At 41.7% G+C, this 57,671-nt stretch carries 58 protein-coding genes, 2 pseudogenes and 4 riboswitches (2 of these 64 running past the window's edge); of the genes and pseudogenes, 10 read left to right on the top strand and 50 right to left on the bottom strand.

Annotated features, from left to right (window positions below):
- Together ABFG93_RS15810 and ABFG93_RS15805 are read right to left on the bottom strand one after the other, a co-directional pair.
- Positions 1-562, bottom strand: partial view of a NupC/NupG family nucleoside CNT transporter gene (locus tag ABFG93_RS15810; RefSeq protein WP_347548977.1) — the beginning only. Its footprint begins 662 nt before the window's first position; only the first 562 of its 1,224 coding nucleotides appear in the window; the start codon lies at positions 560-562; its stop codon lies beyond the left edge, outside the window.
- A gap of 240 nt (positions 563-802) precedes the next feature.
- Positions 803-1,027, bottom strand: coding sequence for a DUF1450 domain-containing protein (locus tag ABFG93_RS15805; RefSeq protein ID WP_347548976.1), 225 nt, complete (start codon positions 1,025-1,027; stop codon positions 803-805).
- Positions 1,028-1,241: 214 nt separating this feature from the next.
- Here ABFG93_RS15805 and ABFG93_RS15800 point away from each other — a divergent pair, with 214 nt between their 5' ends.
- Positions 1,242-2,306, top strand: coding sequence for an NAD(P)/FAD-dependent oxidoreductase (locus ABFG93_RS15800; RefSeq protein WP_347548975.1), 1,065 nt, complete (start codon positions 1,242-1,244; stop codon positions 2,304-2,306).
- 203 nt (positions 2,307-2,509) lie between these two features.
- Here ABFG93_RS15800 and ABFG93_RS15795 read toward each other — a convergent pair whose 3' ends face one another.
- Positions 2,510-2,818 (bottom strand): DUF1462 family protein, encoded by a 309-nt coding sequence (locus ABFG93_RS15795; protein ID WP_347548974.1) that lies wholly within the window; start codon positions 2,816-2,818, stop codon positions 2,510-2,512.
- A gap of 220 nt (positions 2,819-3,038) precedes the next feature.
- Between ABFG93_RS15795 and ABFG93_RS15790 the strand changes: the two genes are divergently transcribed.
- Positions 3,039-3,260 carry a NifU family protein gene (locus ABFG93_RS15790; protein ID WP_347548973.1) on the top strand — a complete coding sequence of 74 codons (222 nt, stop codon included), beginning with the start codon at positions 3,039-3,041 and terminating at the stop codon, positions 3,258-3,260.
- 45 nt (positions 3,261-3,305) lie between these two features.
- Here ABFG93_RS15790 and ABFG93_RS15785 read toward each other — a convergent pair whose 3' ends face one another.
- Positions 3,306-4,304: a hypothetical protein gene (locus ABFG93_RS15785; protein ID WP_347548972.1), complete on the bottom strand. Its 999-nt coding sequence runs from the start codon at positions 4,302-4,304 to the stop codon at positions 3,306-3,308.
- Between the two features lie 158 nt (positions 4,305-4,462).
- Here ABFG93_RS15785 and ABFG93_RS15780 point away from each other — a divergent pair, with 158 nt between their 5' ends.
- A complete protein-coding gene (locus tag ABFG93_RS15780; protein WP_347548971.1) occupies positions 4,463-4,960 on the top strand; it encodes a phosphatidylglycerophosphatase A family protein in 498 nt (165 codons plus the stop codon).
- A 37-nt stretch (positions 4,961-4,997) separates the two neighbouring features.
- Here the strand turns inward: ABFG93_RS15780 and ABFG93_RS15775 are convergent, their stop codons facing one another.
- Positions 4,998-5,762 carry a TIGR01457 family HAD-type hydrolase gene (locus tag ABFG93_RS15775; RefSeq protein WP_347548970.1) on the bottom strand — a complete coding sequence of 255 codons (765 nt, stop codon included), beginning with the start codon at positions 5,760-5,762 and terminating at the stop codon, positions 4,998-5,000.
- A gap of 176 nt (positions 5,763-5,938) precedes the next feature.
- Positions 5,939-6,385 carry a DUF86 domain-containing protein gene (locus tag ABFG93_RS15770; RefSeq protein WP_347548969.1) on the bottom strand — a complete coding sequence of 149 codons (447 nt, stop codon included), beginning with the start codon at positions 6,383-6,385 and terminating at the stop codon, positions 5,939-5,941.
- Between the two features lie 140 nt (positions 6,386-6,525).
- Between ABFG93_RS15770 and ABFG93_RS15765 the strand changes: the two genes are divergently transcribed.
- Both ABFG93_RS15765 and ABFG93_RS15760 read left to right on the top strand, forming a co-directional pair.
- Positions 6,526-6,798 carry a DUF3055 domain-containing protein gene (locus ABFG93_RS15765; protein ID WP_431522096.1) on the top strand — a complete coding sequence of 91 codons (273 nt, stop codon included), beginning with the start codon at positions 6,526-6,528 and terminating at the stop codon, positions 6,796-6,798.
- A 55-nt stretch (positions 6,799-6,853) separates the two neighbouring features.
- Positions 6,854-7,123, top strand: a complete 270-nt coding sequence (locus tag ABFG93_RS15760; protein WP_347548967.1) for a hypothetical protein — start codon at positions 6,854-6,856, stop codon at positions 7,121-7,123.
- Positions 7,124-7,137: 14 nt separating this feature from the next.
- Here ABFG93_RS15760 and ABFG93_RS15755 read toward each other — a convergent pair whose 3' ends face one another.
- Positions 7,138-7,443, bottom strand: coding sequence for a YutD family protein (locus ABFG93_RS15755; protein ID WP_347548966.1), 306 nt, complete (start codon positions 7,441-7,443; stop codon positions 7,138-7,140).
- 121 nt (positions 7,444-7,564) lie between these two features.
- Here ABFG93_RS15755 and ABFG93_RS15750 point away from each other — a divergent pair, with 121 nt between their 5' ends.
- Positions 7,565-8,227: a YhcN/YlaJ family sporulation lipoprotein gene (locus ABFG93_RS15750; RefSeq protein WP_347548965.1), complete on the top strand. Its 663-nt coding sequence runs from the start codon at positions 7,565-7,567 to the stop codon at positions 8,225-8,227.
- Between the two features lie 434 nt (positions 8,228-8,661).
- On the opposite strand, the gene lipA is transcribed toward ABFG93_RS15750, so the two are convergent.
- Entirely contained in the window at positions 8,662-9,546 is an 885-nt protein-coding gene (gene lipA, locus ABFG93_RS15745; protein WP_347552868.1) for a lipoyl synthase, read from the bottom strand.
- Positions 9,547-9,728: 182 nt separating this feature from the next.
- Here lipA and ABFG93_RS15740 point away from each other — a divergent pair, with 182 nt between their 5' ends.
- Entirely contained in the window at positions 9,729-10,715 is a 987-nt protein-coding gene (locus tag ABFG93_RS15740; protein ID WP_347548964.1) for a M23 family metallopeptidase, read from the top strand.
- 85 nt (positions 10,716-10,800) lie between these two features.
- Here ABFG93_RS15740 and ltrA read toward each other — a convergent pair.
- The 16 genes and pseudogenes from ltrA to ABFG93_RS15660 all read right to left on the bottom strand — a co-directional run bounded on the left by ltrA (position 10,801) and on the right by ABFG93_RS15660 (position 27,615).
- Positions 10,801-11,939 (bottom strand): annotated as a pseudogene (gene ltrA, locus ABFG93_RS15735) (group II intron reverse transcriptase/maturase).
- The gene (locus ABFG93_RS15730) at positions 11,906-12,097 is read right to left on the bottom strand and encodes a hypothetical protein (RefSeq protein WP_347548066.1); all 192 of its coding nucleotides are present in this window, start codon (positions 12,095-12,097) and stop codon (positions 11,906-11,908) included. Before ABFG93_RS15730 ends, ltrA begins: the two are co-directional and overlap by 34 nt.
- 435 nt (positions 12,098-12,532) lie before the next feature.
- Complete coding sequence (locus tag ABFG93_RS15725) at positions 12,533-12,637, bottom strand: methionine/alanine import family NSS transporter small subunit (RefSeq protein ID WP_347548963.1); 105 nt, start codon at positions 12,635-12,637, stop codon at positions 12,533-12,535.
- A 1-nt stretch (position 12,638) separates the two neighbouring features.
- On the bottom strand, positions 12,639-14,165 hold the full coding sequence (locus ABFG93_RS15720) for a sodium-dependent transporter (RefSeq protein ID WP_347548962.1): 1,527 nt from the start codon (positions 14,163-14,165) through the stop codon (positions 12,639-12,641).
- A gap of 234 nt (positions 14,166-14,399) precedes the next feature.
- The gene (locus ABFG93_RS15715; protein ID WP_347548961.1) at positions 14,400-15,977 is read right to left on the bottom strand and encodes a Na+/H+ antiporter NhaC family protein; all 1,578 of its coding nucleotides are present in this window, start codon (positions 15,975-15,977) and stop codon (positions 14,400-14,402) included.
- 280 nt (positions 15,978-16,257) lie between these two features.
- Positions 16,258-16,439, bottom strand: a riboswitch (Lysine riboswitch).
- Between the two features lie 71 nt (positions 16,440-16,510).
- On the bottom strand, positions 16,511-17,290 hold the full coding sequence (gene yunB, locus ABFG93_RS15710) for a sporulation protein YunB (RefSeq protein WP_347548960.1): 780 nt from the start codon (positions 17,288-17,290) through the stop codon (positions 16,511-16,513).
- A gap of 159 nt (positions 17,291-17,449) precedes the next feature.
- Positions 17,450-17,752: a YunC family protein gene (locus ABFG93_RS15705; RefSeq protein WP_347548959.1), complete on the bottom strand. Its 303-nt coding sequence runs from the start codon at positions 17,750-17,752 to the stop codon at positions 17,450-17,452.
- Positions 17,753-17,837: 85 nt separating this feature from the next.
- Positions 17,838-19,226, bottom strand: a complete 1,389-nt coding sequence (locus ABFG93_RS15700) for a bifunctional metallophosphatase/5'-nucleotidase (RefSeq protein WP_347548958.1) — start codon at positions 19,224-19,226, stop codon at positions 17,838-17,840.
- Between the two features lie 15 nt (positions 19,227-19,241).
- The gene (locus ABFG93_RS15695) at positions 19,242-20,063 is read right to left on the bottom strand and encodes a sulfite exporter TauE/SafE family protein (protein WP_347548957.1); all 822 of its coding nucleotides are present in this window, start codon (positions 20,061-20,063) and stop codon (positions 19,242-19,244) included.
- A gap of 11 nt (positions 20,064-20,074) precedes the next feature.
- Positions 20,075-20,929, bottom strand: coding sequence for a DUF72 domain-containing protein (locus tag ABFG93_RS15690; RefSeq protein ID WP_347548956.1), 855 nt, complete (start codon positions 20,927-20,929; stop codon positions 20,075-20,077).
- A 163-nt stretch (positions 20,930-21,092) separates the two neighbouring features.
- Positions 21,093-22,490 (bottom strand): Fe-S cluster assembly protein SufB, encoded by a 1,398-nt coding sequence (sufB, locus tag ABFG93_RS15685; RefSeq protein WP_347548955.1) that lies wholly within the window; start codon positions 22,488-22,490, stop codon positions 21,093-21,095.
- Positions 22,491-22,591: 101 nt separating this feature from the next.
- Positions 22,592-23,038, bottom strand: a complete 447-nt coding sequence (sufU, locus tag ABFG93_RS15680) for a Fe-S cluster assembly sulfur transfer protein SufU (protein ID WP_347548954.1) — start codon at positions 23,036-23,038, stop codon at positions 22,592-22,594.
- Positions 23,028-24,248 (bottom strand): cysteine desulfurase, encoded by a 1,221-nt coding sequence (locus tag ABFG93_RS15675; protein ID WP_347552867.1) that lies wholly within the window; start codon positions 24,246-24,248, stop codon positions 23,028-23,030. The genes sufU and ABFG93_RS15675 overlap by 11 nt, the downstream gene beginning before the upstream one ends.
- Positions 24,249-24,250: 2 nt before the next feature.
- On the bottom strand, positions 24,251-25,558 hold the full coding sequence (gene sufD, locus ABFG93_RS15670) for a Fe-S cluster assembly protein SufD (RefSeq protein ID WP_347548953.1): 1,308 nt from the start codon (positions 25,556-25,558) through the stop codon (positions 24,251-24,253).
- 18 nt (positions 25,559-25,576) lie between these two features.
- Positions 25,577-26,362 (bottom strand): Fe-S cluster assembly ATPase SufC, encoded by a 786-nt coding sequence (gene sufC / locus ABFG93_RS15665; protein WP_347548952.1) that lies wholly within the window; start codon positions 26,360-26,362, stop codon positions 25,577-25,579.
- Positions 26,363-27,243: 881 nt separating this feature from the next.
- Positions 27,244-27,615, bottom strand: a complete 372-nt coding sequence (locus ABFG93_RS15660; RefSeq protein ID WP_347548951.1) for a carboxymuconolactone decarboxylase family protein — start codon at positions 27,613-27,615, stop codon at positions 27,244-27,246.
- A gap of 185 nt (positions 27,616-27,800) precedes the next feature.
- Here ABFG93_RS15660 and ABFG93_RS15655 point away from each other — a divergent pair.
- A pseudogene (locus ABFG93_RS15655) lies at positions 27,801-28,456 on the top strand (lactate/malate family dehydrogenase).
- A 41-nt stretch (positions 28,457-28,497) separates the two neighbouring features.
- Here the strand turns inward: ABFG93_RS15655 and ABFG93_RS15650 are convergent.
- From ABFG93_RS15650 to metX, 15 genes are all read right to left on the bottom strand, one after another.
- Entirely contained in the window at positions 28,498-29,343 is an 846-nt protein-coding gene (locus ABFG93_RS15650) for a MetQ/NlpA family ABC transporter substrate-binding protein (RefSeq protein WP_347552866.1), read from the bottom strand.
- Positions 29,344-29,367: 24 nt separating this feature from the next.
- Positions 29,368-30,036 (bottom strand): methionine ABC transporter permease, encoded by a 669-nt coding sequence (locus ABFG93_RS15645; protein WP_347548950.1) that lies wholly within the window; start codon positions 30,034-30,036, stop codon positions 29,368-29,370.
- Positions 30,029-31,051 carry a methionine ABC transporter ATP-binding protein gene (locus tag ABFG93_RS15640; protein WP_347548949.1) on the bottom strand — a complete coding sequence of 341 codons (1,023 nt, stop codon included), beginning with the start codon at positions 31,049-31,051 and terminating at the stop codon, positions 30,029-30,031. Before ABFG93_RS15640 ends, ABFG93_RS15645 begins: the two co-directional genes overlap by 8 nt.
- Positions 31,052-31,202: 151 nt before the next feature.
- Positions 31,203-31,312: riboswitch (SAM riboswitch) on the bottom strand.
- A 124-nt stretch (positions 31,313-31,436) separates the two neighbouring features.
- Positions 31,437-32,447: a threonine ammonia-lyase gene (gene ilvA / locus ABFG93_RS15635; protein WP_347548948.1), complete on the bottom strand. Its 1,011-nt coding sequence runs from the start codon at positions 32,445-32,447 to the stop codon at positions 31,437-31,439.
- Entirely contained in the window at positions 32,444-33,034 is a 591-nt protein-coding gene (gene leuD, locus ABFG93_RS15630) for a 3-isopropylmalate dehydratase small subunit (RefSeq protein WP_347552865.1), read from the bottom strand. Before leuD ends, ilvA begins: the two co-directional genes overlap by 4 nt.
- Before the next feature lie 15 nt (positions 33,035-33,049).
- Complete coding sequence (leuC, locus tag ABFG93_RS15625; RefSeq protein ID WP_431522007.1) at positions 33,050-34,462, bottom strand: 3-isopropylmalate dehydratase large subunit; 1,413 nt, start codon at positions 34,460-34,462, stop codon at positions 33,050-33,052.
- Positions 34,463-34,493: 31 nt separating this feature from the next.
- Positions 34,494-35,600 carry a 3-isopropylmalate dehydrogenase gene (gene leuB, locus ABFG93_RS15620; RefSeq protein ID WP_347548946.1) on the bottom strand — a complete coding sequence of 369 codons (1,107 nt, stop codon included), beginning with the start codon at positions 35,598-35,600 and terminating at the stop codon, positions 34,494-34,496.
- A gap of 16 nt (positions 35,601-35,616) precedes the next feature.
- Positions 35,617-37,158 carry a 2-isopropylmalate synthase gene (locus ABFG93_RS15615; RefSeq protein WP_347548945.1) on the bottom strand — a complete coding sequence of 514 codons (1,542 nt, stop codon included), beginning with the start codon at positions 37,156-37,158 and terminating at the stop codon, positions 35,617-35,619.
- Positions 37,145-38,170: a ketol-acid reductoisomerase gene (gene ilvC / locus ABFG93_RS15610; RefSeq protein ID WP_347548944.1), complete on the bottom strand. Its 1,026-nt coding sequence runs from the start codon at positions 38,168-38,170 to the stop codon at positions 37,145-37,147. Before ilvC ends, ABFG93_RS15615 begins: the two co-directional genes overlap by 14 nt.
- 42 nt (positions 38,171-38,212) lie before the next feature.
- Positions 38,213-38,734 (bottom strand): acetolactate synthase small subunit, encoded by a 522-nt coding sequence (gene ilvN, locus ABFG93_RS15605; RefSeq protein WP_347548943.1) that lies wholly within the window; start codon positions 38,732-38,734, stop codon positions 38,213-38,215.
- Complete coding sequence (gene ilvB, locus ABFG93_RS15600; RefSeq protein ID WP_431522006.1) at positions 38,731-40,452, bottom strand: acetolactate synthase large subunit; 1,722 nt, start codon at positions 40,450-40,452, stop codon at positions 38,731-38,733. Before ilvB ends, ilvN begins: the two co-directional genes overlap by 4 nt.
- 367 nt (positions 40,453-40,819) lie before the next feature.
- Positions 40,820-41,725, bottom strand: a complete 906-nt coding sequence (gene ilvE / locus ABFG93_RS15595; protein ID WP_347548941.1) for a branched-chain-amino-acid transaminase — start codon at positions 41,723-41,725, stop codon at positions 40,820-40,822.
- Between the two features lie 423 nt (positions 41,726-42,148).
- Positions 42,149-43,354, bottom strand: a complete 1,206-nt coding sequence (locus ABFG93_RS15590) for a homoserine dehydrogenase (RefSeq protein WP_347548940.1) — start codon at positions 43,352-43,354, stop codon at positions 42,149-42,151.
- 240 nt (positions 43,355-43,594) lie between these two features.
- A riboswitch (SAM riboswitch) is annotated at positions 43,595-43,706 on the bottom strand.
- Between the two features lie 22 nt (positions 43,707-43,728).
- The gene (locus ABFG93_RS15585; RefSeq protein ID WP_347548939.1) at positions 43,729-45,027 is read right to left on the bottom strand and encodes an O-acetylhomoserine aminocarboxypropyltransferase/cysteine synthase family protein; all 1,299 of its coding nucleotides are present in this window, start codon (positions 45,025-45,027) and stop codon (positions 43,729-43,731) included.
- Positions 45,028-45,041: 14 nt separating this feature from the next.
- Positions 45,042-46,118, bottom strand: coding sequence for a homoserine O-acetyltransferase MetX (gene metX / locus ABFG93_RS15580; RefSeq protein WP_347548938.1), 1,077 nt, complete (start codon positions 46,116-46,118; stop codon positions 45,042-45,044).
- A gap of 123 nt (positions 46,119-46,241) precedes the next feature.
- Positions 46,242-46,352, bottom strand: a riboswitch (SAM riboswitch).
- Between the two features lie 187 nt (positions 46,353-46,539).
- Between metX and ABFG93_RS15575 the strand changes: the two genes are divergently transcribed.
- A complete protein-coding gene (locus ABFG93_RS15575; protein WP_347548937.1) occupies positions 46,540-46,959 on the top strand; it encodes a TlpA disulfide reductase family protein in 420 nt (139 codons plus the stop codon).
- A 72-nt stretch (positions 46,960-47,031) separates the two neighbouring features.
- Here the strand turns inward: ABFG93_RS15575 and ABFG93_RS15570 are convergent, their stop codons facing one another.
- The 5 genes from ABFG93_RS15570 to ABFG93_RS15550 all read right to left on the bottom strand — a co-directional run bounded on the left by ABFG93_RS15570 (position 47,032) and on the right by ABFG93_RS15550 (position 50,825).
- The gene (locus ABFG93_RS15570) at positions 47,032-48,354 is read right to left on the bottom strand and encodes an anti-sigma factor domain-containing protein (RefSeq protein WP_347548936.1); all 1,323 of its coding nucleotides are present in this window, start codon (positions 48,352-48,354) and stop codon (positions 47,032-47,034) included.
- A gap of 21 nt (positions 48,355-48,375) precedes the next feature.
- On the bottom strand, positions 48,376-49,131 hold the full coding sequence (sigI, locus tag ABFG93_RS15565) for an RNA polymerase sigma-I factor (RefSeq protein WP_347548935.1): 756 nt from the start codon (positions 49,129-49,131) through the stop codon (positions 48,376-48,378).
- A gap of 343 nt (positions 49,132-49,474) precedes the next feature.
- Positions 49,475-49,783 carry a thioredoxin family protein gene (locus ABFG93_RS15560; protein ID WP_347548933.1) on the bottom strand — a complete coding sequence of 103 codons (309 nt, stop codon included), beginning with the start codon at positions 49,781-49,783 and terminating at the stop codon, positions 49,475-49,477.
- A gap of 69 nt (positions 49,784-49,852) precedes the next feature.
- Positions 49,853-50,182, bottom strand: coding sequence for a toprim domain-containing protein (locus tag ABFG93_RS15555; protein ID WP_347548932.1), 330 nt, complete (start codon positions 50,180-50,182; stop codon positions 49,853-49,855).
- A gap of 118 nt (positions 50,183-50,300) precedes the next feature.
- The gene (locus ABFG93_RS15550; RefSeq protein ID WP_347548931.1) at positions 50,301-50,825 is read right to left on the bottom strand and encodes a TraR/DksA C4-type zinc finger protein; all 525 of its coding nucleotides are present in this window, start codon (positions 50,823-50,825) and stop codon (positions 50,301-50,303) included.
- A gap of 139 nt (positions 50,826-50,964) precedes the next feature.
- On the opposite strand from ABFG93_RS15550, the gene ABFG93_RS15545 reads away from it, so the two are divergent.
- Positions 50,965-51,468, top strand: coding sequence for a peroxiredoxin family protein (locus tag ABFG93_RS15545; protein WP_347548930.1), 504 nt, complete (start codon positions 50,965-50,967; stop codon positions 51,466-51,468).
- Positions 51,469-51,498: 30 nt separating this feature from the next.
- Here ABFG93_RS15545 and ABFG93_RS15540 read toward each other — a convergent pair whose 3' ends face one another.
- From ABFG93_RS15540 to ABFG93_RS15515, 6 genes are all read right to left on the bottom strand, one after another.
- Positions 51,499-51,747 carry a YusG family protein gene (locus ABFG93_RS15540; RefSeq protein ID WP_347548929.1) on the bottom strand — a complete coding sequence of 83 codons (249 nt, stop codon included), beginning with the start codon at positions 51,745-51,747 and terminating at the stop codon, positions 51,499-51,501.
- 137 nt (positions 51,748-51,884) lie between these two features.
- Entirely contained in the window at positions 51,885-52,271 is a 387-nt protein-coding gene (gcvH, locus tag ABFG93_RS15535) for a glycine cleavage system protein GcvH (RefSeq protein WP_347548928.1), read from the bottom strand.
- A gap of 100 nt (positions 52,272-52,371) precedes the next feature.
- On the bottom strand, positions 52,372-52,731 hold the full coding sequence (locus ABFG93_RS15530; RefSeq protein ID WP_347548927.1) for an arsenate reductase family protein: 360 nt from the start codon (positions 52,729-52,731) through the stop codon (positions 52,372-52,374).
- A 218-nt stretch (positions 52,732-52,949) separates the two neighbouring features.
- A complete protein-coding gene (locus ABFG93_RS15525; RefSeq protein WP_347548926.1) occupies positions 52,950-54,734 on the bottom strand; it encodes an acyl-CoA dehydrogenase family protein in 1,785 nt (594 codons plus the stop codon).
- 36 nt (positions 54,735-54,770) lie between these two features.
- Entirely contained in the window at positions 54,771-55,946 is a 1,176-nt protein-coding gene (locus ABFG93_RS15520; RefSeq protein WP_347548925.1) for an acetyl-CoA C-acetyltransferase, read from the bottom strand.
- Between the two features lie 19 nt (positions 55,947-55,965).
- A protein-coding gene (locus ABFG93_RS15515; protein ID WP_347548924.1) for a 3-hydroxyacyl-CoA dehydrogenase/enoyl-CoA hydratase family protein crosses the window boundary here: on the bottom strand, positions 55,966-57,671 show its 3' portion. It continues 691 nt past the right edge of the window; 1,706 of the gene's 2,397 nt are visible here — the last part of the coding sequence; the start codon falls outside the window, past its right edge; its stop codon occupies positions 55,966-55,968.

The raw sequence follows: 57,671 nt of genomic DNA, 5'->3' as shown, positions 1-57,671 counted from the left end.
GTGAGTAACCAATTAGTACAGAACCTGCTACTGAAGCCAATCCACCAGTCATAACTGCAAACAGTTCTGACTTCGTCATTCTGTCAATGTATGGCTTAATAACAAGTGGAGCCTCTGTCTGACCAACAAAGATATTCGCTGTCGCAGATAGTGATTCAGCTTTACTGGTGCCGAGTGCCTTTGAAATAGCACCACCAAGAATTCGAATTATCCACTGCATGATACCAAGATAATAAAGAACGGATATTAAAGATGAGAAGAATATGATAATTGTTAGTACTTGAAATGCAAAAATAAATCCAACTTGCTCATTCCCAATTAATCCGCCAAATAGAAAGCTAATTCCGTCATTGGCGTAATTAATAATATCCTGTACACGAAGCGAAAGCCATTTAAGACCTGCCTTACCTGCTTCCCATTTGAGTACTACAAAGGCAAACGCTACCTGAATCGCAAGTGCTCCAAGCACAGTGCGAAGACTGATTGCTTTACGGTTAGTAGAAAAGATTAGTGCGATTGCAAAAAGAACAGCCATACCGCCCAATCCCCATAAAATCTGCATGTGTTACACCCCTCGTTTTATATTAATTCCGTTTATAAGCATAGAATACCCCATTACCAATATTAAAATAGTTATTATGATATCAATCTAAAATAACGCTTACAAACGATGTTTTATTTTCCGAAAATTCGACATATTTCGCAAATGAGTGAAAAATAAAAGCCTTTTCTCTCTCTCTCTCCGGCTCTGGCTCTCAATGACCTTTGTCATTATAACACAGGATAATCCGAATGAAAGCCCTTAATTTTTCAATTTAAGTTTTCGAATAATTTTATCAATTAATTCTTCAGCATCATCTGCATTCATCAAAACCCCATCTACAATCGCAAACGATTCTGCGTAGCAATTTCCACAGTAGCCAAGGCATCCATAGTCGATCAACTCTAGCCCGGAATACTTTTCCAATTCGTTCCAGACCTTCTGATTCTCTCGAAGGTTACCGGCACAAAACTCGATTGTCGTCAAATAAAAGCAACTCCTTCGATACTCATTTCGTAAATGATATTGTACAAAAGTAGCAGTTTCGCTATACTTTTAACTGTCATAGTACCAAGAAACGGTTACATTTATTATAGCGCGGATCACTTCCTTTTTTCTTTCCAAAACATCATTTTCCATATTAACATCCTGTTACAGGACCGCGTTATTGAATTATGTTTAACAAAGGGGACCTCTTATCATGAAAAGGCTAGTGCTTTTAGGCGGCGGATACGGTGGTATGCGCATCCTACAGAAATTATTTGCATCTGATCTACCTGAAGATCTCACCATTACCCTCGTTGACCGCAATCCTTATCACAGTATGAAAACAGAATATTATGCACTTGCTGCAGGAACAGCAAGTGACCATCATATACGCGTTCAATTCCCCGTTCATCAGAAACTGGAAATGAAATACGGAGAAATTTCGGGTATCGATCTAGAAGCAAACCTTGTTCATATGAAAAACGATGATGATCTTGCTTACGACACGCTCATTATTGGATTAGGCTGCGAAGATAAGTATCATAATGTACCAGGCGCAGATGTTCATACATTGAGCATTCAAACAATTGATTCATCTCGAAGAACATACGAAGTCTTAAACAATCTTGGCGCAAGATCTGTGGTTGGGATCGTTGGAGCCGGATTAAGCGGCGTGGAGCTCGCTAGTGAACTCCATGAAAGTAGACCCGATCTTCAGATTAAACTTTTCGACAGAGGAAACACAATCCTCTCTGCATTTCCTGAACGATTGGGTAAATATGTTCAATCTTGGTTTGAAGAGCGGAATGTAGAAGTTGTTAGTGAATCGAATATCACACAGGTAGAACCTCAGACACTTTACAACCACGGTAAACCTGTTCATTGTGATTCAATCGTTTGGACAGCCGGGATTCAACCTAACCAACTTGTGAGAAATCTAGAAGTTGAAAAAGACTCCCAACAACGCATTATTCTCAATGAATATCACAAGATCCCTGACCACAATAATGTATTCGTTGTCGGTGACTGTGCAAGCCTCCCGCACGCGCCAAGTGCTCAGCTGGCTGAAGAACAGGCAGAACAAATCGCTCTCGTTCTCCAAAAACAATGGAAACAAGAAGCACCACCAGCTCTTCCGCCAATTAAAATCAAAGGCACACTCGGTTCACTCGGAAGCAAACACGGATTCGGCATCATGGCCAACCGCCCCCTCACCGGAAGAGTACCACGTCTTCTAAAGTCAGGGATTCTATGGATGTATAAAAATCATAATGGGTAAAACGAAAAGCGAAAGTGGCCGATTAGACCCGGCAGGCACTGGAGGCATTCAATTTGAACACGTTCTTTGTGTTCAGAGTGAATGCGAAGTGACCGAGGGTCTAATCGGCCACTGCAGCTAGATCTGAAAAGCGGAAATAGCCGGTTAGATCTATAAACAAAAAAAAACCAGTGAGTGGGATTCCACTCACTGGTTCTTCATTATCAAGCTGTTGCAGAATGATCTTCTAGAACAGCGTATAAATCTTTAAGTTCAGGATTTCCCTCTGAAACAATCTGATTTCGAATCACAACAACTGGATAAAACAAATCCTCATCAATTACTTTTGCAGCGAAAGCAGCTTCATTCCCTGAAAGCTTACTATGGACATCTACATAACGAACTGCTATATTTCTTTCTGGATATTTTCGATCAAGGGCGGCTTTCAGCCACTCAGCCGTTTCTTCTGAAGAAGGTAGGTTCACACAGCTTGCACATCGTTCTCCTGCTCCATAGACTAGTACTTCTTCCATGATCAAATGCCCCCTTTGTTCGAACTTTTACTTAATTGTACCTTATTCCTCCGCTTACGAAAAGGAGCATTTGCCTTTTTCATATTCCAATCTTGAATGTGTCTTCGTTGCGTGATAAAGTTATAAATGATAATTATAATCATTCCACGTTAACACATAGATTTTTCTGGTAATTATCAGTATAATAGAAGTATGTAAGTATGAAGGGAGTCGATGAATAATGGAAGAACAAGTCCAGGATGTACTGAATAAATTGCGTCCATTCCTTCTGCGTGATGGTGGAGACGTAGAGCTAGTAGACATCGAAGACGGGGTTGTAAGAGTACGTTTAATGGGAGCGTGCGGCAGCTGCCCTAGTTCCACTATTACCCTAAAAGCAGGTATCGAACGCGCACTTCTAGAAGAAGTTCCAGGCGTTACTGAGCTTGAACAAGTATTTTAAATCAAACGAATTCATCCCCTCCAGTCATGGAGGGGATTTTTAATTTTACACTAACCAATCAATTTTTCTCATCGTTGCTGATTGTTCTCCCATTAACTCATGAATGAGAGTGCGGTAGATTTCTTCACGCTCTCCTTCTCTTTTGGCGATACGCTGAACTGCATTAAGACTTCTTTCTTTCTCCTTTAAATTTCCGTCGCTATAATAATGCTCCACTGCTTCTACATATGGGAGAGGAAAAAGCAATCTAGCATACATCAGGTTCCAATCCATTTTACTTAACGTGCGTCTCTCATGGTAATCCCATAGAAACATTCTCACCGTGTCAAAATCCCCATCACATTCAAACAATTCAAACCTGATCCACTCTGCTAGATCTCTCGCAGGATGGTCAAGGATAAAATCGTTCGGAAAAAGACTATCTGATGATCGATGATAGCTGGATGAAAAGCGATTAAAAGCAAGCGTCCTTATCTCGAATGGATTCGTACCTGAATCAATTCCCGCATCCACAATGTACTGAACCGCATTTTCAGCTAAACCCGAATAATAGGGGAACGTCTCGATAAACCATTCATCAAATTCTCTTAAAGTCTGCCCCTGGTTCTTTAATTCTTCTCGGAAGGATTCCATTTGATCCATACGCTGTTGCCATCTGACCTGCCATGGCTGAGTAGCTGGCAAGTTATCGTAAGCAGCTAAAAGATTCCCTCCTTTCCTATGAAGAAGGGCAAGGCGTTGACCATCAGATTGTTCATTTCGAAACCTTCGCATTGGTTTTTGATAAAGAATAAATGCTTCATTGTCCAGCGTTTCAATGTATTTCCCTCGCCTGGAAGGAATTGGCACCATAGTTGGCTCATTTTGCTGGTTAAAATACTGAGCTACCATCACATACCAGGGGAATTCCCCCTCTTGCTCTATGACCGGTCTTTTCAACAAAAACTCATTCATATCCGCTGTTCGAAACGAAAAACCATCCTTACTCTGACTTTGCTGTTCTACGACAAGCCCATACTGGTGAAACACATCCCGCTCGAGCATAGTAATCCTCCGACATTTCGTCATTATCGATATAAGATATGCCGAGTGCGCCCAGTTGGTGTATGGTTATTCATTGTCATATTTCAGGCAACTCTTCATATACTAATAAAATCAATAACTTACAATACCAATTTTCTATAAAGTTAGGTGGGACAAGAATGGGCGAGAAACCTATGGATCTTGTTGAAGAGGCAGCAAGGCGCAAATTGACTGAACGTGGGGTCGAAATCAAGGATATTGCTGACCTTGTTTATTATCTCCAAAAAAAATACCATCCCGACCTCCACATTGACACATGTACTGAGAATGTTGAACGTGTCCTTTCAAAGCGAGAGGTTCAAAATGCAGTTCTAACAGGTATTCAACTTGACGAATTAACTGAAAAAAACATGTTAGACCAACCCCTTCAAGATATCTTAATGAAAGATGAAGGGTTGTATGGCGTTGATGAAATTATTGCCCTTTCGATTGTGAATGTTTACGGTTCCATTGGGTTTACGAACTATGGTTTTATCGACAAACAAAAGCCAGGCATTCTTGAAAAGCTGAACGACAAATCAACAGGCAAATGTCACACCTACCTTGATGACATTGTCGGCGCTATTGCTGCGGCTGCCTCCAGTCGTCTAGCGCACCGTGCTCAAAAAACAGAATAACTTATCTTTTTTTTAAAAAACGCCCACATGGGCGTTTTTAAATTTTCCACTCATCTAGCGTTTTAGCAGTATGGATTGGCTGCTTATCTACCGATTCAAGATGCTCTTTCGTCGTTACTCCAGTATGAACGAGGAGCGTATCCAGCCCCGCATTGATACCGGCTAAAATATCCGTCATGTAATTATCTCCAACCATCAGCGTGTCTTCTTTGCTTGTACCGAGGTGAGCTAACGCCTGTTCCATAATAATCGATTCAGGTTTACCAATAAAAATCGGATCTACCTGCGTAGAAACAGAAACAACTGATGTTAGTGATCCGTTTCCAGGGAGCAGGCCTCTTTCTGTTGGAATCGCGATATCACCATTTGTCGAAATAAAAGTTGCGCCGTTTCGAACAGCAATACATGCCTTCGCAAATTTCTCATAAGTAATCGTCCGGTCGAGTCCAACAACCACGTAATCAGGATTATCATCTTTCAGAGTGATCCCTACATCTGTTAATGCATCACGAATCCCTTCCTCTCCAATAACATAAACGGAAGCATCTTTTTTCTCATTAGAAATATAGCTTGCTGTGGCCATACTAGTTGTGAAAACATGATCGGGAGTACAGGGAACGCCAAACTGTTCGAGTTTTTCTGAGACCTGTTCTTTTCGTTTCGATGAATTGTTCGTGACAAATAAATATGGAATATCAGCTTCCTGCAGACGTTTCACAAATTCGACTGCCTCATGAATTTTTTCAGTACCACGATACATAGTGCCGTCAAGGTCAATTAAGTACCCTTTATAATTCTTCATATTAGTTCCTCCTCAAATGTCAATCCAGAAGAAAACCGCTTTCAATGTATGAAAGCGGTTTTACTACTGGTGTTAGATCATGATGAGTGGTTTTTTCGCTAAACTTCATCATGATCACCAGCACCCTTCTTTAATCAATTACTACTAGTTTAGCTTGAATTCATGCTTTATATCAACTATTTATCATCTTTGGGGAGGAAGGCAGATACAGCGCCAAGCTCTTCATTCAAATACTTTCTTACATGCACCGAAAAGTTTTCGAGTGACTCGATGTGCTTTTTTATATTTTCTTCCAAAGCAGCGTGATCCATTGTGATATATTTCTGCATAAGCGGTTTTCTCATCATCACAATTCCTTTCAAGTTAATTGAACAATTCTCTGGAATTACTCGTTCATCTGCTAAAATTTCAATAATATCCTCGTAACTGCCTGGATCCCTCATAATAAAACCATCAATTATATTGTTACCAACATCAATCATGCTCTCAATAAAAAGATGATGGAGTCGTTCTAACGCTAGTTTCTCAAGCGATGTTTCAAAAGAACTGTCTTTAAAAAGTTTGATTCCCTTATCAAGAAATTCAAGATGTTCTTCTATTTTTCTTCGATCGACAAAATACATGTAGCCCACCTGCCTATTGAACATATTCACATACAGTTTATCATAACCGTTCTTGTAAAAACTTAAAATTATTCGTTAACTGATTTTAGATTGGGTAAGAATTTGTTATGATAACAATAATTGAAAAGGAGGGTGCTATGATGGATGAAGATAGACTCATTTATGATGAACAGGAAGCAACTGAAGCAAGGTTCGTGTGTTTTATGGGAAGTAATCACCGATTTGACCTTTGTATTGTTAAATCCGATCGCTTCTTCGGAAAATCGCTTGTCCTGGACATTCAAGGCGGCAAATTCGCCATTATCGGCCATGATGATTTAAATGAGCCAGGTAATCTTGAGCATGCTTACTCCCTTAATGAAGAAGATGCAGAGGAACTTCGTACATTTCTTCGCGAGGTGTTACGAGCATAAAAGTTAATATTTTAATAAGACAATGAATACACTACCTGATGAAGGTGGTGTATTTATGTTTGATGATGAAGATTATACAGACTTTGCAAATGTTGAAAAAGGCCGTAATTATGTGCTCCCAGAGGATACGCCTGAAGGCCCTTATGGTTCCCCAATTAACAAGAAGCTCGGCAAAACCACTCCATGGAGAGAAGGTCAACGTTCTTACAGTGCCTTTAATTACGAAAATAAAACACTGCATCAGAACCTGCCAAGACAGGACCCTGCCTCACATCCCCCACATGATGATCCCAAAAAAGATGCTGAGAAACCATATAAAGCATAAGCCCACGCCAGGGCTTATGCTTCTTGTTGCTGCTTCTTTGGTTTTTCCTTCTTCTGCTTCCTTAATACAAAATAAGGACACCCAAAATTGCAGTATTCATATAAATAATCCAGCACCGTACTGTACTTCGTATCAAACGTCGCTTTCTGGTTACGGTCTTCAAAAAAACCTTTTAATCTCAGCTGACCATATCCCCAGTCACCGACAATATAATCATATTTATCCAGGATTTCACTATAGCGTCCAAGGAAGGCTTCTTCGTTCCACCCCTCCCGTTCATCTTTAACCAACTCAAATGAGTGTTGATTAACTTTTATCATGCTTTTCCCTCATTTCCATATTGGCTCATTATCATAATGATACCTTTTTTACTGCAATTGTCCAAGTACTACCAGGAAAAAAGAAACCTCATTCGGTCATGATAACAGTATGGAGGTGAATATGTTGAAAAAAAATATGATACTCATACTACCGTTAGCACTTGGACTCGCTGCATGTCAGGGACAAAATGCGACTGACCCATTCGACCACGCTGACATGACGCCCGTCAAAACAGACCCTGAAGAGTATGGAATGAACACTGCAAATACACAAGATCGAGCTAAAAAAGGCAGTTATGGCTTCGTTAGACACTCAAGAAATACAAATAACAGCAATTCACAAAAGCAACCAGAAAACATTGCCTACCTTGACCGGGATCAGCTAGCTGACATGATTAGCTCAATGGCGATCGTACTTCCTAATGTAAATGACGTGGCAGCACTTGTAACAGACGAAGAAGTCTTAATTGGATACAAATCAACGACAAAAGATCGCGATGCAACAGCTGATCAGGTCAAGAAAACAGCCCTTTCTGTTATTCCACGTTATTACCATGTTTACGTTTCAGATGAGGACGGTATGATTTCTGAAATCGAGCGCTATGAAAATGGTTCCACTGCAAACGGTGAAATGGACAAAAGCATTGACCAGACCATCGCTAAAATGAAAAAAGCACCTCAAGGCAAAAAAGTAAGCGATGGCGAAAACGAGAATGGTGAAATGAAAGGCGAAATGAACGAAGATCTGAATGATAATGATGGAAACGAGATGATATCCAAATAGCGGCAACCTTTCACCTGAAGTATGCATTAGCTTATTGAGAACAGGAAAAAATCGGCCCGCAGGGGCCGATTTTTCATTAAGATGAATAGTTAAATTTTAAGTGATCGAGTATCATCGGCATCCTACTAGAAGACAAAAAGCGTGTTCACGTTGATTTGCTCCCGGACGGGTCTAAACGGCCACTTCCGCTTTTCAATTGTCTAGCTGCAGGGGCCAGACCCTCTGTCACTTCACCATCCAATTCGAACACAAGGAACATGTTCAGTTTGGATGGCTCCAGTGCCTGCCGGGTCTAAACGGCCACTTCCGCTTTTTTTGTCTAGCTGCTACTCGCAGTAACTCCGATATTTCTCTCTTTCACTTGAACACAAAATACGTGTTCCAGTTCTAGAGTTCCAATATCTTCGTTTCTAAACGCTCGTCTCCGCTTTTCATTAAGTCGCTTGTTTTGCTGCGTTTACTTGTTCGTCGGCATGGTAGGAAGAGCGTACCATTGGGCCTGATTCGCAGTGTTTGAATCCTTTTTCTAAGGCAATGTCTTTTAGCTCAAGGAATTCTTGAGGGGTCCAGTATTTTTCAACTTTTAAATGCTTTTTCGAAGGTTGGAGATACTGGCCAAGTGTAACGATATCGACGTCGTGTGCGCGAAGGTCATCAAGGGTTTGAATGATTTCTTCTTTCGTTTCTCCAAGACCGAGCATGATGCTTGATTTTGTTGGGATATCAGGGTTCATTTCTTTTGCACGTTGAAGAAATTCAAGTGTACGACGATATTTAGCTCTTGCACGGACTCTTGGCGTCAAGCGCTCAATTGTTTCAATGTTGTGATTCATAATGTCAGGCTTTGCATTCATTAAGGTTTCAAGTGCTTCATATTGACCACCCATGTCAGAAGGAAGTACTTCAATTGAGCAAAATGGATTTTTTTTACGGATCGCACGAACAGTTTCAGCAAAAACAGCTGCACCACCGTCTTTTAGATCATCTCTTGCTACAGCTGTAATAACAACATGCTTTAATCCCATTTGTTCAACAGATTCTGCTACGCGCTCTGGCTCAGCCCAATCAAGTTCTGTTGGAAGACCCGTTTTTACAGCACAGAAACGACATGCGCGTGTACAAACATCGCCGAGAATCATGAAGGTCGCTGTTTTACGGACAGCCCAACACTCATGGATGTTTGGACAGCGCGCTTCCTCACATACTGTATGTAGCTTTTTCTCTCGCATCATCTTCTTAAGACCTTTGTAATTTTCATTGGTATTTAATTTTATTTTCAACCATTCCGGTTTACGTAGATACTCTTCTTTTTTGCTCATCATTTCACCTCATTAATTACTTTTCTGTATTAAAGGATAACACATTCACCCCAGGTATTTCTAGGAAATGTGGGAATCTAGTGACGATTAGCACTTTAGACCTTCCAATATTTAGACCTAATGATTTAGGTCAGGAAAACCACACTATGATTAATGACATTTAACGAAAGGAGAAGAAACGCTTGAGAAAATATTGTTTTCTTATCCTTATTCTTTTCTTACTCTTTCCAGCAAATATCAGCCTGTCCGCTGAAGTTAACGAAGATGAATTAAGAGCAAGACGAATGGTTCTTTTTCATAGTATGGAGACACTCACACAGGTACCTTGGTACATCTATGCTGGTATTGATCAATATGAAAGAAGTATAAGACGTTCACAAAAAGACATCCCTCGCGAAAAAGGTGCTATTGCCATTTATCTATCTAAAGAACAGTGGAGTGGAGAAGCTAACCCCAACCAGGAAGACTCTTCTCCAGAATCAATTTCTTTTTTTGGGGGCATGGGCCTTGATGGCAATGGGGATGGAAAAGCAGATCGAACTGATGATGAAGATGTTCTCTATACGATTGGAAATTTCTTAAAACATTATGGAACATCATTAGAGGATATTCGAATCGGTCTCTGGGATTATTATCACCGTGATCAAGCAGTGAGAACGATATCAAGCAATAGTGCCGTCTATCGAACATTCCAAACATTAAAGCTTGATAAACACGCCTTCCCTGTTCCCCTTCAAGCAAACTATAGCTATCGAAGCACATGGGGGGACCGACGCGGCTGGGGTGGTCTTCGCATCCATGAAGGAACCGATATCTTCGCATCCTACGGTGTTGCTGTTAAAGCGACCAGTTATGGGACTGTTGAAACGAAAGGCTGGAATGAATATGGTGGATGGCGAATTGGAATCAGAGACATTGATGGTAACTATCACTATTATGCCCACCTGAACGGCTTTGAGAAAGGCATAGAAAAAGGACGTGTCGTGCAGCCCGGGGAAGTTATCGGATACGTTGGAAGCTCCGGATATGGACCAGAAGGAACAGCAGGAAAATTCCCTCCGCATCTTCATTATGGAATCTACAAAGATAACGGAAGAACGGAATGGTCTTATGACCCTTATCCATCATTAAGATTATGGGAAAGGCAAGAACGTTCACGATCACGTTAATAAAATCGAGTAGGAGGGGGTGACTAACCCCCGACCTCTCACACCACCGTACGTACGGATCCGTATACGGCGGTTTCATGAAAATCTAACGTGCTTCTAACGATTTTAATCCTAACTGACGCCAATACTTGTCATTGGAGGTACGGTGGAGGATCGGGCTACTGGCAATTCGCCAGTAGCCTTTTCTTGTGTTGCTCCATTCAAAAGCTTTCGCTTTTGTAACACCTAATGAAAGGAGTTGTTTCCTTCTTGTTTTAGGTGTTTTCCATTCCTTCCACCGGATCATTCGTAATCTCCTTCTCAACCATGCCATTAATTCTCTAAAAGTTGATGTCGTTTCAGCGAGCTGGAAATAGTTTCGCGACCCTGATTGTTTCCGACCCTGATTTTCGAGTCTCGGTGGAGCGTGAAACTAAACCCAAGGAACGTTCGTTTCCACGGGCGGTCAATCGCACTCTTTTCTTTATTAACTTTTAGTTTTAATTTCTTCTTGATAAACTGGCTGATATTTCGAAGGATTCGTTCGGCTGCTCTTCTTGAGCCTACGTAAATCTGACAATCGTCGGCGTATCGAACGAAACGAATACCTCTTGACTCCAATTCCTTATCCAGTTCATTTAACACGATATTTGATAGAAGTGGACTTAAAGGACTTCCTTGCGGTGTCCCTGCTTGGTTCGTCTGTGTTAGGCCGTTCTCCATAACCCCAGCTTGTTGGTATCTCCGAATGATTCGAAGGATGCGACCGTCCTTAACCCGACAACTCAATGTGCGCATTAGTCGGTCGTGGTGAACGCGATCAAAGAATTTCTCCAGATCGATATCCACCACCCACCGGTATCCGTCATTGACATATTCTTGGGCTTTTCGGACCGCATCGTGTGCTCGTTTTCCTGGTCGGAACCCGTAGCTTGAGTTGGAAAACGACGGATCGTAGATCCGTTGAAGATAAAGGTTGATAGCTTGTTGGATGAAGCGATCCATGGCGGTTGGAATGCCTAGCTTTCGTTTGCCTCCGTTCGGTTTCGGGATTTCGACACGACGGACGGGTGACGGTTGATAGGTTCCATCCAGAAGTTGGGCTTAAATCTCATTCCAGGACTCCGAGATCTGGGATTTCAGTTCAGACGTGGGAATGTGATCAACGCCGTGACTCCCTTTGTTTCGGACCACTCGTCGATAGGCTTCGTTTAAATTGTTCCGATGAAGTATCTTTTCCAACATGCTTTCTTCCTCCACGTGACAGGTTTCTTTCCTTGTGTGGCACCAATTCTCCACGCTCCATATGCCCTCAGAGACTTCACTCCTACCTCATATGTTGAGCTGAAATGTTCTGTGTCATCGAACGATGCGTACTTCGGTAGAACCTGTTCTCTATTCATGATTCGGTCCTTCCCGTACCATCTCGAGTTTGGAACGGTACTATGACCTCGGCTGACTTCTGATGGTTCAGTGACTTCTCTTGAAGACAGTTACCATAGGTGTATGGCGTGACCGTCAGACCTCCCCGGGTAAGTGCACAAACTTCCTCTCCATTTACCCGCCTCATTTACTGCCATTTCCTTTGGTCATTTGGACTTCGATGTGTGTTGCCATCTCATCCAAAAATGACAGCCTTGTATGAGATTCGTGTTCCTCGGGTCGGAGATTTGCCCTCTGGCTTCCTTCAGATTCCGAGTCGCCTCGGACACCCTTGCCTTTGGCTAACGGCTACAATGACCTTTGCCGTTCGGGACTTGAACCCTATAGCGTATGCACATGCCGGGCACACAACAAAAAAGAACTAACGTAAAGGTTAGTTCTTTTTTTGTTTTGTTTTATTGTTTTTTAGATGCTCTCACTGCATTTAAAATACTTGCTGTTAAACCACCCCAAATGATAACCATACCTATAATCATCATAAAGATTGCACTTCCACCCATATTAGCCTACCTCCTTATACTTCTGCTGCTCCACTTTCGCATCCCATTTCTTCAAGCTGAACAAAATTCCAACCAGGATTGCGAAACCGGCAACAAACCATCCGCTGTATAAAATAAAGCCATTAGAGTATCCTTCATAGTTCCCAGTTTCAGTCGGGAACTGACGAAGAAGGTTTGTTTTGAATAGATCAAACATCATGTAACCAAGAACTAATGGTGTAATAACCCCAAGACATGCCTTCCACCAGTAATTCAATGGAATATCAGAAATGCCATTTGCATGCGATTCGAGATCTTTCAGCTCACGAAGTACCCATGCGACAGCGACAACCTCTACAAGTCCTACAAACGCAATTCCGAACTGGTTAATAAAGTAATCGGCTGCATCAAGGAAGAACAGTCCACCCTGTGTAGCAAAAAGGATCGAAATCAGTGATGCGATTCCTCCACCAATTAGAACCGCTTTTGTACGAGAGATCCCGAATTTCTCAGAAACTCCGGCAACGTACGTTTCTGAAATTGAAATCAATGAGGACAGTCCTGCAAGTACGAGAGATGCAAAGAATAGGAATCCGAATAATCCATTCAGCGCCGGGAACTCGTTAATAATTTGTGGGAAGACAACAAAGGCAAGTCCAACTCCACCGCTTACAACTTCCTCAACACCTAATCCCTGCTGTTGAGCCATGAAACCCAGTGCAGAGAATACCCCAATACCAGCAAGTAATTCGAATGCTGAGTTACCAAAACCTGTTATGAATGCGTTGTTTGTAATATCCGATTTCTTAGGTAGATAACTCGAATAAGTAATCATAATAGCAAAAGCAATTGATAAACTGAAGAAAATCTGGCCATATGCCGCTACCCATACACTTCCCGATGTAATGCTTTCAAAGTTCGGTGTAAAGAATGCGTTTAGACCTTCAGCAGCTCCTGGAAGCGTGACTGCTCGGATAACAATAATTAAGAACAGAATAATTAATGTGGGAATAAAGATTTTATTCGCTCGTTCAATTCCCTTTTTAACACCGGCAAGAAGCACTCCAAGTGTGATGATCCATACCGCTATGAGTGGGATGAAGACCCCAGGTACAAGGCTACCTGTTTGACCAGGATCAACAGTAAGCTTCAAATAATCATTAAATAAGAAAGCTTCTGTATCAGATCCCCAGCTTTGATTGAAAGCAAAGTAGCTATAAGAGATCGCCCATGCAATAATGACCGCATAATAGGTTGAAATAACGAAAGCAACAATAACGCCCCACCAGCCGAGCCATTCTGTTTTCTTATTCATTCTGAAGAATGAAAGTGGTGCAGATCCTCTAAATTTATGACCCAGAGTAAATTCTAATATTAAGATCGGGATTCCGGCTGTTAATAATGCGAATAAATAAGGTATAAAAAATGCCCCACCACCGTTGTCATAAGCAACGGCCGGAAATCTCCAGATGTTTCCTAGACCTATTGCTGATCCTACAGCGGCCAAAATAAAACCAGCTCGTGAACCCCACTGTGCGCGATTTTCCAAATGTATTACCCCCTTAGACAAATTAGAACCTTTTTCGACATCATTCCTCCTTCCAGAAAAAGGTTAAGACTTTTAAATAAATTCAGATTATTTTGTTTATAGTATATCTAGTACTATTGGTCATGTCAAAACAATCTTTTTCCAATATTAGTACTATTCGTTCAAAATACGATAAAAATCTCTCTATTTTTGTGTGAAACGCAAAAAAACAGGAGGATTGTCCTCCTGTTTCTTTTAATCTTTGGCTACTTCAACCGTTCGATTGGCATATTTTGTTTTAAGCATAAACACCAATAATGCAAATAGAATCAATGTCGTCAGAAGTCCAATAATCACACTGCTTGTAAAGCCTAGTACTAGATAACCAATTAGAGAAATTCCAGCTACAAGTAGCGCATATGGTAGCTGTGTCATCACATGATCGATATGATGACTTCCTGCTCCAGTTGATGAAAGAATGGTCGTATCTGAAATTGGTGAACAGTGATCACCGAACACAGCGCCCGCAAGAACAGCTGCCAGTACCGGGAGCATATAAGTTGGATCGGTGGCTGCAGCGATTTCACCAGCAATTGGCAACATAATTCCAAATGTTCCCCATGATGTACCTGTTGCAAATGCCATTACACCAGCAAGGAGAAACAAAATAGCTGGTAAAAACCCAATGTTGATGTGCTGATCAACAAGACCAGCAAGGTATTCTCCAGTTCCCAGTGAGCCAATGATTTCAATGAGCGTCCAAGCGAAGAAAAGAATATATATAGCTGGAAGCATGGACTTAATACCTTCCCAAATCCCTTTTCCAAAAACAGCGCCATCCATTCGTTTCGCAAAAAAGAAAATCAGTGATGTCGCTAGACCAATTAATCCTCCATAAAGAAGTGAGGAAGCAACATCGGTATTTTCAAAAATAGTTAAGGCAGTAACCGCTGTTTCAGTACCACTTACAGCCTGAATACCTGTCACGATCATAAACGTAACTGTACCCGCGATTAACATAATAATTGGCCACGCAAGGTCAGCGACTTTTCCTTTTTCACTTTCAGGTAAACCGGTTGTTTCGCCTGGTACTGCACCTTTTTCTGGATCAAGCACTTCTCCTGAACGTTGTGCACGGTCTTCATGCACTCTCATTGCTTTCAAATTAATATCGAAATAACTGACAAAGAAGACCATCGCAAGTGCAAATATCGCATACAAGTTCATCGGAATCATTCTGACGAATGCTTCAAGTGCTCCTACTCCTGTAATACTATGTGTTGCAAGAACGCCACCAATAAGTGCAATAATGTATGCACCCCAGCTTGAAATAGGAGAAATGATACACATTGGTGCTGCAGTTGAGTCAATAATATAAGCAAGCTTTGCTCTTGATACTTTGTGTCGATCCGTTATTGGTCTGCTCACGTTTCCAACAGCAAGCGAATTAAAGTAATCATCAATGAAGATAATGATGCCAAAAACAGCTGTGACCACCTGAGCCCCTACTCGCGTTTTCACACGCTTCATAGCCCATTCGCCAAAAGCACGGCTGCCACCGGAAATCGAAATAAAGGCCGTCATCATACCTAATAGAAGTAGAAAGAATATGATGTACATATTCCAAGTATTTAATCCACCGCTTTCGGAATCAATAACAATGCCTTTTACAATTGTATAGATTTCTTTAGCAGAGCTTGTGATGCTCCAGTCATTAATCATTAGTGCACCTAGAATGATACCTACACCTAAAGACGGGAGCACCTTCCTAGTTACTACAACCATCAGTAACGCGACGAGTGGCGGAATAATAGATAATATTGAGTTCTCCACGGAAACCCTCCTTATGAATGATTTTGGATCACTACATGGGTTCATATGTAACCTCCCATCATCAGACTGATCACTGACGAGTGGAAGGACAATCGGACAAATCATCAAATCAACGCATTAGTAAAACTTGGCTTACCGCCAAGTCCTAGCGGAAGCCATAGTTTTTCTTATACTTTAATCCTTTAATATAGTTAAATATTATTAAAGTACAAAAAAACGAGCAATGATAGGATTGGTCCTATCATTGCTCGTTTCACCGAGTCAATGTTAAGTGTCCACCCCGATCAGTAGTTCTCCATTATAAGTTATTCTTATAATGACAGTTCGGCACTTATTCAGGTACCGCCCCAACAAAAACAACGTGACAATTATTTTTGCTTCGGCAGATCTCCCTTTCGATGCTGATCATTGGTGTCATTCTCCCAACACGTACTAATGAGGATCTGCTCCTCTACCTCATCGTAAAAGATAAGGAACATTATTAAGTTCAGTTTTAAAGTATACCGTATATCTCTCCATTCTGCAATTAGGAATTATTCCATTTCACTCATTTCTATTGATGGATTTGGAAGTCCCTCTCCAGATCCATTGTTATAGAAGTTTGGAACTTCACCTTTAATAATCGTCGCAATAACAGGTATATCAGTCGTTACAACATCTGAATCACTAGCGAAGGGAATAACTATTTTAACATTCACTTCAATGTGAACTCGAATATCGACCCAAATATTGTTAATGCCAACAGGCTCAATTTTATGCTTAATATCGGATTTCACTTCTCCAATAGCAGTAAAACGGACGGGAACTTTTGGTCCGAAATTGGCTAATAATGTATTATTAAACGCCTGACCGATTGGGATATAATGTATAATCCCTGTGTTTACAGGGGTATCCTCATCAACTTCAAGCTCCACTCCATTTTGCTCTGCCCAATAGTCTATCTTACCATCTTCTACACTCTTTAAGAATTTCTGGACTTTGTCGGTCGACTGTGCAAGTACCTGACTTACAGCTCGCTGGTTAATTTGCACCAGTACAACCTGCCCTTGATCATCTTTCACTTCTGTAATCAGCGTCTCCTGGTAATTATCTACTTCTTCCACAATTTTTTGATTGATTGCCTGGTTTATTGCAAGAGTGGCAATACGATTTGTTTCCGTGCGAGCAATCTCAATGAGCGTCGGTTTAATTCCCTTTTCAACAATCCAGAGACCCTGGACAGTCATGAAGATGAAAAGGATGAAGGAGATGATAAAAACGTATCGAAAGGGAAGTGGACCCTTTCTAAAGAATTTTCTTCGAGTTCGAAACAAGCATGAACCCTCCCTTCTCATTTCCATGTATATGCGCGGAAAGAGGGAAGTATGGACAATTTCATTGAAAGAAGAAGCATTCAAACCGAATTCGGGTAACGCACTCTCATATAATAAAACCATAAACTAGAAAAAGCCGCAGCAACCGCTACAGCTTTTTCACATCATCTTAAGCATGGCATCTCTTCCTTTTGTACCAACCGTGATGCCTCTTGCCTCCGCTTCAAGTGTAACTGACTCAAGCGGTGCTTCTAGCAGTTGTTCAATCGACCGAACTCCTACAGCTCTCCCCGCAATGATTTTCCGTTCACTCAACTTCTCATTAAGTAAGGCAATATCAAGTGCTCCGCACATAATATAACCATTCTCATTCATGACTGCAAGAAAATTTGTTTTCGGAAGCTGCATGCTTACTGCTGTAAATGGATGACCGTCAATCATGATCGGTGTCATAGTGATCATGTCATTCCCGCCTCCTGACCTGAATGATTATCACTATATCTATATGAGACAAAGAACGTTTTTGACAGTCTTATGTGCAAAGATTTTAATAGCGATTTTCAAGTCTATAGGCTAGAAGATCTCTTAGCATTTCTGGGAGATAGTATTTCTTTTTGGCATGCTTCATCTGTGGATAGAATTTTCCGAACGTAAACATATCGGCTGTTGCGACAGCATATTCTTTATCACTTGATAAGTGATTCCCATTATGAAGCACGTCCGTTACGTGGTGAAGTCCATCCTCCATCATCACCGTTTTGACTTCTAGCCCGTCAAAGGCCATGATCCCCATCACTTCTCCTCGAAAGCCAAGTCCTTTAAAACTCAAGTTTACAAGTTCATCTGACATCGAATGTGATATGATTTCTTTAAGTTCAGTTCCTTTAAGAATAACTTTACAGGGATTCACAGGATGAGGACAAATGCGGTGAAGATCTTCCCTCGAAACATTGCCTTCTGCTAATCCATCAAGAAGCATCCCTGAATTGATCATTCCTATGTCAGCATCACACCATTCTCTTAAAGCTGCTGCTAGTTCATCAGGGAGCACTGAGCGTTTAAACCATTCTGCTTCAAGGGGCTGCTCCAGTCTGCAAACAACCTCCTCGAGCAGTGACTGAGCGTTCGTACTCAGTTGATCTATAATATCCTTTGTCTCCTGGTCTTCTTTACGATGACGAATCGAGACGGCATAAGCCTCTTTCTCAGTTACTTCCTTACTTTCTGAATCGTAGCAAAGCGTAACCTCTCCTACGTAATTTCCATTTTTCCCAGCCTGAGTGATGAGAGTGTCCTTGACCATCATCCCATGTTTCAGGACATGATGAGTATGAGCACCTATAATCACATCGATGCCGTTGATTTCCCTTGCGATTTGTTCATCGTTTCCAAGCCCCATGTGCGACATTAGCATTACGACATCTGCTTGATTACTCACATCATTAACAAGCTCCTGAAGCATCGTTAAAGGAGCTTGAATGGACCATCCGAGAAGAGAATAGAATTGCTCATATGGTATTGTAATTCCAATGATCCCTACCTTTACTCCATCTAGCTCATGGATCGTGTAGGGAATTGCCCAGGAAGGTCTAGTCCCATCCTGATGATAGAGATTAGCTACAATGACCTGAAATGTCGCTTCTGTATAGAGCGCTTCCAGTTCCTGTTTGGAAAATGTAATGCCCTCATTGTTACCGATTGTAGCATAATCAAATTCAAGGTCATTCAACAACTTAACATTGCCTTTACCAACCGTACCTTCTGTAATGGGATGAACTTTATCAGAATGATCGCCAAGATCCAAAAGTAAGCAGGATGTTCCATTAAGGTCATGCCATCTCTTTTTCTCTTTCAAATAAGACGAGACTTTTGCCCAGTTCTCAAAGTGACTATGAAGGTCGTTTGTATAATAAAAATGTAGCGTTTTAGAAGTCATGACACTCTTCCTTTCTTACCCCATCGTTCCCTGCCAGATCAATCGAATACCAACGATAATTAGCATCCATCTTAAAATAACAACTACTGTATGATCAGATAGCTTCTGATTTATAAATGATCCGCATTTAGCACCAATCCATGCACCAGGAATCAATCCAAGCAGCAAAAAAACTTGAACGTTTCCAAGTGCTAAATGGGCTAGTGTACCGGTTATACTTGAAAGAAAAATCATAAACATGGAGGTTGCGACAGCAATTGTCGTTGGAAAACCAAACAGCAAAATCATAGCCGGTACCATCAAGGAACCTCCACCAATGCCAAATAAACCAGAGATAATCCCCACAAGGAATGAAACGATGACAGCTGCCAGTGCAGAATATCGATAGCTTATTTCATTACCTTCAGGATCATTAAATATGCGAAGGAACTGCCCATCTATTTTCATTGGACGTAAATGATTCCTTACCATTAATAATATGGAAACAAGCACCATAAATACCCCGAAATAAATGGAAAAATAATCTACCTGAATAAATTTATTAAACCATGCGCCTATAATAGCACCTGGACCGCTTCCGAGAAAAAAAAGCGCCCCACTTTTATAATCAACGCTTTTCTTCTTCATATAAGCAAGGGTTGAAGAGAGACCAATCGCAACAAGGACAACAATCGAGCTACCCACTATCATCTGTGGAGATAGATCCGGCAGCCAGCTTGTATACTGATCTATAATAAGAAGAACAGGCACGATAATGATGCCGCCGCCAAGACCAACAAGGCTTCCGATTGTTCCAGCTGCAAGGCCAATGAAAAATAATAGAATCCAGGGTACCATGTTAAAACTCCTTATTCATCGAAGAGATCGAGTTGCTTTGGATTTAAATTCGTGTAGTGAATGTCCAACATTTTAATCATTTTTTTTGCATTTTCAGCTGCATGTCCACCTGAATTATTGTTGAACAAAATGAAAACATCTTTGCATTTTTCTTTAAGCTCTTCTATACGCTGTTTCCACTCTAATAATTCTTCGTCATTGTAATCATACAAGTAGCGCACTTCTCTCCAGTTATGTCGGTTACCAGGATTTGTCCAGCCATTTTGATTACGTCCATGAAGGCGCACAAGCACGTGATCATTATGAAGAGTTTCCATAACTAATGGAATCGATCCATCACCTGCCTGTGGCTCATCACAGATTGTATGAATAAACCCTTGCTCTTCAAGAAACGAAAGCGTTTTGTCTTTGAACGATTCATGATACCAGGACTGATGACGAAACTCAACAGCGCATGGGATGTCCCCCATTCGCTGTTTACAGTCTCTTAGTATATTCACGTTTTCTTTGTTCACATCAAACCATGGAGGAAATTGAAAAAGCACCATGGCAAGCTTACCTGCACGTTGAATGGGTACAAGGGATTCCTTAAATGCTTGAAACATTTCTTCTCTCGTTTCAAAAGGTACGTCCCCACGCTGATGCCCTGTCATACCCTGATAAGCCTTCACAACGAAGCGGAAGTCTTCAGGGGTTTCATCTGCCCACTTCTGAAAATTCCTGATTGGTTGAACCGCATAAAAAGAGGAGTCCACTTCCACTGCCGGAAAATGCGAGCCATATATTGAAAGTTTCTCATTACTTTTCACACCAGGTGGGTATAAGACATCATGATCTCCCCAACCTGTCACGCCTATGTAAATCATCCAACCCTTCCTTTCCACACCTTCTATTTTCATGTGAAGATTTGTAAATAGCAAGAGAAAAGCAGAGCTTCCATTTTCGTTTTCTTCAACAAAACGGGTTATTCATCTATTCCCCCACATTAAAAAAACGAACCGGTAAACCCGGTTCGTTTGGATAGAAAGCTTATCCGATCGAGCCTTCCATTTCGAATTTAATAAGACGGTTCATTTCAACCGCATATTCCATAGGAAGTTCTTTCGTAAATGGCTCGATAAAGCCCATTACGATCATTTCAGTGGCTTCTTCTTCAGATACGCCTCGGCTCATCAAATAGAAGAGCTGTTCTTCAGAAACCTTAGATACTTTCGCTTCATGTTCAAGGGAAATGTTATCATTAAGAATTTCATTGTAAGGAATTGTATCAGAAGTTGATTCGTTATCCATAATGAGCGTATCGCACTCAACGTTCGAACGAGCGCCTTCAGCTTTACGACCAAAGTGAACGATACCGCGGTATGTTACTTTACCGCCTTGCTTGGAAATAGATTTCGAAACAATCGTTGAAGATGTGTTTGGTGCTAAATGAATCATCTTAGCGCCTGCATCCTGATGCTGCCCTTTCCCCGCAAGAGCGATTGAAAGGGTCATTCCACGTGCGCCTTCCCCTTTAAGAATGACAGCTGGATACTTCATTGTCAGTTTCGAACCAATGTTTCCATCGATCCATTCCATTGTTGCATTTTCTTCAGCAACGGCACGCTTCGTAACAAGGTTAAATACGTTGTTTGCCCAGTTCTGAATGGTTGTATAGCGGCAATACGCATCCTTCTTAACAATGATCTCAACAACTGCACTATGAAGTGAGTTTGTAGTGTAAACTGGCGCCGTACACCCTTCAACGTAATGCACAGAAGATCCTTCATCTGCAATAATAAGTGTACGTTCAAATTGTCCCATGTTTTCAGAGTTAATGCGGAAATACGCTTGAAGAGGCGTATCCACTTTTACACCTTTAGGAACGTAAATGAACGATCCACCCGACCATACAGCAGAGTTAAGAGCAGAGAACTTATTATCTGTGGGAGGTATTGTTTTTGCAAAATACTCCTTGAAAAGATCTTCATTTTCTTTAAGAGCTGTATCAGTATCTTTAAAAATAATTCCCATGTTCTCTAGATCTTCTTGCATGTTGTGGTAAACCACTTCAGATTCATACTGTGCAGAAACACCTGCAAGGTATTTTTGTTCTGCTTCAGGAATCCCAAGCTTATCGAAAGTAGCTTTAATTTCTTCCGGTACTTCATCCCATGATCTTTCGGATCTCTCAGATGGTTTTACGTAGTACGTAATTTCATCAAAATCAAGATCAGCAAGATTTCCACCCCATTGAGGCATAGGCATGTTGTAGAAATGCTCAAGCGATTTCAAACGGAAGTCAAGCATCCATTGTGGTTCTTCCTTCATTCGGGAAATTTCTTTAACGATTTCAGGGGTTAAACCACGCTCTGAACGGAAAATGGATACGTCTTTATCACTAAAACCATATTGGTATTCGCCAACTTCAGGCATTTTTTTAGCCATTATATTTCCCTCCTTGACATTACACATGTCAGTGTTTGGCTGATGTTCTCTTTCCACCATTCTAGTATGAAAAAGAAGTGATGACAACACCTGAAAGCGGGTTAAGCCTGGTCAGTCTGTTCCTTAAAACCTTTTTCCATCGCTTTCCAGGAGAGTGTTGCACATTTAATACGGGCAGGAAACTTCGAAACGCCCTGAAGTGCTTCAATGTCGCCAAGGTCAAAATCTTCTTCATCATAATCCTTGCCCTGCATCATATCAGAGAAAATTCGGGATAATTTCAATGCCTCATCGACTTCAAGTCCTTTAACAGACTGCGTCATCATGGATGCAGATGCCAGGCTTATAGAGCAACCTTCTCCAATAAACTTCGCATCGGAAATCTTCCCATCATCCACTTTCAGCTGCAGCTGAATGGTATCTCCACATGTAGGATTGTTCATATTGATCTTAAGGTCGCCTTCTTCAAGCTCCCCTTTATTTCTTGGATTTTTATAATGATCCATAATAACCTGTCGATATAACTGGTCAAGGTTGTTAAAAGACATGACCGAAAAACTCCTTTGCTTTTCGTAATCCGGCTACGAATGCATCAACGTCTTCTTCCGTATTGTATAAATAGAAGCTAGCACGCGCTGTAGCCGTTACTTCAAGCCACTTCATCAGCGGCTGTGCACAATGATGTCCGGCGCGCACGGCGATGCCTTCTGTGTCGAGAACGGTTGCCACATCGTGTGGATGAACTTCGTCACTATTAAACGTTACAACGCCTGCGCGCTTTTCTGGTCCATAAATGGATACACCTTCAATTGTCGATAGCTGTTGGATTGCATACTTAGCAAGATGCGATTCATGCTGTTGGATGTTATCCATGCCAACTTCATTTAAAAAATCGATCGCAGCTCCAAGTCCAACAGCTCCCGCAATAATCGGGGTTCCGCCTTCGAATTTCCACGGTAGTTCTTTCCATGTTGAGTCATAAAGGCCGACAAAATCAATCATTTCTCCGCCAAATTCAAACGGCTCCATGTTTTCAAGAAGATGTCTCTTCCCATAAAGCACGCCTATTCCAGTCGGCCCACACATTTTGTGACCTGATAATGCGAAGAAATCACAATCGAGATCCTGCACATCAATGGTCATATGCGGGGTGCTCTGAGCACCGTCTACAACCATCACAGCTCCATTACGATGAGCAATCGCTGCAATTTCTTTAATCGGATTGATTGTGCCTAGTACGTTAGAAACCTGCATAACAGATACAATTTTCGTGTTAGCTGTTACAGTTCTTTCGACATCCTCTAGCGCAATTGTTCCGTCCTTCTGAAGAGGAATATATTTAAGAGTAGCGCCCGTTGCTTTCACAACCTGCTGCCACGGAATGATGTTACTGTGGTGCTCCATCGGTGTGATGACAACCTCGTCACCTTCTTGAAGGTTTGAACGTCCATAGCTTGATGCCACCATATTCAGGGCTGTAGTCGTTCCTCTTGTAAAGATCACTTCTTCTGTTGAAGAAGCATGTATGAATTCACGGACTTTCTCACGCGCACCTTCATAAGCATCTGTTGCATGTGTACCAAGTGTATGAACTCCACGGTGAACGTTTGAATTAATTTCCTTGTAGTAACTCTCCACTGCATCAATGACTTGAACTGGTTTCTGAGACGTTGCTGCACTATCAAGGTATACAAGAGGTTTCCCATTCACCTCCTGGTGCAAAATGGGAAACTGCTTGCGAATGTCCTGGACATTCATCATTAATTTACTTTCCCTTCAGTTACCTCTACCGCACGTTTACGAACGCCCTCAATTGGAAGTTCGTTAATAACAGGGGCAAGGAAACCATGGATGATCAAACGTTCTGCCTCATGACGAGAAATACCGCGGCTTTGCAAGTAGTAAAGCTGAATAGGGTCTACTTTACCAACAGATGCTGCGTGACCTGCCATAACATCGTCTTCGTCAATAAGAAGAATAGGGTTAGCGTCTCCACGTGCTTTTTCATTCATCATAAGAACGCGCTGCGTTTGTTCACCATTAGACTTCTTAGCACCGTGCTCAATTTTTGTAACACCGTTAAAAATAGCACTTGCACTATCTTTTTGAACACCGTGAACTAGAAGCACGCCTTCAGAATTTTGACCATGATGGAAAATTTCATTAGTAAAGTTCTGGTTCTGAGCTCCACGCCCGATTGTTACCGTTTTTGAGTCAGCATTCGAACCATTACCAATGAGGTGTGTTGTATTTGTAGAAACTGTATTGCCATCATTCATCTGAGCAAGCGCCCAATCAACTTTACCATCACGAGCTACGTTTGCTCGGCGGTTCACGTAAGTCGTTACTCCAGTAGCAAAATTATCAACAGAACCGAATGTGACACGAGCATTCTGACCTACGTGCACCTCAGCGATGATATTCGCAACGGACTCAACATCGTGTCCATATGAAAGGTAGTTTTCAACATATGTTACAGAGCTATTGTCTTCTGCAACGATGATGACATGATTGAATATGCCTGCTTCAGGATCTTCTTGCCAATATAGCGCCTGCATTGGCACATCAATGTCCACATTACGCGGAACATACAAGAACGTACCACCGTTAAGGAGCGCAGCATGAAGTGCTGTTAGACGATTCTCATCTACTTTCATAACATCTTTCATGAAATATTTCTCAACAAGATCGCCGTGCTCTTGAAGTGCAGTTTGAATATCTGTAAAAATAACTCCTTTTCCTTTCAACTCATCAGTAAGCTGATTGAATACTGGAGTAGCATTGCGATGTACAAGAAGATTTCCTGACTGCTGATCCTTTGCAACAAGATCACGGAGATCTTCAGGGAGATCATTCAATGAAGAAATAGCCTCCGCAGGTACATCATGCTTAAATGAAGTGAAATTCCACTTATCTATTTTGGTTTTATCAGGTTTAGGCATTGGAAGGTGTTCGGACTTCTCTAACGCCTTCAAACGCAGGGCAGCCATCCACTTCGGCTCCTGTCGTTTTTCTGAAAAAGATTTAACGTATTCTTGATCGAATGCAATCTTCGTATCCACTGACATCGTCATCCTCCTTACTGCTTACGCTTCTTGACCAACTGTTTCGTCTTTAATTCCAAGTTCTTGCTTAATCCATTCATAACCTTCTGACTCAAGACGTTGTGCCAGTTCTGCTCCACCAGATTTCACAATACGTCCCTGCATCATTACGTGCACTTTATCAGGTGTAATGTAGTTCAATAGACGCTGATAGTGAGTAATAATCAAACAGCCGAAGTCTTCGTTACGCATTGCGTTGACTCCTTTAGAAACAACTTTAAGTGCGTCAATATCAAGACCGGAGTCAATTTCGTCTAGAACGGCGATTTTTGGTTCAAGCATCATAAGCTGAAGAATTTCATTACGTTTCTTCTCACCACCAGAGAAACCTTCGTTCAGGTAACGCTGAGCAAATTCTTCACCCATATCAAGTTCCGCCATTTTCCCGTCAAGCTTTTTGATGAATTTCATTAAAGAAATTTCATCGCCTTCTTCACGACGAGCATTGATTGCAGAACGAAGGAAATCAGCGTTTGTTACGCCACTTACTTCACTTGGGTACTGCATCGCAAGGAAGAGTCCAGCTTTCGCACGCTCATCAACTTCCATCTCGAGCACATCTTCATTATCAAGGAAGACACTGCCTTCTGTGATTTCGTATTTCGGATGACCCATAATAGCTGATGCAAGGGTAGATTTCCCCGTACCATTCGGTCCCATTACTGCGTGGATTTCGCCACCATTTATTTCAAGGTTTAATCCTTTGATAATCTCTTTTCCCTCAATGGAAACATGAAGATTTTCAATCTTTAGAGTTGATGCTGCCATTTGTGAATACCTCCAATAACGTTTATACTATTCCTTCCTTATTGTAGTAGCTATAAGGTGTATGTCAAGGAATGTGTGCTAAGTCATTCTCAATCTATTTTCATTCTAATTTTATAACAAATACAAATAAATATCAAGGAACGAAGGGACCATACTTTCTAGCGTTCGCTATAGTTTGACCCGCTATTCATAATGAGAATGAAAGCTGTTTTTTTTCGATTCGTCCATTATTAAGACTATCACTATATCAACGATAGAGAAAGACCAATCAAAGCAAAAAAACCAGTCAATGACTGGTTTTTTTGTTTGGTTACCCCCACCACCCTTAAGGGGCAGTAGCAACCCTCCTCTGCAACGTTGGTCTTTCTTGACGTTGGGGTGGGGGGGGAACTGCCCCTTAAGGTCCGATTGGTTCAACTAACCATTAGAGGGGGAAAGCCTCTAATGGAAGTTTCACTTTATCCTTGATGCTGATTCACTTAGATAATTGGCGGTCGAATTCACTTACCATTTTGAGACTCCGACGATGATCCGCTTCACGCTCTCGTTCAATTTCCATTCGCTTATTGAAATTCTGACTATACTCCGCATAGCCTACTCCGTGAGACTGGTACATCGCCTTTTCCATTTCAGGTGTGTGGTTTAACCGCATCGAACTAATAATGAATCAATCCTTTCAGTATCTTTTTACTTACAAGAGATACTTTAACACGTTGAATCATTAACTACAAATACCATTTAGGTTGCTGTGAAAGGGTATTAATGGATTCTGTTAGTTCTGAATATATAAAAAACTGCTATTCTTAGTATTACTCCCATATTCACCTTATTCCAATCTTATTTACAAAGGACGCCATTATAATAGAAGAAACCTGGGTACATTACTGTTTCAATTGACTGAGATCGTGAATACACTCCTGTACAAGCGTTACTGCTTGACTCATTGCAGCCCCACCGCCGAACGCTGCTGTAACGCCAACTGTCTCCAAGATTTCTTTTTCTGAACATCCCTGATCCAAACACCCTTTTGTATGATAAATAATGCAGTATTCGTCCTGAGAATAAATTGAAATCCCAAGAGCAATCATCTGTTTCTCTTTCTGACTCAATTCCCCTTCTTTAAAACAGGCCTCTGTAAACTCCTTATACTTCTTTGCGATTTGAGGCATTTTCTCAGTAAAGACACCTAGACCTTCTTTGTAGTCATGCAACGCCGCTTCTGAGAAATTATTAAATTCCTGTTCCTGATTCAAGGCGCATTCCTCCTTCTAGTTATTCATCGTTAGTATGAGAAAACGTTCCATTTGCTATCCATTAAATTGCCATGAAAGAAATTAAGATGATGGCGCTTACTCGTGATAAATGTCACACTGTAGGGGACAGCAATACGATAAGATCATATGGAAAACAAAATCTAAATAAGCAGGGGTGGATCTCAATGTTTCAAGGTAAAACAACACGCGTAGCGCTCATCGGAACCGGTTTTGTTGGAACAAGCTATGCTTTCTCTTTATTAAACCAGGAACTAGTCAATGAACTTGTCTTAATTGATGTGAATAAAGAAAGAGCAGAATCGGATCCGGCACGATACTCGACACCGCAAGGTTCCGTTACTTACTAAGTGATTACTTTAATGTTGATTCTAGAAACGTCCATGCCTATATCCTTGGGGAGCATGGAGATACAGAGCTTCCTGTGTGGAGTCATGCGACGATTGGAAGCAGGCCAATCATGTCTCTTATTAAAGATAATCCGAATGCGATGGAAGACCTTGATGAATTATTCATCAAGGTACGCGATGCGGCCTATCATATTATTAATCGCAAAGGGGCCACTTATTACGGGATTGCGATGGGGCTTGTCCGATTAACAAGAGCAATTATTCGTAATGAGAACTCCATCCTTACAGTCTCTACCCTGTTAGACGGCGAATATGGACTGAAGAATCTTTATATCGGAGTCCCTGCCATCGTGAATAACAATGGTATTCGAGATATTATTGAACTTGATCTGGATAAAAATGAAATGGAAAAGCTTCATCATTCAGCCGAAACATTGAAGCACGCTCTGGAGCCTGTCTTTCAACACGAATAAGCATACAAAAAAGGTTCTCCAAATTGGAGAACCTTTTGATTTTACTCGTCTACTGGCACAACCGCACCATCATATTCTTCTTCAATAAACGTTTGAATTTCTTCAGAATGTAGAACTTCAACTAGCGCTTGAATCGCTTCGTTGTCTTCATCACCTTTATTTACCGTTATCACGTTCACATATGGTGAATCTGCATCTTCAAGAGCAATTGCATCTTCTTGAGGATTTAGTCCTGCATCAATCGCATAGTTTGTATTAATCATAACTGCATCACCTTCACCCTGTTGATAAATCTGTGGAAGCAGGGAAGCTTCTACATCAGTTTTAAATTCGATATTTTTAGGGTTTTCTGCAATATCTTCAACTGTAGCATCAGATGGTTTTACACCCTCTTTTAATTTGATTAATCCCTGTGCTTCTAATAACGAAAGCATACGACCGTGGTCAGAAACAGAGTTACTCATAATGATTTGGGCGCCATCTGGAAGATCTTCTAGGCTACTGTAGTCTTGAGAATAAACGCCAATTGGTTCGATGTGAATTCCACCAGCATTTACGAAGTCATAATTTTCGTTTTCTTCCATCTGTAATTCCATATAAGGAATTGTTTGGAAATAGTTTGCATCTAATTCACCATTCGCAAGCGTCTTATTAGGGAGAATATAATCTTGGAATGTTTTGATTTCAAGCTCCACACCTTTTTCTTCAAGCATAGGCTTCGCTTCTTCAAGAATTTCTGCGTGAGGAACATTAGATGCACCTACAACAATTTTCTTAGAATCGCCTTCTTCACCTGAACCACCTTCACTGTTTCCACCATTGTTCGAACCACATGCTGCAAGAACAGCTAGTGCAAGAACAGACAAAATCGTTAATATTTTTTTCATCATCAATCTCTCCTTTTCTTCTAATTACCTTTTATCTATTGCTCGTGTTGTAAGATCTCCACCTATCTGGAGAATTGCAACAATAACTAATATGAGGACAGTAGCAACTAACGTCACATCTGGATTGTTCCGCTGAAACCCGTCAAGGTAAGCAAGATTACCAAGACCACCTGCTCCAACGACACCAGCCATTGCTGTGTAGCTTACAAGTGCAATTGCCGTAACCGTTATACCTGAAATGAGGGCTGGCATGGCTTCTGGAAGGAGCACCTTAAAAACAATCTCCCCATTTGAGGCCCCCATGGATTGAGAGGCTTCAATAACACCTTTGTCTACCTCTCTTAACGCAATTTCAACCATTCTTGCGTAGAACGGAGCCGCACCAGCAATCAGGGCTGGTAAAGCAGCATTTGCACCAAGCATCGTACCAATAATATATACCGATAGAGGAATGAGCAAGATGATTAGAATAATAAAGGGAATCGATCGAAACAGGTTAACAATTCCAGCTATTACGCTATTGATGTACTTATTTTCCCAGATGTTACCTCGTGCCGTTAAAAATAATAGTAGACCGAGTAAAATACCCAGAATAAATGTAGCAATTACAGAGATTGCCGTCATGTAGACTGTTTGAAGGGTTGCCTCCCACATATTCTCCCAATAAACGTTCGGAAATAAAGATTCAGCCATTCGTAATCACCTCCGCTTCGACTCCCTGGCTGCGTACATATCGAAGAGCTTCATCTATGACAGCCTGCTCACCCTTCAGGAAGACAGAAAGCTTTCCGTAAGGACCATCCTGAGTATGAGAAATTTTCCCTTGAATAATATTCACTTCGATCTCATACCTCCGAACCAATTCAGTCACGAGCGGTGAGCCTGTCTTTCCTTTCAGGAACGTAAACTGAACAAGTTCTCCAGCGGCATCCTCCGCCAGATGTGCAATCGATTCCTTCATTTCCTCTGGTTCACTTAGTTGATTTACGAAGTCTTTCGTAATGGGTTCCTGTGGATGATGAAACACTTCTAGTACTGATCCTTCTTCCACTACACGCCCACTCTCCATGACTGCAACTCGATGGCAGATCTTCCGAATGACGTGCATTTCATGTGTAATCAAAACGATAGTTAATCCCAGTTTTTGATTGATCTCAGTTAACAACTCTAGAATACTGTCGGTTGTCTTAGGATCAAGTGCTGAGGTTGCCTCGTCACAAAGGAGAACTTTTGGATTATTCGCAAGCGCCCTCGCAATCCCTACACGCTGCTTTTGTCCCCCACTCAATTGAGATGGGTAAGCATTCTCTCTTCCTTCTAACCCTACAAGTTTAATTAGTTCTTCTACTCGCTTACTGCGCTTTTCCTTTCCAACCCCTGAGATTTCAAGCGGGAAAGCAATGTTTTCGCGCACCGTGCGTGACCAGAGAATGTTAAAATGCTGAAAGATCATCCCTATATCTTGTCTAGCTGATCGAAGCTCTTTTTCTTTTAAAGATGACAAGTTATTTCCAGCTACTGTAACAGTACCTTCAGTTGGTCTCTCAAGAAGATTAAGCATTCGTATAAGTGTGCTCTTACCTGCACCACTGTATCCAATCACACCGAATATTTCGCCTTTTTTTATTGAAAGATTCACGTCCTTAACTGCCTCAACCTTTCCTGATTTAGCGAAGAACGTTTTCTTGATACTTTTTAGCTCAATCACATGTCTCACATCCTTTATACATTTACAGGTAGTAACCAGGCTAGATTGATTCCTATTGCCTATCATACCCCGGGTACGACTTAACAAATATGTTTCTATAAAAAATGCCTTCCTGCAGTGAGCAGAAAGGCATGTCATAAACGATGTCTTCCTCTCATTTCTCAAAGCATATGCTTTGCAGGAATTGGCACCTTTTCAAACAAGTTGTTCGACGGTTGCCGGGCTTCATAGGGCCAGTCCCTCCACCTCTCTGAATAAGAGATATAAAATTGAAATTACTTTACTCTGGTTAAGTGCTAAATTGAATTCTAGCATGGTACTTTATGAGTGTCAATTACTGAGCAAAAAGTCACAATAATCAAAAAATGTTCCAAAATGAAAACCATCAGCTAATTTTTCTGATGGTTTTTGCACGCTGTGCAAGGAGTTTATATGAGGGAAGCTTATCAATATCTGCGTTACCGCCACTAATAACTGATCCAATCTTCTCGCCATTAATTCTTCCTGATTTGAAAAGAACAGCAGCAAGTGAAGCAGCACCAGCACCTTCTACAAGGGTTTTATGTCTCTCGAGCATAAATAGAATGGCGGTTGCAATTTCCTCTTCTGACACAGTTAACATATCATCAACGAGATGATCAATAATCGGATACGTTAGTTTCCCGGGTTCTTTAACAGAAATGCCGTCTGCAATCGACTTTACCGATTGTAGCACTTTCGGCCCGGCACCTTTATAACGATTCCATGTAGCAGATGCTTCAGCTGCCTGAACTCCGATGATCTTAACGTGGGGGAAATATGATTTCATTGCGAGTGCCATACCAGCTAGTAGGCCACCGCCTCCTACCGGGACAAGAATCACGTCCAGATCGGGGCATTGCTGCATCATTTCAAGCGCTACTGTTCCCTGACCTGCCATAACGTCAGGATCGTCAAACGCATGGACGAAGGTGGCTCCACGCTCTTTCTGCTCGCACTGTGCCCCTGCAAAGGCTTCGTTGTAAGAATCCCCTTCGAGAACAATTTCTGCACCATAAGAGCGGGTAGCCTCGATTTTACTGATAGGTGTTTGTGCAGGCATAAATATTTTAGATTTGATCCCTCGTTCATTTGCAGCGAGGGCTACTCCCTGTGCATGATTTCCAGCAGAAGCTGCAACAATGCCACGAGCAGCTTCAAGGTCCGTGAGTCTTGATACTTTGTTGTAAGCACCTCGGAGCTTAAAGGATCCCGTGCGCTGCAGGTTCTCCATTTTCAAGAACACATCTTTATTTGTTCGATCATTTAATGTTTTAGACTGCTGAAGCGGTGTTCGATGGACCGCCTGGAGCAGATTCTCCATTGCACTTACAACGTCAACGCCATATTTCTCCTGATAATTCCCAAGATCATTCACTCTCCCACATATTGTTTTTCTTCATATTGACTGATTTTCTCTTCAAGTGACAGTGTACGAGATACTTCATCCCAACCGTTTAAGAGCATTTCTTTCCAGTAAGGATCGATTTCAAATGAAGCCGAAAGTCCATTTCCATCACTGACTTGCTGTTGCTCTAGCTGAACACTGAGCTGGTACCCATTTTTCGACTTCGAAAAAAGTTCTGTGATCGTTTCCTGAGGAAGCGCAATCGGAAGGATTCCGTTTTTCACACAGTTATTATAGAAAATATCAGCAAAGCTTGGGGCGATAACAACTCTGAATCCATAATCAAGCAGAGCCCATGGCGCATGCTCTCGTGAGGAGCCGCAGCCGAAATTTTTACCGGCTACTAGAATCGTAGCATCCCTATACTGGTCTTCATTTAAATTGAAGTCTGAGCGGGGATTGCCATCGTCATCGAATCGCCAGTTGTAGAAAAGAAACTGACCGAATCCCTGACGTTCGATCCGCTTCAAGAATTGCTTTGGAATAATCTGATCTGTATCTACATTTACCTTCTCAAGAGGGTAAACCACACCTGTATATTCATTAATTGGTTCCAGGACTCCTCACTCCTTTCAAACGACAAGAGGTTTTACTTTTCTAGCATCTGTAAATCTACCTTCGATTGCAGCCGCTGCAGCCATAGCTGGACTAACTAGATGCGTTCTAGCGCCATTTCCCTGACGACCTTCAAAGTTCCGATTGGATGTTGAGGCACAGCGTTCACCAGGTGGAACGATATCATCATTCATAGCCAGGCACATGCTACAACCGGCTTCACGCCATTCAAAGCCTGCTTCTTTAAAGACATCATCCAGACCTTCTGCTTCGGCAGCATCTTTAACGGATTTTGATCCAGGTACAACAAGGGCTGTCACGCTATGGTGCACTTTACGGCCTCGTACAATTTCAGCAGCAGCTCTTAAATCACTTAGACGAGAATTAGTACATGAACCGATAAAGACATATTGAATATCAATATTTTGTATCGGGGTACCAGGCTTAAGGTCCATATAAGCTAAAGCCTGCTTAATGGCTTTTTGATCACCTGGGTCCTTATAGTCTTCTGGAAATGGAACTCTTGCATAAACAGAAGATCCCATCGAAGGATTTGTTCCCCATGTGACCTGAGGCTCAATTTCATCTGCAAAAATTTCCAGAACTTCATCGTATTTTGCATCCGGATCCGTTGCGAGCTTTTTCCATTCTGAAACAGCTTCATCAAATGCTTCTCCAGATGGCACATGACGTTTTCCCTTTAAATAGTTAAACGTTGTTTCATCCGGACTAATTAATCCCGCTTTAGCTCCTGCTTCAATGGACATATTGCAAACCGTCATTCGTTCTTCCATCGTCATGTTTCGAATCGCTTCGCCCGTATATTCAAGCACCGCCCCTGTTCCTGCATTCACGCCAAACTTCGCGATCACAGCAAGAATCAAGTCTTTGGCGGTTACACCAGCTCCCAATCTTCCTTTCACTCGTAATTCAATGGTTTTGGGCCTGGATTGCCAGAGTGTTTGTGTTGATAGGACATGCTCGACTTCACTCGTTCCGATCCCAAAAGCAAGGGCACCGAAGGCACCGTGTGTGGACGTATGGCTATCACCACAAACGATGGTTTTACCTGGCTGGGTTAAGCCAAGCTCAGGTCCAATAACGTGGACAATTCCCTGATCAGGATGGTTAATATCGGCAATTTCAACTCCAAATTCGTTACAATTTTCTTCAAGCTTTTCCATTTGCACCTTCGATACCGGGTCATTAATAATATGACGGGCAATTGTTGGAACGTTATGGTCCATCGTTGCGAATGTTAAATCGGGTCTTCTCACTCGTCGGTTATTCATCCGCAGACCTTCAAAAGCCTGCGGAGAAGTAACTTCATGGACTAAATGCAAGTCAATATATAGAAGGTCTGGACTACCTTCTTCTCTATGCACAACGTGCTTATCCCAGATCTTTTCGATAATTGTTTTCGGCTCCACACCCATCCTCCTCTACCCTTTTGTCATCTTGTTAGGCATATGCCTCCATAATTCCTGCAGTCGCATTATCTTCTTCTAGTTGAAAAATTACTTGTTTGACCATTCTATCTGTACTTAGCGCGTTTGCTCCTCTGCCAGCAATGTCACTTGTGAAATAACCGGCATCAAGTACTTCCTTCACGGCTTTCTCAATAGCATCCGCTTCTTCATACATTTGGAAAGAGTACTTTAGCATCATCGCTCCCGATAAAATCATGGCAAGCGGGTTGGCAAGATTCTTTCCTGCGATGTCAGGCGCTGATCCATGAACTGGCTCATACATCCCATATCCATCACTACGTAAGCTAGCAGAAGGCAGCATTCCAAGTGAGCCTGTAATCATAGAAGCTTCGTCACTAAGAATATCTCCAAAAAGATTTTCCGTTACAATCACATCAAAGTATGCTGGATGCTGAACCAGTTTCATTGCTGCAGCATCAACAAGCATATGCTCCACTTCTACCTCAGGATACGCCTTGGATTTTTCTTCCACAATCTCACGCCACATTCGACTGGATTCAAGAACATTAGCTTTGTCGACACTTGTTAGCTTCTGACGTCTTTTCTTTGCTGCTTCAAAGCCCTGATCGACAATGCGCTCAATTTCAGATCTTGTATAATGAAGCGTATCAACAACTTCGTTACCATCTTTTCGGCGTTCACTCGGGGTACCGAAGTATAATCCTCCTGTTAGCTCTCTTACGATCAACATATCAACACCTTTGATTCGATCCGCTTTAAGCGGAGAGGCGTCTAATAAACTATCAAAGGCAGTAACAGGACGAAGGTTCGCAAATAAGCCAAGCTCCTTTCGAATACCAAGAAGACCTCGTTCAGGACGAAGATGACCGGGAAGGTTTTCCCACTGAGGACCACCTACAGCACCTAAAAGAACAGCATCGCTTTCTTTACAGATGCGAAGCGTTTCATCTGGTAGAGGCTGGCCATCTTCATCAATAGCTGCCCCTCCGATCCTCGCTTTATGAAATTCAAACGTATGGCCAAATCGATCTGCCACGGCATTGAGAACCTTCATCGTTCCCTCCATTACTTCTTTGCCAATTCCATCACCGGGTAATACCGCAACTTTTCTCTTCATCCTTCTAACCTCCCTGTTAGACGTTCGCTTGTTTTTTCACCTGATAGCTTTCACGAGCAAGAATACGATTAACTGCGTTCAAGTAGGCTATAGCTGACGCTTCAAGAACATCCTGAGCTGTACCACGTCCATTGGACTCTACACCGTTATAGGTTACGCGAACATGAACTTCGGCAAGGGCATCTCTTCCTCCACCGACAGAGTTAATTCTATAATCTTGAAGTTGTAGTGAGCCTGTAATTAATTGCTCAAGCGTATTATAGATTGCTTCTACACTACCTGATCCGGTACCAGCCTGCTGGATCATCGTTCCGTCCGGCTTTTCAATTTCAATCGTTGCCGTCGGGATATTCGATGTACCATACTGAACCTGAATGCTATGAATTTCATATTTATCAACAAATTCATCCGTCTGAATATCCGTTAGTAGGACAAACAAATCATCTTCAGTTACTTGTTTCTTCTTATCAGCAAGGTCTTTAAAATCAGCAAATGCTTCGTTTATTTTAGCCTCATCAAGTTCGAAACCAAGCTCTTTCACTTTATCCCTGAAAGCATGTCTTCCAGAGTGTTTACCGAGTACAAGACTATTGGATTGAACACCAATCAGCTGTGGACTGATAATTTCATAGGTTGTTTTTTCTTTTAACACGCCATCCTGGTGAATCCCTGACTCATGAGCAAAAGCATTTGCCCCAACAACCGCTTTATTTCCTGGAACAGCCATTCCTGTAAGCTTACTCACTAGATTGCTAGTTCGCTTAATTTCATCAAGCTTTAATCCAGTCTCTGCCTGGTAAAAGTCATTTCTGATTCGAAGCGCAACAGCCACTTCTTCTATCGCAGCATTTCCAGCCCTTTCACCAATACCATTGATCGTTCCTTCGATTTGCGTTGCCCCGCATTCGATGGCTGCCAAAGAATTCGCGACTGCCATCCCTAGATCGTTATGACAGTGGGCAGAAAGATCAATACCATCAATATTTGGAACGTTTTGTTTTAAATAAGTAAACAATTCCCCATATTCTTGTGGACTTCTATACCCCACAGTATCCGGAATGTTAATAACGGAAGCCCCTGCATTAATCACTTCTTTAATGATTTTCGCAAGAAAGGTTCGATCAGAGCGACAGGCATCTTCCGCTGACCACTGTACCTTTGGAAAAAACTTTTTCGCATATTTCACTGCTTCAACTGCTGTTTCCACCACTTCGTCAGGCGTTTTCTTTAGCTTATGAGTCATGTGAATGGGAGAAGTAGCTAGAAAAACGTGTAATCTTGGATCAGCACCACCCTTAAGAGCATCCCATGCTGCATCAATATCTTTCACATTCGCTCTCGCAAGCCCTGTTACGGAGACGTTTCGAACCGTATCTGCGATATTTTTAACACCCTGGAAATCGCCCTTGGAAGCGGCGGGAAAGCCCGCTTCCATAATGTCGACTCCAAGTCTTTCGAGTTGTTTGGCGATTTCCAGTTTCTCTAATGCATTCAGATTGACTCCAGCTGACTGTTCTCCGTCACGAAGCGTTGTATCGAATACATTAATCTTTCGCACTGGCAACCACTTCCTTCTTTGATTTTGGTTTCACGAATGGCATCATTGCTCTGAGTTCCTTACCAACTTGCTCGATTGGATGTTGCTTTTCTTTCTCATTGATTGCATGGAATTCAGGACGATTCAATTTATTTTCTAAGATCCAGCCTTTCGCGAACTTACCAGTCTGGATGTCTTCAAGGATGTCTTTCATACGTGCCTTTGTATCCGCATCGACAACACGTGGTCCTGATACAAAGTCACCCCACTGAGCTGTATCAGAGATAGAGTAGCGCATACCTGCAATACCATCTTCATACATCAAATCAACGATCAGCTTGAGCTCATGTAAACATTCAAAGTAAGCAACTTCCGGCTGATATCCTGCTTCAGTCAGTGTTTCAAATCCTGCTTTTACAAGAGAGGATAGTCCTCCGCACAGTACTGCCTGTTCACCGAAAAGATCTGTTTCCGTTTCTTCTTTAAATGATGTTTCAAGAACACCCGCTCGTGCACCACCGATACCTTTTGCATAAGCAAGGGCCAGTTCTTTAGCGTTACCTGATACATCCTGATAAACACCGAATAGTGCAGGAACACCGGCACCGTCTTCAAACGTTCTTCTTACAAGGTGTCCTGGCCCTTTAGGTGCTACAAGGAACACGTCAACGTTTGATGGAGGAACTACCTGATTAAAATGAACGTTAAATCCGTGAGCGAATACAAGGGCATTTCCAGCGTTCAGTCCGGGTTCAATCTCTTGTTTATATACGTCTGGTTGATATTCATCCGGTAGAAGAATCATGATCACATCAGCCTCACTGCTGGCATCTTTCACTGTCTTCACATCGAAACCATCCTGTTCAGCCTGCTCCCATGAACGACCCTTTCTAAGTCCAACCGTTACGTCAAAACCACTTTCACGAAGATTAAGCGCATGAGCATGACCCTGTGAACCATAACCGATTACTGCGATTTTTTTCCCTTTAAGCGTTCCCTCATTGATATCACCGTTATAATATACTTTTGCCATTTTAATTCATCCCTTCTCAATTTGGTTTTAATGGTTAATTGGTTAATTTAATATAGAGTACTGTTTCAGATCAGTAACTGATTTCTGGCTTCCCCTTGGGAAAGCTGTGATCCCTGTTCGAACCATTTCCTTAATTCCATAAGGACGAAGAAGATCAAGAATCGCTTCAATTTTGTCGGAATTCCCTGTAACTTGAACCGTTATGCTTTCACGACTCACATCAATAATGGAAGCCCTGAAAGGTTCAATGATCCCTGAGATTTCACTTCTGATTTGTGCATTGCTGATCACTTTAATTAAGGCAAGCTCTCGTACTACAATCGCTTGATCTGTTATATCTGAAACCTTGAGAACATCGATTTGCTTATTAAGTTGTTTAATCAGCTGCTCAATTTTCCCATCTCCATCCACATTGACAACAAAAGTCATTTTAGAAATACCTTCTGTTTCGGTGTGGCCAACTGTAATGCTTTCAATATTAAACTGCCGCTTCGTCATCAGGCCGGTGATGCGATTTAGAACACCGCTCTGATTAATCACTGTGGCGGTTACGATTCGTTTCATGGTTTCACCCCAATCATCTGATGAAGCCCTTTACCAGGCGCAATCATTGGATACACATTTTCTTTCCCACTCACTCTACAGTCAATCAGCACCGGATCGCGGTGTGAAAATGCTTCTTCAAAAACAGCATTAGCTTCTTCCTCTGTGGACACTTTATATGATTTAATACCATATGCCTCGCCCAGTTTGACAAAATCTGGCTGAACAGGAATCAAAGAATGAGAATAACGCTCTTCATAAAATGCTTCCTGCCACTGCCTTACCATTCCAAGAGATTGATTGTTCATGATCACGATTTTGACGGGCAGGTTCAGCTCCTGCAGTGTTGAAAGTTCCTGTAGAGTCATCTGGAAACCACCGTCACCTGTTAGAGATACAACAGTTTGTTCTGGAAACGCTAGCTGGGCACCAACCGCAGCAGGAAAGCCAAAGCCCATAGTTCCTAGTCCTCCGGATGTAACCCATCGATTGGCATCTGTGAAAGCATAATATTGAGCTGCCCACATTTGATGCTGTCCGACATCTGTAGTTACAATGGCGTCTCCCTTTGTATGTTCATGAACAAGTTCGACAACCCGCTGAGGTAAAAACTCTTCTGTATTGACCTTTTTCCAGAGAGGATATTTTTTACTGTTCTCTGTTAGGTGATTTAACCACTCTTCTGTATCAGGCGTTTCAGTCTCAACATCAATTAGTTTCTTGAGCGCTTCTCTTGCATCGGAAACGATCGGGATTTGCGTTGGTACATTTTTTCCTATTTCAGCCGGATCTACATCGATGTGAGCAACTATCGCATTCTTAGCAAAGTGAGCAAGATTTCCTGTTAACCGATCATCAAACCGTGCGCCAATGGAAATCAGTAAATCACATTCATATAGCGCCATATTTGCTGTATACGTCCCATGCATGCCCCCCATTCCAAGGAAGAGCGAATGTTTGCCTGGATAGCTCCCTAACCCAAGAAGCGTATTTACAACCGGGATCTTATTTTTTTCTGTAAATGATAGTAGTTCTTTTCCAGCATTGGCATGGAGGATACCCGCACCGGCTAAGATAACCGGTTTTTTTGCCTGCCCAACCGCATCTGCAAGCTTTTTGATTTGCAGGATATTAGGTGAGAATGTTGGCTGGTAGCCTGGCAAATGAATAGTAGAATCATAGTCGGGGGATATGGTTTGGTTTGCCACATCCTTAGGAATATCAACAAGAACTGGACCGGGACGTCCTGTCGTAGCAATATGGAATGCTTCTTTAATAATTCTCGGCAGGTCCTGAACGTCCCGCACCTGATAATTGTGCTTTGTAATTGGCGCCGTGATCCCCATAATGTCAGCTTCTTGAAAAGCGTCTGTACCGATTACTGTACTTGCAACCTGCCCTGTAAAAATAACAAGTGGCAACGAATCCATCATGGCATCCGTAATTCCGGTTACAAGGTTAGTAGCTCCTGGTCCGGATGTTGCAATGACAACTCCGGGTTTTCCGCTGACTCTTGCGTATCCTTCAGCAGCATGAATGGATCCCTGCTCATGCTTTGATAGGATGTGTTTAATAGGTGATCGATACAGTGCATCGTAAAGTGGAAGCACTGCGCCTCCTGGATATCCGAAGAGGATTTCAACATTCTCCTTCTTTAACGAATGAATTAAAACATCTGCCCCGGTCACTTCCTCTGTTACCGCTTCGGCTTCTGGTTTCGCCTTCGCCCGCATACTCATACCCTCCAATTGCTTTATTGTCTTACCTGCCAACTTTCAATTTCTGATTAGGAATAGCGTATAAAAAAAGCCTTCTCATCCCTACGCCGCAACTTACGGTCCATAGGGGCGAAAAGACTTCACGGTACCACCCTACTTTACGACAAGGATAAAAATTGTCGCCTCATGAGCAGCATATGCTGCTCTTTTAAATAACAAGTGTTTAAGAACACCTGGCTGATCCTAGCATGCTTATTTCAGATCAACACTCAGAGGGGATGTCGATGCAGGGGGTAATACCGGCTTCCACCATACCGGCTCTCTGGTCATTACCAATTCCTGCATCTTTTACCTCGTCATCGATTTTTCGTTATTTAATTCATCGTGCTTAACCTGCCTGCACATCACTTTTAGAAGGATACACACTAACACCATCTACCGTTACAATCTCACGAAACGCATTAAGCAACTGATTGGTTGTTTTACCTGGCTTCGCTTCGCCAATTTCACGTCCATCTACTTTGACGACTGCAATGACTTCTGCAGCTGTTCCCGTTAAGAACACTTCATCCGCAACATAAACATCATGTCTCGTAAACGTCTCTTCTCTCATGTCGTAACCTTTCTTCCTGGCAAGCTCCATAATGGCATTTCTCGTAATGCCTTCAAGTGCTCCAACGTAACCCGGTGGTGTCTTGATGACGTTACCTTTGACAATAAATATATTATCAGCCGACCCTTCAGCAACATATCCCTGGTCATTCAGCATCAGGGCTTCGCTTACGCCAGCTAAATTCGCTTCGATTTTAACAAGGATATTGTTCAGGTAGTTTAATGATTTAACCTTCGGACTCAACACATCCGAACGATTTCTCCGACTTGCTACCGTTACAATCTCAATCCCTGTTTCATATAAATGCTTAGGGAACAAGGCCAGTGATTCTGCAATAACAATCACTTGAGGTTCCTTACATGTGAATGGATCTAGACCGAGGTTACCGACTCCACGAGATACAACGATACGGATGTATGCATCCTGAAGGTTATTCTTCTTCAGTGTTTGCACAATAATATCAGTCATTTCCTCCATTGTGTGTGTGATTTTTAGCATAATTGAATGAGCTGAATCATATAGGCGTTGCAAATGATGTTCTAATCTGAATACATTACCGTCATACATGCGAATCCCTTCGAACACCCCATCGCCATAGAGGAAGCCATGATCATAAACTGATACTTTGGCATCTTCTTTCTTCACAAATTCTCCGTTAAGGTAGATCCATTGTTCACTCACCTTGTTCACTCCTTTCTGTTTGTTAGATAAACTTAGCTTATCGCCGGTTGAATAGCGAAAGCCTTAGTTTCCCTTATACTTTAATAAAGTTGAATTTTCTTAAAGTATTAAATAGACGCAGTAAAGCGTCAGCGTTTAAGTATAGGACCATCGTGTTTTTACCGGGCCCTAGTTTGTTTTGTAGAGTGATTTATTTGAATACTTTGTTTAATTGAGGATTATATTACGCCCGTTTCAGCAGAAGGTCAACACCCTAAATTAAAGTTTTTAGATAATTTAGATACATCAGTATAATTGAAACCGCTTACAAGACTGTCATGCGTGAGGTTTCATTACACACTATTTTTAATTGTAAATTTTATCATAGCGCTTTCAACAAGAACCTGAACGGCCCCCTTCATATCCTGGAGGGGGCCGTTCATACTATATGGCAACTAATTGAGATAGTAGACTCTTCGCAAATTGACCATGAATCGGGTAGAAATTCACCTGTGAAAACTTCCTCAAAAAGTCTTCCACTTCACTTCTCTTTCCACTCATATAATAAGCTCCTTGTTCGACCATAGGCAGAATGTTTTGGTGATCTGCTTCTGTAATGTCTCCTAGCAACAGCCATTCGTTATTTCTCTCATCCTCACCTTCTGCTTTAGAATAAAAGCGCGTTTCAGAGCTGTTCCTATAAAGGCTAAGAAAATCCTCTATCATCGCGCTAGCCGTCGGAAATGCCCCTGCCCCGGGGCCCTGGAGTGTAATTTCACCTGCAAGGTTACCCGTAAGCTGTAAGCAATTGTTGACACCTGTAACATGAAAAAATGGATGAGAAGGAGTAAGGGCAACAGGTTCAACTGAAATAATTGGTCCCTTAATATCTGGAACGATTGTTGCTGTATGCTTGATTCGTAGTCCGAGTGCTTCAGCTTTATTAATATCGGATGATGTGACTTCACTGATGCCTTTTCTTACGACATCATCCCAATCAGGTTGTTTCCCATAAACAAGATCAGAAAGAATGAGTATTTTGTAGAAGGCATCCCATCCCTCAATGTCGTTAGTAGGATCAGCCTCTGCATATCCGTATTCCTGAGCAAGCTTAAGTCCATGTTCAAATGAAATGTTCTTTTGCTGTACCTCTGTAAGAATAAAATTAGACGTACCATTTAAAATCCCACTAATTTGTTGAATCTGATTGCTTTTAAGACCTTCACGCAACGTACTTAAGATTGGGATGGATGCAGCCACTGCTGCCTCAAACCTTAATCCAACTTTTTGATTAGCAGCTAGATTTCTTAATTCATTTCCTTTGTGTGCCATCAACTCTTTGTTCGCTGTTACAATATGACAGCCCCTTTGGATACATTTTGAAAGATACGTACGAGCAGGCTCTACACCATTGATCGCTTCAAATACGACATCAAGATTCGGGAGCCCCAGAAGATCGTCAATGTTTGTCGTTAAGAGAACTTCGTCGTCTATTTCCCTTTTGACATTGCCGTCTTTAATCAAGACGCCCTCCACAATAACTTTTCTCTGAAGCAGGCTTTCTAACTGTTCCCTCTGTTCATGAATACTTTCATAAATTCCTTTACCAACAGTTCCAAATCCTATAAGTGCTATATGGATAGACTCCATCGCCGTCACCTCATTCTACTGATTTACTTTTGATTTTCCTTAAAATTTTGCCACTGACTATTGAACCTTCATTACTTATTACTTTACACCTGGAAAGGGGGCTTTGAGTTTCTGAGTTCACATGCGCTTCCCTTCACCGAATAGGAGGCGCCAGGATGACAGGTGGTCGTTTTCTCGATACTTTTAATTGCTGCCGCCATAAGAAAATGCCCTCTTCATTAAGAAGAGGGCATTAGCCTCCTCTTATCTGTCAGAATAGGTATTATTCTGCTGGAGTTAGCACCTTATTAAGCAGTCGCTTAATGGTTGCCGGGCTTCATCGGGCCAGTCCCTCTGCCTCTCTTGATAAGAGTCTATTATTTAGTTGGAGTCGCTTATACGCTTGCTTCAACTCGCGCTTTAGCAATCGCCTGCACAAGATCTTCGATGAGATCATCAATATGTTCGATTCCAACGGAAAGTCTAATTAAGTCATCACGAACACCTGATGCTGTTAATTCGTCTGCGCTCAACTGCTGGTGCGTTGTACTAGCTGGGTGAATAATTAAACTCTTTGCGTCGCCAACGTTCGCAACATGAGACCAGAGATTTACGGCATTGATAATGCCTGCTCCCGTTTCGCGTCCTCCTTTAATTCCGAAGACAACAACAGCTCCAGCTCCCTTTGGTAGATACTTCTTTACAAGCTGATTAGAAGGATGGTTCTCTTCTTCAGGATAGCTAACCCACTCCACTTCTGGATGGTCTTTTAAGAAAGAGACAATTTTACGCGTATTGGCCACATGTTCCTTCATTCGAACGTGGAGGGTTTCAACACCTAGAGCGATTTGGAAGGCATTAAATGGACTGAGTGCAGCACCCGTGTCTCGTAACAGTTGAACGCGTGCCTTTACAATATAGGCAGCTTCAGGAAGCGCCTCAGCAAACACGATACCATGATAGGTGTGGTCAGGTTCAGTGAACCCTGGAAACTTTGGAGAATTCCAGTCGAACTTACCAGCATCTACGATTATTCCACCCATCGTTGAACCATTTCCGCCAAGCCATTTGGTCGCAGAATGAACTACGATATCTGCCCCGTGTTCAATAGGTCTGCAAAGGTATGGTGTCGCAAAGGTATTATCAATAATTAGTGGGATCCCTGCTTCATGAGCGATTTCAGCGACCTTCTCAATATCCAATACATGAAGCCCAGGATTCCCGATCGTTTCAGCGAAAATGGCTTTCGTGTTTGGTGTAATGGCCTCTCTAAAGGATTCAGGATTTTCGGGATCTACGAAATTGGTTTTAATACCGTATTTAGGTAGTGTTGATGCAAAGAGATTGTATGTTCCGCCATATAACGTGGAAGCTGATACAATTTCATCCCCACTATTTGCAATATTCAATATCGCGGTTGTAATGGCAGCCATACCACTCGCGAGACCTAATGCTCCCACACCACCTTCAAGCTGGGCGATCCGTTCTTCAAGCGTACCGACTGTCGGATTACCAATGCGTGAATAGATAAACCCTTCTTCTTTCAAAGCAAATAGGTCTGCCGCATGGTCCGTATTGTTAAATCGGTAAGCATTTGATTGATAAATCGGTAGGGCTCTTGCGCCTGTTGCAGGATCAGCCTGTAAACCTCCATGAATGCCAATCGTTTCTAAATTATAACGTTTCTCTGCCATTTCACATCACTCCTTTAAATTTTCAAAGTCTCTTTTAACTGTTGTTTAATTAACGGTCCCCATTTATCGAATTCAACGAGAAATCCATCATGACCAAATTTTGTATCAACAATATAGAAGTGCGCCATACTTTCCAAACTAAACATTTTTTCTAACTCATGAGGTGGATAAATCAAATCTCCTTTAAAACTAATAGCAAGCACGTTTGGCTGAATAAGCTTAGCTGCTTTTGCTATGCTGTCTCTTCCTCTGCTTATATCGTGCATATCCATTGCTTTCAGTAAGTATAAGTAGCTATTCGCATCAAAACGACCAACTAGTTTATTCCCCTGGTAGTGAAGATACGACTCCACATCATAAGTGGTTTCTGTATGGCTCTCACCAGGATTCCCCTTCACTTTCCTACCGAACTTCTTTTGAAACATGTCATCTGTTCGATAAGAAATCATACCAATCATCCTTGCTGTAGCGAGTCCGGCAGCTGGCGGCTTTTCAAGATTATAATAGCCCTCTTTCCATTCCGGATCTTTTGTGATCGCAAATCTTGAAATCGAATTATACGCGATCCCATAGGCACTCAGGGAAGGTGTCACCGCGAGCGGTACAAGATGGTCCATACACTCCGGATAAAGAATGCCCCACTCCAGGACCTGCATGCCTCCGAGTGACCCACCAATTACAGCGTGCAAATGGTGAATACCTAATTGCTCTAGCGCTTGTTTCTGTGAATGAACCATATCCCTTACTGATATGAAAGGAAAGTCGGCCTGATAAGCTAATCCTGTTGTCGGATTTATGGAGCAGGGCCCTGTCGAACCATTACATCCTCCCAGCACGTTAAATGTGACGATCTGAAATTCTGACGTATCTACGTACTTGCCTTTGCCAATTAATCCTTTCCACCAGCCTGGTTCATCTTCACCTATTGTAAATTGATTTCCTGTTAGTGCATGGCATACAAGAATGACTGGTGCATCAGAAGGACCAACTCGCTCGTAAGCGAGTTCAACGTGAGGAAGCTCCTCACCGGATTCAAGTACAAATGACCCTATGGAAACGTGTGAATCCTCGTATCTTGTCTCTCTGTCCAAACCCCTACCACTCCTTTCAACGGCAATTGTCATTCACGTTATCGGTTTCAGTTCTCTTCATCTTTCTTAAAACTAAAAAAAGCCCCTCTGAAAGACAGAGAGGCTTGATTAATTAATCAGCTCCGCTTATCTTTCAGGATTTCTCCTGCAGGATTTGGCACCTTTTCAAACCATGAATGGTTTGACGGTTGCCGGGCTTCATAGGGCCAGTCCCTCCGCCTCTCTAGATAAGTAAGAATATTTCGTTTTCATTTAATTGTGTTTATTTTAGCAATGTGACGTATCAGTGTCAAACTTTTTCCGAATTTTGATTTATTTGAGAGTGAATTTTTTATTAAAAACAGTCTACGATACGAACCATTTGATTAGAACTAGAAATTTGATAAGGTGTTTACATGACAATTATGAGAGGAGAATAGCCTTGAAAGCTCCATGTTTTGAATTAAAGGAAATAAGAAGCGGTGATCCGGTCCGATTATCAGACTATACCGGTAAACCAGTGATGCTCACCTTCTGGACTTCATGGTGTCCTGACTGCATGCAGGACTTACCGATGAAAGAACAGTTCTATCAACACGCTGATCCAGATACTATTGGTTTCTTAACCATCAATGTAACCGGACGAGAGCGTTCATCTGACGCTGGTCAAGACTTCGCTAGTAAAAATAGCCTTCCTTTCCCCGTACTAGCAGATAATGGCCGTGAAACGTATGAAGCATATGGATGCGCAGGTGTCCCAACCACAGTATTAATAGATAAAAACCACAACATAACTCACGTTTTTAATGACCAATCTTCTTTCATGGATATTGTGAAAGCATTACCTGCCATTATGGAATAGTTTTAAAACGCTAAAAAGCCAGGGGAACCCCCTCTGGCTTTCTAGTCATAAAATATAAAATAATAGCATGAATCATTTTTTCTCTTTGTTTTCTTCCTCAGACTGATCTGAGTTTCCTTGCTTTACTCGTTTCTCATTCTTCTTCATATCTTTTTCTAATTCTCTTTTTTCTTTCAATTGAGCTTTTTTAAGTTGTTTTTCTTCCTTTTCGGCTTTCTTTTCTTCCCTTTCAGCTTCTTTCTCTTCTTTCTGGGCTTCTTTTTCAGCGTCTTTCTTTACTTTACTTTCAGTTTTTTTTTCGTTTTCTTTCATTTCTTGTTGCGCTTTTATAACTTCAGTATCAGTATCTCTATCTTCCTTGACGACTGCTTTGTCTGTTCCATCATCGTCTTTCTTGACCGGTTTCGTTGTTTCCTTATTAGGTTCTTGCTGCTGGTTACTCGATTCTTGCTCCTGTTCTTTCGAAGGAACGCTTTCCTTTGTCACTTCATTCAGTTGCCTATTCGAATCATCTAAAATGAGTTCTTCCTCGAAATCTTTTTCAGCAGGTTCCGCCTCATCATTTAATTGAACAACAGAGTCTTCCAATTCCGTTGATTTCTGGGTATTTTCTGATGGATTCGATTCTACGGCAACCAAGCTTTCTGATTGAAGTTCGTCCATTTTCTTAACAGAGAGATTCTGCACCTCCGCTAACGTTAATGTAGCGCCACGGTCTAGAGCTGCTAAATAGGATAAATATTTACCAGGTGAAAGGCCATTTTCAATCGCTGCTTGTCGCATACTATAATCCTCATCAAGAATACTAGTAATCGCTACTGATTTGTTGGTCAACACTTTATTTTGTTCGATGTCATGAATTACTGCCTCAAGAGCACTCTTGATTTTCTTGTAACGTTCTTCTTGCTCTACATCTGTCGCCACAATTAAAAGCTGGCTGCCATCTGCAAGGTAGCCGCCACTCTCCAGTTTAGACACCAGCAGTCCTGCGAACTCACCAAGTGGCATGTTCGTGGTGTCCCGATCTAAATGTAACCCTTCACCGTCTGAATTCAAAGCTTGATACTGTACAATTTCGAGATCAGAATTCACTCCAACCTCGATACTTGGATTGATATCAAAACTTACATAAGCTGCAACTGCATCGTTTTGAGTGACAGGAATGACTCCCGTTACGATCACGACAAATAATAGAATTGCTGCCATTCCGGCCAGAGTTGGCATAGTAGGGGGGAAGTAACCTTTTCTTTTCTTAACTGGTTTTGGTGTGAGTTTAATTTCAGAGCCAATTGTCAATGTATGATTTCGTTTGAGATCGATTGTCGTAAATTCCCCATCAGGTGTTAAAACAACAGCCTTTCTCCCACGAATGTCCATAATAACCCCTTGTTTCATCCCCTGGCCCCCTTAATTCAACTACTGTATATATGATTTCAGAGCATTGAATCCACCAAGATGAATTAACGCTACTGCTATTATATACTTTCGATTACGTTCGATAGTTTTTCGACTGCATGTAACAAGCGCCAGTAAATCTTTTATTGGGAGCTGCTTTTTTTCTAACAAATAGCTTGATAGGGCGTGATCATCCGCAATTAATTTTGCAATCATTTTAGCATTTTCTCTAGCATCGATGTGTTTTGGACAGTTTTTACTAAGGACTTTGAATGTAATCGTGAATTTGTTGAGCAGTTGTTCGTACTCTTCAATCTCATACATACGAACTTCACGTTGTTTATCCATTTCATAAACATCAAGAGCAGCCTTTTGCTCGGCAAAACTATCTTCCAAACGACCTTCCTCATCTAATTCTTCAGGTTCAAGGTAAATGTATTTGTTTTGTCGTGCTTCTTTCCGAATATAGTCTATTACTCTTCTTCTAATGACCATATCAGCGAATGTAAGAAAACGACTTCCCTGTCCTCTACGAAACTGATCCATAGCTTCATTAAAGGCTGATAGGCCGATACTGAACTCGTCCATTGTATGATTGATATACCGATTACAAACTTTTGAAGTGATTTTTTTAATAAATGGCTGATAATCTTCTAAAAGCTGGTTTCTAAGTGATTTATCGCCGTTCTGAATGCTATCAATTTTATCTTCTAATGTAACACTCTCTTTATTTGTATTGAAGTTCCCCATTCTAGTGCTGATTGAAATGGTTGTCATGTTATACACCTCTCATCTTGCAAGTCAATTTATCATTGATTGCTTTTCGGGTTGAATTCTTGGATGTCTTAAAGTTAAAGTTCTTCTTAATATAGGTATAAAAATGAAATGCGCCACCATTCAATACGGAATGGTGACTCTATACTCAGTTATACCATTCAATCAGCATCAACGAAAATACAATTTTATGACAATGTTACTGTTTCTTTACTGCCTGTTATATTAATTTATCATTATTAATATTGCTAAATTTTCAGCGAATTATTTTTTCTTAAAATCCCTATGTAGAGAGGTTCTCAGAAAATAAAAGTAAGGTTTAATTGGTCAACATTCATCAAATTTTTTAATACTCTTCCAAAAATTGATCTACTCGTATTACCGATTCAAAGGCAAAAAGGGTCCTGCCTATCTTGCCATTCTTAAATACGGTTAGTGCTGGAACGCTTTGTATCTTATGCATTTCAGCCATCCATGGGAAATGATTCAAATCGCACGTGTATATGTTATGAATCGTTCCCCTCGCTTCAGCTACAATGCGCAACATTCGTTCAGCTATTTTGCAGTTCTGACAAAACGGGGTATAAAAGAATAGAATCGATTGATCCTCATGGATCACGTCTTTTATCTCTTGATCTGATGTGAGTTGCCTCATATAAATGCTCCTATTCAAGTAAAGCCTTGAGGAAGATAGAAAGCTTCCCCAAGGCAATATAGCTAACTGCTAGACGGTCAAAACTTTGAATTTCGCAGCTCTTAATATGCGCGTTAAATAATTGAGCGGAGTTTCTGCCACTTCGCGATGTAACATTGTAATGTACAGGTGTTCTGCATGTGGAATTTCCTGCGTCAGCTGCCTCCTGAGCTTCTCACCAGCGTTATCTGCATCAACGAGCACATAAACATCCTTTTCTTCCAGCTCTTCACTCAATTCTTCGAGCCTTTCAAAACTGATCGTACCGTAAGTGCAAATAATACTAACAGGTTCATCTAACACTCTCATAATTTGCTCTTTATCTGTCTTTCCTTCTACAATAATAACTTTATCGTTCATGGCACAACGCTCCATTTCAAGCTGTCGTATCAACGCTTTTATTATAGCATATGGATGTGGAGGCAATTCGTTTCTGTGAATTTGGCTCTTTTAAATATCCTGAATTAAAGTAGCAGCGTTAGTCATCATTATCTTCAGAGTCTTCTTGAAGATAAGTCTCAGAGGTGGAATTGCCATGCTCCCTCTGAAGATCATCTGCTGTTCGAATTCGATCATCCACTCGATTGCCAGAGGTTTCGAAGCTTGCTTCATCATCCGGTCGACTGTTTTCTTTATTACTTTCCAGTTGATCCTGTGCCTCTTTCGTCCGTATTGCATATGGTATAGCTTCCAGACGCTCTTTATCAATTTCTTCTCCAGTATCAACACATACCCCATATGTTCCTTCTCGAATACGATCAAGGGCCATATTAATCAAACTTAATCGCTCCCTTGCAGCATCTTCTAATGTTATGTCCTTTTCACGTTGGTCTAATTCCGTCGCCATATCTGCAAAATGGTTATCATAGGATGTCAATTCGCCCGTTTCATCCGCCAAAGCTATATATTCATCATGCTTCGCTGCCCCACTATCTAGAAGATCTTTCTTTTGAGCAAGAAGCTGTTTTTTAAAGTGCTGTAATTCTTCCTTCGACAAAGCCATCTTTATTCCCTCCATTAGTCATTTTCTTTTCCATTCTCTATTTTCCCTTAACACTGTCTTCACTAAACCATGCAATTATGTTTTATTCTGGGAAAGTGGTGGAAATAATCAAATAAGAATACAGATTGGAGTGGTTAAAATGGCAAAGCTATCTCTTGGACATAACGTACCATCCTTTTCTCTTATTGATACGGAAGGTGAACTTTTTCAACTCGAACAACATATGAAAAATGACAAACGGTGGCACATGCTCATATTCTTCCGCGGTGAATGGTGTCCTGTGTGTAATGAACAGCTAGAGGAGTTGCAGCAGCATCTATCTGCCTTTCAAAAACTAGATGTTCATCCCATCGCTCTTGCTAAAGATGATCTCGAATCTCTTCGTAAGATGAAAGAAAAACACGGTCTTAAATTTCCGGTTTTAAGTGACAACGAAAATGTTGCAATTGATTCCTATGGTGTTATGATGCATCGAGATGACGATCCTTATGAAGATCATGGTGAACATGGGGAACCAGCTATTTTCCTCGTCGACGAAAATGGAAAGCTCATGGCGCAATATTTACAGTCCAGTCCCTTTGGAAGACCTTCAGCAGATGGGCTCGTGACTACGATTAAATACATTAGAAAAAACAAAGCATAGAAAAACCGGCCTAATAATTAGGCCGGTTTTTTAGCACCATCCAAGGTCACAATCCTCAACATATTTTCCATTTTTCTCCATAGCACGTTCGTAATGGAAAATTTTATCCTGATCAAATTCAAATCCTTCAGCTAACTCATACTGATTACCCTGATTGGAAAATAGAATACGGCCGATTTTTTCCTTGTTTAAATAAAGATTCATTGCGTTGTGGTCGAATTTACCGTATACCTTACTCGTTACATCAATTCTTTCCATAGGAAGTGATTGATCATTCATCAATGTCATCCCCTTTATATAGTGTCTTTCCTTAAACCCGTCATGAATTATTGATAAAATGACTCAAGCTGGATACAGAACCACTGTTTAGGGTTATCGATAAACGTATTTTTATTCCTGGATGGTGACTCTCTGTATTAGTCTTCGCTTACCATTTTTTCATAAGCCTCAGGTGTCATCAGCTCTTCAATTTGCGAAGGCTCAGACGGTTCTACAACGACCATCCACGCTTTTTCATATGGAGAGTCATTGACAAATTCAGGGCTATCTTCTAATTCTTCATTTACAGAAAGAACTTTCCCTGAAATTGGTGCATAAAGTTCAGAAACTGTCTTCACTGATTCTACACTGCCGAAAGGCTCGTCTGACTCAATTTTGTCGCCTTCTTCCGGAAGCTCTACGAATACGATATCCCCAAGTTCAGATTGTGCAAAGTCAGTAATTCCGATGCGTACATTTCCGTCTTCCTGTACTTGTACCCACTCGTGCTCTTCGGAGTAGCGAAAATCTTTTGGTAAGTTCATTTGTAATTCCTCCCTGGAATGATTTCTCTTGTGAAGTTTAGTTCTTCATATTAATTACAATAACTATCGTATAATAGTTATTATTAATTAAGCAACCGTTTTATTTTTTCCAAGTTTCATTAAAAGTCTCTTCTTTAAACCCAACCGTGACGGTTTGTCCATCTGTTACTATTGGTCGTTTAATTAACATACCATCTGATGCCAGCAGGTCAATCAATTCCTCCTGTGAAGAAGATGAAACACGGTCTTTCAACCCCAGTTCTCGGTACCTTTGTCCGCTGGTATTAAAAAATTTCTTGATAGGAAAATCACTCATTGTTACTAGCTCGGTTAACTTCTCTTTAGAAGGTGGATTTTCAACGATATGGATCTCGTTTACCTCCACTTCATTATCCTGAAACCACTTCTTTGCTTTTCTACAGGTCCCGCATTTAGGATATGCATAAAATGTAATGGCCAAATCTGTTCCTCCTCACAACAAAACAATATGATGATGACTTTAGTTTATCATAAGGAAAGGGTTCGACAAATCCAGACGCATCTAAAAGTAGCTTTCGTCATGCGTAAGGAAAATCCTTTTTTATTTCCATACTATTTATCTTACCTTTCTCAAGATAAAAAAACCCCTCCAATTAAGGAGGGCTAAAAAGAATAGGGTTTGGAAATTAAAATCCTAACTTAAACTGTGTAACGCTTGAGTTCAAGCACACTTGCTGCAATTTCGCGTTTTTTAGCAATCACATTGATTGGTGTATAACGTGAAAGCTTGCGAAGCGCCGAAATCATCATTCGTAATGTATCGCCCGTTTCAACAGCAATGAGTGTTTCCTTTGCATGTGCTTCAATACGGTTGAAAGATTCCTGGCAGAATACTTGCGTAAGAAGAAGTTTATTCTGTTGCTTTTCTGCACCAGATTTGTTCATTGCTTTTTCGGTACGAAGAACCGCAGATTCCATTGAATAGATTTCGCTCACTATATCTGCAATATTTGATAAAACTTCCTGCTCTTTATCAAGTGCTTTTCCATACTTCTGAACAGCGGTTCCAGCGGCCAGCAGCATAATTTTCTTTGCCATTGCTACAAGGTACTTTTCTTGCTCAAGTGGTGCTTCGCCAATTTCCTGTGGCGTTAACATCATTAACTCTTCTTGAAGCTCTGTTGCTTTTTCAAGCAACGGAAGTTCACCTTTCATTGTTTTCCGAATGAGTGTACCAGGCACAAGAAGACGGTTAATTTCATTTGTACCTTCAAAAATTCTGTTGATTCGAGAGTCACGGTACATTTTCTCCACTTCATATTCGGACATGAAACCATAGCCACCGTGAATTTGAACAGCTTCATCTACTACATAGTCAAGAGACTCGGAAGCAAATACTTTGTTTAGAGAGCACTCAATCGCATATTCAGCGATGGACTCTGCAACTTTCGATCCATCTTTCTGTTCTTCATCAGATAGCTTCCCTAGCTTCTGTTCAAAAAGACCACCTGTACGATAAGTTGAGCTTTCAGTTGCATATGTTGCAACAGCCATATTCGCCAGCTTTTCTTGTATTAGAGAAAACTTTGCAATAGGGGTGTTAAATTGCTTGCGTTCTAATGCATATTTTGCTGAAAGCTCAATGCCACGCTTCATTCCACCAATTGTTCCTACGGCAAGTTTATAGCGTCCAACATTAAGGATGTTAAATGCTATAATATGACCTTTTCCAGCTTCACCAAGTAGGTTTTCCTTTGGCACTGGTACATCATCAAGGATTAACGTTCTAGTAGAAGAACCTTTAATCCCCATTTTCTTTTCTTCAGGGCCAGTTGAAAGCCCTTTTGAATCACGTTCAACGATAAATGCGGAGAATTGTTCGCCATCAATCTTAGCGTAAACGATGAAAACATCAGCAAAGGCAGAGTTTGTAATCCACTGCTTTTCACCGCTTAAGAGGTAATGCGTTCCCTCTTCATTTAATTTCGCAGTCGTTTTAGCACCAAGTGCATCGGACCCTGATCCAGGCTCTGTTAGAGCATAAGCGGCAATTTTTGCGCCTGATGCAAGACCTGGGAGATACTTTTTCTTCTGATCTTCATTTCCGAAGAATACGATTGGAAGGGAACCGATTCCTACGTGGGCACCATAGCTTAGTGAAAAGGAACGGGCACGTGCGAATTTTTCTGTAATAACAGAAGAGCTGATTTTATCAAGGCCGAGACCGCCATACTCTTCAGGCACGTCAGCTCCAAGAAGACCAAGATTACCAGCTTTTTCAAGGAGTTTACGGGAGATTTCAAACTCGTGATTTTCAATCTTATCAAGCTCTGGAACGACTTCTTTAATCACGAAGTCTTCCGTTGTTTTCCCCATCATGATATGCTCATCTGAAAAATCCTCTGGTGTGAAAATATTCTCAGCAAGTTGGTCCTCAACTAAAAAGCTCGCACCCTTAATCGTTTTGTTCATTGTATTAGACATGCTTATCGTTCCTCCCTTTTCATGGTTACGTTCACTTTAAAGAATTTCAAACACACCAGCTGCTCCCATTCCTCCACCAATACACATCGTGACGACTCCAAACTGCTCTCCCCGACGCTTCATCTCATGGATTAAGCTTAGGGTTAACTTTGTTCCCGTGCACCCTAGCGGATGTCCAAGTGCAATAGCCCCACCATTAACGTTTACTTTATCTTCATCGAGACCAAGCTTTCGAATAACACGGAGTGACTGTGATGCAAAGGCTTCGTTTAATTCGAACAGTCCAATATCAGATAGCTCAAGCCCAGCTAGCCTGAGTGCTTTTGGGATCGCTTCAATCGGTCCGACACCCATAATTTCTGGAGCTACACCCGCAACTGCGAATGAGCGGAATTTCGCCATCGGTGCTAACCCTTCACTCTCCGCTTTCTCACGATCCATCACAAGAACACTTGCTGCTCCATCGCTCGTTTGCGATGAATTTCCAGCTGTGACAGAGCCTCTTACGTTAAAAACAGGTCTTAGTTTGCCAAGAACATCCAGGGACGTATCTGCACGAACCCCTTCATCCTGGGAGAAGAGGAATTTCTTCTCCTGAAACTTGTTTTTCTCATCAACCCATCGTTTTGTAACTTCTACAGGTACAATTTCATCATTAAACTTTCCATCTCTAATCGCTTGTGCTGCACGTTGATGACTTCTGAGGGCGAAAGCATCCTGATCTTCCCTGCTAATTTCAAAGCGTCGTGCAACTTCTTCAGCGGTATGCCCCATACCCATAATATATTCAGGCTTCTCTTCTACAAGTGCGGGATTAGGTTTAATCACGTGCCCCCCCATTGGCACTAGGCTCATCGATTCTACTCCGCCAGCCAGTATCGCCCCTGATTGACCAAGCATAATCCGCTCAGAAGCATACGCAATGCTTTGAAGACCAGAAGAACAATATCGGTTAATCGTAATAGCAGGCACCGTTTCTGCGAGTCCACCACGTGCGCCGATCATACGAGCAACATTCAACCCCTGCTCTGCTTCTGGAATGGCACACCCTATAATCACATCATCTATTTCACCATCGTAGCCACCTGCACGCTTTAGCGTTTCAGCAACCGTTATCGCTCCAAGATCGTCCGGACGCATGTTAGCGAGAGTTCCTCGATTCGCTTTTCCAACAGGTGTTCTAGCACCAGATACAATAACTGCTTCTCTCATCAAGCTTCCCTCCTCCATACTAGTTACGCAGTGGCTTTCCTTTTACTAACATGTGCTGCATTCGTGCTTGCGTCTTTGGCTCTCCTAGCAGGCTGAGGAACGCTTCACGCTCAAGGTCCAGAAGATACTGTTCATCAACAAACGTTCCTTCTTTTACTTTTCCGCCCGCAATAACATGAGCAAGTTTTTTTGCAATCGTTAAATCATGATCCGACAGGTAGCCGCTCCATTTCATAGTTTTAGCTCCCATGAGCATCGCAGCGTAACCTGCTTCACCAGCAACCGGGATCTTCTTAGCTACCGGTGGCTGATATCCCTGTTCAGCAAGGAATAGAACTTTTTTCTTTGCATCATATAGAACGTGATCGGCATTCGCGCTAATCCCATCTAGAGGACGAATAAACCCTCGTTCCATTGCTTCATGTGCAGATGTCGAAACCTTAGCCATCGCAATTGTTTCAAACACATTCGCTGCAACATCAGTAAGATTCACGTTCACTCCCTGAGGTGCTTGTTCTAGCTGGCGTAAATAAAGCTCTTTATTACCACCTCCGCCAGGGATTAATCCAACACCCACTTCAACAAGACCCATATACGTTTCAAAAGATGCTTGAATGGAAGCAGCAGGCATACACACTTCAGCCCCACCACCGAGCGTCATCTGGAATGGTGCTGCAACTACTGGTTTCTTAGAATAACGGATCCGTCCCATGGACTGCTGAAACTTTCTTGCCACCATTTCAATTTCAAAGAAGTTGTCATCCTGGGCTTCCATTAACATGTAAGCCACATTGGCACCAACGCAGAAGTTCTTGCCCTGATTTCCAATGACAAGTCCTTCAAAGTTTCTCTCCGTTTCATCAACTGCTTCGTTAATCATCTGGAGAATATCCATTCCGATCGCGTTGTTTGGTGAATGAAATTCAAGTCCTGCCACACCATCACCTAAATCGAGAAGCGTCGCACCCGTATTCTTCTTGATGACTCGGTTCTGTGCTTTTAATCCCTTTATATGAATGATTTTCTTACTCTCTTCTACACCTTTTTGATCGCCTTTATGATAGAATGAGCGACTTCCACCCTCCTCCTGGTAGAACGAAGTAACTCCAGAAGCAAGCATCTCTTCAACCCATGCTGGAATCGTCTCGCCTTCTTCTTTCATTCGTGCAACTGACTTCTCAACTCCGAGCGCATCCCATGTTTCAAAAGGACCCATCTCCCAACCGAAGCCCCATTTCATAGCACGGTCTACTGCATCGATGTCATCTGCAATCTCATAAACCTTCTCAGCAGAATAAAGCAATACAGGCTTCATAATATTCCAGATTAATTCGCCAGCACGATCACTCGCATAAGCGAGCGCTTTCAGTTTATCGCCTTTTGATTTAGCCTGCTTACTCGCCTCAACAGAAGCTGTTTTTAATTTCTGTCTTGGTTCATAGTCCAAAGTTGATGGATTTAACTCAAGAATCTCGCTGCCCGTTGGACCTTTCTTTTTAACAAAGAATCCCTGACCTGCTTTGGCGCCAATCCATCCCTTTTCTTTCATTTGCTGCATAAAATCAGGTATACGGAAAACTTCCTTTTCATCCCCATTAACTTGATCAAAAACGTTATTAGCAACGTGAATAAATGTATCAAGTCCTACTACATCAAGCGTTCGAAACGTCGCGCTTTTAGGTCTACCAATTGCAGGCCCAGTTACTGAATCAACTTCACCTACCG

It is taken from the genome of Pseudalkalibacillus hwajinpoensis (assembly GCF_039851965.1).
Taxonomy (GTDB): domain Bacteria; phylum Bacillota; class Bacilli; order Bacillales; family Guptibacillaceae; genus Guptibacillus; species Guptibacillus hwajinpoensis_E.
Note: the sequence above shows the minus strand (reverse complement) of the source record. Positions and strands in the feature narration are given on the sequence as shown.

Bases quoted from the DNA above. Each gene is read 5' to 3' on its own strand.
- sufD (WP_347548953.1), bottom strand. From the start codon at position 25,558: ATGTCAGTGGATACGAAGATTGCATTCGATCAAGAATACGTTAAATCT.
- ABFG93_RS15780 (WP_347548971.1), top strand. From the start codon at position 4,463: ATGGGCGAGAAACCTATGGATCTTGTTGAAGAGGCAGCAAGGCGCAAA.
- ABFG93_RS15730 (WP_347548066.1), bottom strand. From the start codon at position 12,097: ATGAATAGAGAACAGGTTCTACCGAAGTACGCATCGTTCGATGACACA.
- ABFG93_RS15790 (WP_347548973.1), top strand. From the start codon at position 3,039: ATGGAAGAACAAGTCCAGGATGTACTGAATAAATTGCGTCCATTCCTT.
- ABFG93_RS15520 (WP_347548925.1), bottom strand. From the start codon at position 55,946: ATGAGAGAAGCAGTTATTGTATCTGGTGCTAGAACACCTGTTGGAAAA.
- sigI (WP_347548935.1), bottom strand. From the start codon at position 49,131: ATGACAACCATTTCAATCAGCACTAGAATGGGGAACTTCAATACAAAT.
- ABFG93_RS15545 (WP_347548930.1), top strand. From the start codon at position 50,965: ATGGCAAAGCTATCTCTTGGACATAACGTACCATCCTTTTCTCTTATT.
- ilvC (WP_347548944.1), bottom strand. From the start codon at position 38,170: ATGGCAAAAGTATATTATAACGGTGATATCAATGAGGGAACGCTTAAA.
- ABFG93_RS15540 (WP_347548929.1), bottom strand. From the start codon at position 51,747: ATGAATGATCAATCACTTCCTATGGAAAGAATTGATGTAACGAGTAAG.
- sufC (WP_347548952.1), bottom strand. From the start codon at position 26,362: ATGGCAGCATCAACTCTAAAGATTGAAAATCTTCATGTTTCCATTGAG.
- ABFG93_RS15725 (WP_347548963.1), bottom strand. From the start codon at position 12,637: ATGGGTGGAAGTGCAATCTTTATGATGATTATAGGTATGGTTATCATT.
- ABFG93_RS15765 (WP_431522096.1), top strand. From the start codon at position 6,526: ATGGATGAAGATAGACTCATTTATGATGAACAGGAAGCAACTGAAGCA.
- ABFG93_RS15675 (WP_347552867.1), bottom strand. From the start codon at position 24,248: ATGAATGTCCAGGACATTCGCAAGCAGTTTCCCATTTTGCACCAGGAG.
- sufB (WP_347548955.1), bottom strand. From the start codon at position 22,490: ATGGCTAAAAAAATGCCTGAAGTTGGCGAATACCAATATGGTTTTAGT.
- ABFG93_RS15695 (WP_347548957.1), bottom strand. From the start codon at position 20,063: ATGGTACCCTGGATTCTATTATTTTTCATTGGCCTTGCAGCTGGAACA.
- ABFG93_RS15525 (WP_347548926.1), bottom strand. From the start codon at position 54,734: ATGTCTAATACAATGAACAAAACGATTAAGGGTGCGAGCTTTTTAGTT.
- ABFG93_RS15795 (WP_347548974.1), bottom strand. From the start codon at position 2,818: ATGGAAGAAGTACTAGTCTATGGAGCAGGAGAACGATGTGCAAGCTGT.
- sufU (WP_347548954.1), bottom strand. From the start codon at position 23,038: ATGTCTTTTAACAACCTTGACCAGTTATATCGACAGGTTATTATGGAT.
- ABFG93_RS15555 (WP_347548932.1), bottom strand. From the start codon at position 50,182: ATGAACGATAAAGTTATTATTGTAGAAGGAAAGACAGATAAAGAGCAA.
- ABFG93_RS15760 (WP_347548967.1), top strand. From the start codon at position 6,854: ATGTTTGATGATGAAGATTATACAGACTTTGCAAATGTTGAAAAAGGC.
- lipA (WP_347552868.1), bottom strand. From the start codon at position 9,546: ATGAGCAAAAAAGAAGAGTATCTACGTAAACCGGAATGGTTGAAAATA.
- ABFG93_RS15700 (WP_347548958.1), bottom strand. From the start codon at position 19,226: ATGACTTCTAAAACGCTACATTTTTATTATACAAACGACCTTCATAGT.
- ABFG93_RS15590 (WP_347548940.1), bottom strand. From the start codon at position 43,354: ATGGAGTCTATCCATATAGCACTTATAGGATTTGGAACTGTTGGTAAA.
- ABFG93_RS15585 (WP_347548939.1), bottom strand. From the start codon at position 45,027: ATGGCAGAGAAACGTTATAATTTAGAAACGATTGGCATTCATGGAGGT.
- ABFG93_RS15755 (WP_347548966.1), bottom strand. From the start codon at position 7,443: ATGATAAAAGTTAATCAACACTCATTTGAGTTGGTTAAAGATGAACGG.
- ABFG93_RS15775 (WP_347548970.1), bottom strand. From the start codon at position 5,762: ATGAAGAATTATAAAGGGTACTTAATTGACCTTGACGGCACTATGTAT.
- ABFG93_RS15560 (WP_347548933.1), bottom strand. From the start codon at position 49,783: ATGAGGCAACTCACATCAGATCAAGAGATAAAAGACGTGATCCATGAG.
- gcvH (WP_347548928.1), bottom strand. From the start codon at position 52,271: ATGAACTTACCAAAAGATTTTCGCTACTCCGAAGAGCACGAGTGGGTA.
- ABFG93_RS15570 (WP_347548936.1), bottom strand. From the start codon at position 48,354: ATGAAACAAGGGGTTATTATGGACATTCGTGGGAGAAAGGCTGTTGTT.
- ABFG93_RS15750 (WP_347548965.1), top strand. From the start codon at position 7,565: ATGTTGAAAAAAAATATGATACTCATACTACCGTTAGCACTTGGACTC.
- ilvB (WP_431522006.1), bottom strand. From the start codon at position 40,452: ATGAGTATGCGGGCGAAGGCGAAACCAGAAGCCGAAGCGGTAACAGAG.
- ilvN (WP_347548943.1), bottom strand. From the start codon at position 38,734: ATGAAACGAATCGTAACCGCCACAGTGATTAATCAGAGCGGTGTTCTA.
- ABFG93_RS15785 (WP_347548972.1), bottom strand. From the start codon at position 4,304: ATGCTCGAGCGGGATGTGTTTCACCAGTATGGGCTTGTCGTAGAACAG.
- ABFG93_RS15705 (WP_347548959.1), bottom strand. From the start codon at position 17,752: ATGATCACTATGACACCGATCATGATTGACGGTCATCCATTTACAGCA.
- ABFG93_RS15550 (WP_347548931.1), bottom strand. From the start codon at position 50,825: ATGGCTTTGTCGAAGGAAGAATTACAGCACTTTAAAAAACAGCTTCTT.
- ABFG93_RS15650 (WP_347552866.1), bottom strand. From the start codon at position 29,343: ATGAAAAAAATATTAACGATTTTGTCTGTTCTTGCACTAGCTGTTCTT.
- ABFG93_RS15770 (WP_347548969.1), bottom strand. From the start codon at position 6,385: ATGTATTTTGTCGATCGAAGAAAAATAGAAGAACATCTTGAATTTCTT.
- ABFG93_RS15690 (WP_347548956.1), bottom strand. From the start codon at position 20,929: ATGATTTACATAGGCGTGACAGGTTGGGGAGATCATGATGTCTTATAC.
- ABFG93_RS15800 (WP_347548975.1), top strand. From the start codon at position 1,242: ATGAAAAGGCTAGTGCTTTTAGGCGGCGGATACGGTGGTATGCGCATC.
- leuB (WP_347548946.1), bottom strand. From the start codon at position 35,600: ATGAAGAGAAAAGTTGCGGTATTACCCGGTGATGGAATTGGCAAAGAA.
- ABFG93_RS15645 (WP_347548950.1), bottom strand. From the start codon at position 30,036: ATGGCTGAATCTTTATTTCCGAACGTTTATTGGGAGAATATGTGGGAG.